This is a genomic window from Polyangium sp. 6x1 (genome assembly GCF_029946515.1).
GTDB lineage: Bacteria > Myxococcota_A > Polyangia > Polyangiales > Polyangiaceae > Polyangium.
Genome location: NZ_JARZHH010000019.1, coordinates 1 through 57,671, shown reverse-complemented (window position 1 = coordinate 57,671; position 57,671 = coordinate 1). Strand labels below are relative to the sequence as shown.

The window sequence follows — 57,671 nt, the reverse complement described above, 5'->3', positions numbered from 1 at the left end:
CGAAGGGCGCGAGCCCCGGCGAGCTCTGGGACATGCTCCATCAGGCTGCGCATCGGGACAACCGCATCGCCGAGCTCGCCGCTGCCTACGACGTCATCTGCCGCGACCGAAAGATCCGCCTGCTGCAGCCGGCCGCGCAGATCGAGCTCTTGCTCAGCGCCTCGGCGTTCCTCGTCGACTACGCCGGCGACGGCGCGACGGCGCAGCCGCACCTCGAGCGCGTCATGCAGCTCTCGCCGGGCAACGTCGACGCGTTCCAGCGCCTCGAAGCCATCCTGCGCGACCGCGAGGACTGGACGAAGCTCGCCGATCTCTACACGCAGATGGCGGCGCACCGTCCGGACAAACAAGAGCAGCTCGCGTTCCTTCGCGCCGCCGTCCAGATCCTCGCCGCGCTTCCCGGCGAGGAGGACAAGGCGTTCAAGCTGCACCAGCAGATCCTCCGGCTCGACCCGACCGACGCCGACAGCCGCAACGCGATGGCCGAGCGGTTCATCGCCGCGGGCCGCTACGCCGACGTCGCGAAGCTCTACGAGCAAGCGATCGCCGCCGACCCGCCGCCCGCCGACGAGGACCTCCTCGCGCTGCGCGAACAGGCCATCGAGCTCTACACGGTCAGCCTGCACGAGATCGAGAAGGCGCTGCCGCACGCGGAGGAGGTGCTCAAGAAGAACCCCGACAGCGAGCTCGCGTGGCGCACCTGCGAGCAGCTCCTCACGCACAAGACGCTCGCCGCGCGCGCCGCCGCCGCCATCGAGAGCGTGTTCATGTCGCGCGAGCAGTACGAGGACGCGGCGCGCATGCTGACGATCCAGATCGACAGCGTGCGCGGGCCGCGAAGGCTCGAAGCGCAGAAGCGGCTCGCGGCCCTGCAGTACCAGCACCTCGGCGATCTCGGCGCCGCGTTCTCGCTCTACGAGGGCATCCTCACGGTCGATCCCAACGACGACGAGGTGCGCGCGCGCTACCGCTCCATCGGCGCGGCGCTCGATCGTCGGCTCGACGTGACGCGCGTGCTCACGCGCGCCTCCGCCGGCGCGAAGGATCCGCTCGTGCGCGCGAAGATCGCCGCCGACCTCGGTGAGCTCTTCCTGGAGACGGGAGATCCGAAGCGTGCGCGCGCGTCGTTCCAGAGCGCCGTGGACGCGGGGCTCGCGGAGGACCCGGGCGTGCGCGCGGCGCGGGCCCTCGCGGATCTGTGCGAGCAGGCCTCCGACTGGACCGCGCTCGCCGCGGCGCTCGATCGGCTGAGCGACATCGAGCCGGAGCCCGACGCGCGCGTCGGCGCGGCCGAGCGGCTCGCGCGGCTGCGCGAGGAGACGCTCGGGGATGCGACCGGCGCGATCGCCGCGTACCGGAAGCTCATCGGCACGTCGCTGGAGAGCGACGCCCTGCCCGCGCTCGAACGCCTCTACGAGGCCGCAGGAGACGAGGTCTCGCTCGCCGATGTCCTCGAACGTCGCGCGGCCCTCGAGACCGACAGGGAAGCCGCGCGGGACCTCGCGTTCCGCGCGGCCGATCTCCGCGCCGCGCGCTCGAGCGATCTCGGCGCGGTGCTCGACGGCTGGCGAAGGTTCCTCCAGACGTACGGTCCGACGCGCGAGATTCACGCGCGCATCCTTCCGTTGCTCGAACGCGAGCAGCGCTGGGACGAGCTCGCGCAGACGCTCGACGCCGAAGCGGGCCTCGCGCCTTCGGAGGAGCGGATCGCCATCCTCGCGAAGCTCGCGCAGGTGCGGCTCGGCCGCCTCGGCGACGGCGCAGGCGCGCTCGACGCGTATCGCCAGGCGCTCGACCTCGATCGCTCCGACAAGACGTGCCGTCAGGCCGTGGAGCGCATGCTCGGTACCGGTGAGCATCGGCTCGGCGCGGCCGACGTCCTCGAACCGATCTACCGCGAGGAGGGCGCCACGCAGGGCCTGCTCAAGGTCCTCGAAGTGCGCGGGGACGTCGCGAAGGAGGCCTCCGATCGGCTCGCCGCGTTGCGCGAAGCCGCGCAGATCGCGGAGGGGGAGCTCGGGGACGTGAAGCGCGCGTTGCAGTTCGCTGGCCTCGGTCTGCGCATCGCGACGAACGACATGGCCGACGACGTGCCGGAGTGGCTGTCGACCGTGGAGCGTCTCGCGGGGGACGACGCCGCACGCCGTGCCGGCATCCTGATCCAGGCCCTCGGCAACCGGAACGTCGATCACCCGGCGATCGCGGAGCTCGCGAAGGCCACGGGCGAAGCGCTCGCGATCTACGGTGACTTCGTCGGCGCGCTGTCCGTGCTCCGGAACGCGCTCGCGTTCGAGCCTTCGTCGCCCGACCTCATCGCGCGCATCGACGGCCTGCTGGAGAAGTACGGCTCGCCGCAGGAGCGGCTCGCGCTCTACAAGGGCGCGCTCGCCACGACGACGGATCCGGATCGGCGTCGCCAGATCTTCCACTCCATCGGCACGATCGAGCGGCGCGGCTTGCGGGACCTCGCGGCCGCCGCGGCCACGTACCGTCGCGCGCTGGAGGAGGATGCGGGGGATCGGGGCGCGTACGAAGCGCTGCTCGACGTGCTCGAGGAGGGCTCGGATGCAGAGGGCCTCTACGCGGCCCTGATCGGCGGCGTGGAGCGCGCGGCCGACGCGGAGGAGCGCGCGGGGATCACGCTGCGCATGGCGAACCTGTCCGCCTCGCGCGGGTGGATCGATCGCGCGCGGCAGCACTACCGGAGCCTGCTCGACGAGGGCACCACGCTCTCGGACGAGACGCTCGATCGGATCGCGGACCTCGCGCGGAAGGCAGGCGACAACGATCTCTATCGTGTGCTGCTCGAGCGGCGCATCTCGACGGCGGACGGCCCGCTCTCCGAGGCGCGGTGGCTCGATCACCTCGCCGCGCTGAAGGCCGAGGCGTTCGGGGATACGGCGGCCGCGATCGAGGACTACCGGCGCGCCGGCGACCTCGCCGACGGCGGCGGAGACAACCCGCTCGCCGAGCGCCTCTTCGAACGCGTGCTCGCGCTCTCGGCCGACGATCGCGAGGCCGCCGAGCGGCTCGTCGATCTCTACCGTCGCTCCGAGGCGTGGGAGAAGCTGCCCGCGGTCTACGAGGTCCTCTTCCGCACCGCGGCGGATGCCGCGGAGCGCGCGGACAAACTGCTCGCGTTCGAGGACGCGGCCATCCACGCGAAGGCGACCACGCGCTTCGTGGGCGCGGCGGACGCGCTCCTCGCGGACGAGGGCGCGCTCGATGTCGGCCCGCGCGAGGCGCTCCAGGCGGCGCGCGCGCGTGTGCTCGGGGCCGATCCCGATCGCCAGGAGGACGCCGCGGTCGCGTACCGGAGCATGATCCAGGGCGCTTCGGATCCCTGGACCGCGGTCGAGGCGTTCGAAGCGTTCCTCGATCGGAGCCCGCCTTCGCAGGCGCGGCTCGACGATCGCCGCTGGGTGCTCGGCTTCCGCCTGCAGCGCGCGGAGGGGGATCGTCGCATCGAGGCCCTGCTCGCGTGGGCTTCGGCCGAGGAGAACGTCTTCAAGGATCCGCGCGCGGCCGCGGACCTCTACGCCCGCGTGCTGGAGCAGGATCCGCAGAACGACGCTGCGCTCGCGGCGCGGAGCCGGCTCCTGCTCGACCTCGGCGACGTCGAGGGCGCAGCGGCGATCATGGCCGCGCGCCGCGATCTGCGCGAGGGCGCGGAGCGGACGGCGCTCGAGCTCGAGCTCGCGACGCTCCTGCTCGATCGGCTCGGCCGCGTCGACGAGGCGCTCGCCGCGGTGGAGCCGGTGCTCGAAGCCGATCCGGGCAACGAGGGCGCGCTCGTGCTCCTCGAGCGAGCGCTCGCGCGGCCCGAGTCCCGCCGGCGCGCGGCCGAGATGCTGGAGCGCGCTTGCGACACGACGGAAGACGAGTCGATCGCCGCGCGGATCCTCAAGCTGCTCATCGCGACGCCCGCGGACGCGACCGACCTCGTGGATCTCCGCGCTGGCTGGTTCACGCGGCTGCTCGACAGGCCCGGCGCCGCGCCGGAGATCGCGCTCGACCTCGCCGTGCGCGCGGTCGAGGAGCTGCCCTACGACGCCGCGCTCTGGGACCGCGCCGAGCAGCTCGGGCGCGATGCCGACAGGCCCGATCTCGTCGCGGAGGCCTACCGCAAGAAGCTCGACTCCGACACGGTGCGCGAGCTCGATCCCGACACGCTCGACGACCTCGGGCGGCGCTCGGTCGACTACCACGAGGAGTTCTTCTTCGACGATCAGGACGCCGTCATGAAGCTCCTGCGTCGGGTCGTCGACGTCGCCCCCGACGCGCTCTGGGCGTTCGAGCGCTTGAAGCTCGCCTACAACCAGAACGAGCGCTGGTCCGACCTCTTCTCGCTCTACGATCAGGCCATCGAGCGCACCGACGACAAGTTCGCGCGGGTCGAGCTCCTGGAGGACGCGGCCGAGTCAGCGAAGGACCTCGCAGGCGATCCGGATCGCGCCGTGCAGTACCTGGAGCAGCTTCTGCCGCTCAAGCCGCGCGACAAGAAGATCCGCACCTCGCTCGAGCGGCTCTACGAGCGCCTCGGGCGCCATCGCCCGCTCATCGATCTGCTCTCGCACGAGCTCGCCTCGCTCGACGTCGAGGCGGCGCAGAAGCTCCGCGCGCGGATCGCCACGCTCTGGCTGGAAGGCGTCGTCGAGCCCGACGCAGCCTTCCGCGTCGTCGAGGAGATGCTCTCCGTCGAGCCTTCGCGCGCCGAGGCGCTCGACCTGCTGGAGCGCGTGCTTGCCGCCACGGGCTCGGACGAGCCGCTCTCCATCCGCCCGAGCGCGGAGGCCGAGACCACGGCCCGCCAGCGCGCCGCCGTCGTCCTCGAACGACGCTACCGCAGCGAGGAGCGCCACGAGGACCTCGCGCGCGTGCTCGCCGTCCGCCTCGAAGCCGCGATCGATCCGGCCGCGCGCGGCGCGCTCCTGCGCGAGATCGTCTCGCTGCGCGCCGACGTCCTCGACGACCCGGCGAGCGCGCTGGAGAGCCTCGCCGCGCTCGTCGCGCTGGAGCCCGCCGAGCCGGCCCACCGCGCCGAGCTCGAGCGCCTCGCCGCGCGGGTCGATCGTTTCGATCGGCTCGCGGAGGTCCTCGTCGGGGTCTCCGAGGGCGCCGCCGGCGCGCTCAAGATCGAGCTCCTCTCCCGCGCGTCGGCGATCTACGTCGAGAAGCTCGGCGACCGTGGTCGCGCGATCGATCTCGGCCGGACGATCCTCTCACTCGAACCCGAGCACCCCGAGCTCGTCGTCGGCCCCGCGCGTGATCTCGAGCGCCTCCTCGCGGAGGAGGGTCGCTCGGCGGAGCGCTGCGAGGTCCTCGAACGGCTCGCGCGCCTCGAGAAGGATCCCGACGCCCGGCGCGCCACGCTGCTCGAGGTCGCGCGCATCGCGTCGAGCGAGCTCGGCGACAAACCGCGCGCCATCGCGGCGTATCGCGCCCGCCTCGCCGACGAGCCGCGCGACCTCGACGCGCTCGGGGGCCTCGCCCTCGATCTCGAAGCCGAGAGCCGCTTCGGCGAGCTCGCGGAGGTCCTCGAGCGCCGCGCCGAGCTCACGGAAGGCGACGCCGCGCGGCAGGATCTCGTGCGCGTCGCGGCGATCTGCGACCAGGAGCTGCGCGACGTCGCCCGCGCGATCACCGTGTGGGAAGGCGTGCGCGCCCGCTTTGGCGCCGACGACGAGAGCTGCGACGCGCTCGCCCGGCTCCTCGAAAAGGCGGCGCGCTGGCCCGATCTCGTGGAGCTACTCCGCACGAGCGCGGCCCAGGCCGACGAGGCCGGGACGAACGCCGCCCGCGCGGCGGAGCTCTACCGCCGCCTCGGCGACGTGCAGCGTGATCGCACCTCGCAGTGGGCCGAGGCCGTCGCGAGCTACGAGGCCGCGATCCGCTGCGCCGATCCGGGGGGCGTCGCGCTCTCCGGCCTCGAGTCGTTGCTCTCGCTCATCGACCTCGACGACGAGGCGCGCAGGCCCATCCTCGCCGCTGCCGTCCGTGTCCTCACGGCGGCCTATGCGGCCTCGGGCGACTGGCAACGCACCATCGACCTGCTCGAGCCGCGCCTCGCCGCCGCGACGTCCGCCGCCGAGCGTACGGCGATCCTCGCGGAGACCGCGTCGCTGCACGAGCACCGTCGCAACGACCCGGCTGCGGCGTTCGACGCCGTCTGGCGCGCGTTCGCCGCGGTGAAGACGCCCGAGCTCTCGGCCGAGGTCCTGCGCCTCGCCGCGATCGCGGATCGCTGGGCCGACATCGCCGAGGCGTTCCCGGCGATCGAGGCGCAGGGCGACGTCCCGCCCGACGTCGCGCGTGCCCTCTGGTGGAGCGTCGCGCTCTGGCACCGCGATCGTCGCGGGGACGAGCGCGCGGCCGAGATCGCCATCGAGCGCGCGCTCACGTACGACCCGACGAACGCCGAGATGCTCGCGGCGCTCGTCGAGCTGCGCCGCCACGCGCCCGGCAAGCCGCTCGTCGACGCGCTGCTGCGCCTCAGCGAGGTCTCCGCGGACGCGCTCCCGCTGCACCGCGAGGCGGTCACCGTCGCCAGCGACCACGTGGGCGATCCGAGCCTCGCGAAGAGCATCGCCGAGGCCATGCTCCAGAAGGCCGAGGCGCGCTGGGTCGGCGAGGGCTCGGATCCGCTCAGCGAGGCCGCGAGCTTCGCCGCGTGGGCGCTCGACGTCCTCGTGCGCATCTGCCGCGACGAGGGGGACCTCGTGCGTGTCGTCGCGCTCTGCCTCGACGGCGCGAAGCTGCCCTTCGAGCCCTCGCGCCGCCGCGCGTTGCGCCTCGCTGCCGCCGAGATCTCCGACGCGCAGCCGGCGATCGTGATCTACGAGGAGCTCTTCGGCGAGGATCCGACCGACGAGCTCGTCGGCTCGCGCCTCGAAGAACTCTATCGCAAGGAGGGGCGCCGCGCCGAGCTCCTCACCCTGCGCGAGCGCCAGATCTCCGTGGCCGACGAGGTCCTCTCGCGCGTCGACCTGCGCCTCGATCTCGCGTTCCTGCTCGTCGAGTCGGGCGACGCGGATCGCGCGATCGGGTCCTTGCGCAAGAACCTCGAAGAGAGCCCCTCGCACGCGCCCTCCGTCGACAAACTCGCCGAGCTCTTCGGCGAGCGCGGCGACCACGGCGCGCTCGCTGCGCTCTGGGAGGATCAGGCGACGCGACGCGAGGCCGATCGCGACACCACGACGGCCGCCGAGCTCTGGCGGAGGGCCGCGATCATCGCCGAGACGCGCGTCGGGGATCTCCCGCGCGCCATCAGCGATTACCGCCGCGCCGCGCGCTACCGCGACATGGCATCGCTCGACGCGCTCGCGCGCCTCTTCACGGCGCGCGGCGATCACGCGGCCGCCGCGGAGGTCCTCGAGACCATCTGCACGGACGCGCCGGCCGACGCCTCGCCGCACCCCGTCCTGCGCCTCGCCGAGGCCTACATCGCCTCGGGAGAGCCCGCGCTCGCGCAGCAGCGGCTCGAGGAGGCCCAGGGCCGCGTGGCCGACCCGGCGCCGCTCCGGGCGCGCCTCTCCGTCCTCTACCGCGAGGCCGAGGCGTGGGGCCCGCTCGCCGAGCTCATCGCCATCGAGGCCGCGCACACGGAGAACGCCGCGAAGCGTACGGCGCTCCTCCGCGAGGCCGCCGACCTGCACTTCTCGAAGCGGAACAAGCCCGAGGCGGCTGTCCCGCTGCTCGAGCAGGCGTCGCAGCTCACGCCCGACGATCGCGCGATCAAGCTCTCGCTCTGCGACGCGCTGAGCGCCGCGGGCCGCTCGGACGAGGCGTCGAACATCCTTCGCCAGATCATCGACGCGTACGGCAGCCGCCGGCCGAAGGATCGCGCGATCGTGCATTACTACCTGGCGCGGGTCTTCCTGTCGTCGGGTGATCGCAAGGCTGCGCTGGCCGAGCTCGACGTCGCGCTCAAGATCGACCCGACGCACCCGGAGATCCTGCTCGCGCTCGCGCGCCTGTCCTTCGACGAGGGCCAGTACGATCGGGCGCAGCGCACGTACCGCTCGTTGCTCATGATGGTGCGGCGCCTGCGCGACGAGCAGGGCAGCCCGGCCGTCACCCGCACCGAGGTGCTCATCGCGCTCGCCGAGATCGCCGATCGCCAGGGCGATCCCGATCGCTCGGCCGAGCACGTGGAGTCCGCCTTCGAGGCCTCGCGCGAGAGCCCCGACGAGGCCGATCGCCTCGTGCGCGCCCTCCGCGGCCGCCAGAACCACGCGCTCCTCGCGCGCGCGCTCGAGCTCCGGCTCGATGGCGCGGGCGGCGACGCGGCGGCCTCCGCGCCCGTGCTCGCCGAGCTCGCTTCGCTCTACGAGCAACACCTCGGCCGCGCCGAGGACGCGCTCTCGCTCTGGCTCCGCGCGCTCGCCGTGCGGCCGACCTCCGGGGACGCGCATCGCTCGGCGCTCGGGCTCGCTCGCCGCCTTGGCGCGGTCGAGAAGTACCTCGACGCTCTGCGTAAACTCGTCGCTGCGACGACGGTCGATCCTCCGCTCGTCGATCTCCTCCTCCACCTCGGTCGTGCGCTCTCCGGTGAAGGTGGCGACGCGGCCCAGGCGGACGAGGCGTTCCGACGCGCCGAGGCGCTCTTGCTGGAGCGGCCGGGCGATCGCCGGATCCACGAGGTCTGGCGCGCGCTCGAGGCCTCCTGCGAGCAGCGCGGGGATCGCGAGGGGCAGATCTCTCTCCTCGAGAAGCGGATCGCCGCTGCGAGCGAGAGCGCGCCGCCTGCGGAGCTCGCCGATGGTCTCTACCGCCTCGCCGAGCTCGCGCTGCGCGAGCCCGGCGGTGCGGCGCGCGGCGTGCCCGCGCTCGAGCGTGCTCTCTCGCTCGACGCGTCGCCCGATCGCGCCGAGGCCATCTTCCGCCTCGGCCTCCAGCGTGAAGAGAACGCGGCGCAGATCGCCCCGCTCTTCGAGCGCTTCGCGCGCCAGCACGATCGCTCCCGCGCGCTCGTCGACGCGCTCGTCCTGCTCGCGCCCGAGCGCGGGGCCGACCTCTACCGCGAGGCCGTCTCCGTCGCCGAGGGCCTCGGGGACACGGCGCTCGTCGAATCCGTCCTGCGGCGCGCGCTCACCCGCGAGGAGGGCGCCTCCGATACGTCGGACGACCTCTGGGCCCTCGTGGCGCTCGCCAAGGTGCGCGCCGCGGCCGAGGACTGGGCCGAGGCGCGGGCTCTCGAAGAGCGCGCGGGGCGCGTGGCTGCGCCCGGCGACGAGCGGGGCCACCTGCTCGCCGCGGCCTCGATCGCGCGCGACAAACTCAGTGATCTCGCGGGCGCGGCGCGCCTCTACGCCGAGCTCTTCGAGCGCGAGCCTGCCGATCGCGACCTCTGGGGCCCGCTCGCCGATCTCTACCGAAACCTCGGCGAGGACGAGGCCCTCGGGCGCCTCATCGAGCAGGTCGTCCCGCTGCTCGAGACGGTCGAGGACCGCTCGCGCATGCGCCTCGAGCGCGCGCGCCTCGCGCAGAAGCGTGAAGGCGGCGCCGACGAGGCGATCACGACCCTCACGGAGCTGCTCGACGACGATCCGGCGAACGCGGAGGCGGCCACGCTGCTCTCCGGCTTGCTGGAGGCCGCGGGCCGCTTCGAGGATCTCGCCTCGCTCCTCGAGCGCCGCATCGACCTCGCCAAGGACCGCGAGGACACGGCCGGCGTCGCGTCGCTCTCCATGCGACTCGGCGCGCTCCTCGAGCAGCAAGGCGAGGCCGCTCGCGCCCGCGACGCCTACCACGGCATCCTCGACTGGGACGCGACGAACCTCGACGCGCTGCGCGCCATCGTGCGCATCTGCGAGAAGGCCGAGGACGCCTCGGAGCTCGCGGACGCGCTCGAAAAGCTCCTCGGCGCCGAGAAGGGCGAGGCCGCGGAGGCGACGGCGCAGAGGCTTGCGGCGATCCGCGCCGAGCAGGGCGACGAGGACGGCGTCGATCGCGCCCTCGAAGCGGGCTACCGCGCGTTCCCGACGAGCACGGTCCTCGGCGTCAAGCTGAAGGAGCGCTTCGAGTCCCGCGAGGATTTCCGCAAGATCGCGGACGTCTATCAGATCGAGGCGGAGGGCCGGACCGGCAAGGAAGAGCGCGTCGGTTGCCTCCGCAAGGCCGCCGCGATCCTCCGCGACAAGGAGCAGGATCTCCCGGGCGCCATCGAGATCCTGAAGCGCGCGCTCGACATCGACCCGCTCGATCGCGCCCTCGTCGCCGAGCTCGTTGGGGCTCAAAGCGAGATGGGGGATCACCAGCTCGCGGCGGCCTCGATCGCCTCTGCGGCGGCGAACGTCGAAGGTGCGGCCGCGGTCGAGCTCTTGCTCCACGCCGCGCGCCTGCTCCTCGCGACGCCCGAGGGCGCGGGCGCCGCGATCGAGCTCGTCGAGGACGCGCGCCGGCGGCAGCCGGACGCGTGGGAGCCCGTCATCGTGCTCGCCGAGGCGTATGTCGGGGCGGGTCGCGTCGACGAGGCGCGCCCGCTCGCCACGAACGCCGTCGCCGCGTACGAGGGACGTCGCTCGAGGACGCTCGCGGCTGCGCACCGCGCGCTCGCGCACGTCGAGCGCGCGTCGGGCAATGACGACGTCGCGTTCGAGCAGCTTTCCAAGGCGTTCGATAGCGATCCGGGCAGCGCCGACATCGCGCTCGAGCTCGGTGAGATCGCGGTCGATCGTGGCGAGCACGACGTCGCTTCGCGCGCGCTTCGGGCCGTCACGATGATGAAGATCACGGCGCCTGGCTCGGTCGAGGGCACGACGTCGCGGGGCCGCGCGCTCGCGTATTTGCACCTCGGCAAGCTCGCGGTCGCGCAAGGCGATCGCGGCAAAGCGCGCCTCCTCGTCGAGAAGGCGCTCGCCGAGGACGCGAACCTCGACGCCGCGCGCGACCTCGCCGACGAGCTCGCGAGCGACTGATCCAGCTCATTTTCCGCCCTTCTGAAACCATGCGCCGCGGGCATCCGCGGCGCGCGCCCTCCTCCTCCTTCATCCCCGCCGCCGCGCCGAACCCTCGCCGAGGCCTGTTTTCAGGCTGTTTTGGCGCTGTTTTGTGGTCCTTCTCCTCGGCGACTCACCCCTCTTTCAGCCCGTTCACCGCCTGGTAGAGCGACTCTCCGCGCCGAAATCGCTATTTCCCCCGAAGATTTCGCTTTTTTCGCGACGCACGCCGTGTATGGTTCACCCGAGCCGAGCGCGCGGCGAGGGGTCGCGCGCGACGCGGAGCTCGGAGGAATTTGCAATGGCGACCAAGAAGAGTGCTGGGGGCGGGGCGAAGAAGTCGTTGAGCAAGAGCGCTCTGATCCAGGCGATCACGGAAGCTGCTGGGGACGAGATCTCCCGCAAGCAGGTCAAGAGTGTGCTCGAGTCTCTGGTCACGGTCGGGCACCGTGAGCTGAAGAAGTCGGGCGTCTTCACGCTGCCGGGCTTCGCGAAGTTCCGGGTGGTGAAGCGGCCGGCGACGAAGGCCCGCCAGGGGATCAACCCCTTCACCAAGCAGCCGATGACCTTCCCGGCGAAGCCCGCCAGCAAGTCGGTGCGTGCGCGCCCGATCAAGGCGATCAAGGACGCTCTCGCCTGAGAAACCGCTGCTCCCGTCGCGGCAGCAGCGCGCGACGAACGGCCCTCGCGATGCGCGTGGGCCGTTCGTTTTTTGTGGTCCTGAGCGGAGAGACGAGGAGCTTTGAGCTCCAACGGTCTGCCGCGCTGCGGCGCAGCCCTCCCTATGCGGAGAGCCGCGCCGCCCGGCGATGCGTCACTTCTTCTTCTTGTAGATCTGGATGGCCACCGGGCCCGAGCCCGTCTTGGCCGTCGCGTTGACCTTCACCATCGCCGGCACCGGCCACGGCCACGCGTAGCAGCTCGTCTTCTGGCCGATCGACGCCGACGAACCCGTCTCCTGATCCACCGCGAGCGTCGGGTTCGCCGCGAGCGCGCCGAGCTGCGGCGGCAGCGCCGCCGCCATGTCGAGCGTGAGCGCCAGGTTGAGCTCCGTCACCCCGCCTGCGCCCTGGCCGATCACCGTGTAGCAGAAGCCCGGCTCCAGCATGATCGTCGGCGTCGACGCCGTCTGCCCCTCGGGCACCACCATGCAGAGCTGCCCGCCCTCGGCCTTCATGTTCGGCGCTTCCACCTTCTCGCGCCCCTGCACCATCGTCGTCAGCGCCAGCGACTGCACCGAGTCACATGCCGCCACGGTCGGCGGGGGCGGGGGCGGGGGCGGGGGCGGCGGGGGCGGAGGCGGCACAAAGCCGGCGTCCGGCCCCGGCTGCGGCGGCGTCTCGGGCTCGCTGCCGCAGCCCGCGGACATCACCATCACCATCATCGACACGGCCGCCGCAGCGGCCCCCATGCACACCATCGAACGCGTCATCGGACCCTCCTCGAGGCTCGAGGGGCGCAGAGATACGCCGCGCGAGACAGAGTCGGGCTCATACACCCGACGGCTACGCGGGGCCACATACCGATGAGACCGTTCGAGGCGCGACGATGGCCGCCATCGCCGTCATCGTACGGGCGCGCCGAGCTCCTCCATCTCTCGCTGGATGCATATCCGGGCCACGATGAGCGCCCGGGCCCGGAGCGACTCGTCGAGGTGCGCGGCCGTGTTCGCGTCGTCGAGCGCCTCGCGCAGCATGCCGCGTTCGAGGTTCGCGATGGCCCGGCACAGGTGGTACTCCGCGCGCTCTGCCGCGATCCCCATCCCCGCGCCTGGCTTCAGCTCTTCGTCCAGGAACCAGCGCGCGAACGTCCCGGGCGGAATGTCCGCCCCCTTCGGCCCCCCGCTCCTCTGATCCATGAAGTAGTTTACCTCACCAACGTGGGGCGTGCAGGGCGCGGCGCGCCGCGCGTGCGCGAGCGTGGGGACGAAAAACGGCTCTGTCCGATTCGGTGTTCCTTGACGCCCGTCCAAACCGTCAGGAAGGCAGACGTAAGTTTCACGGGTTCCCCGCGTTGATTGATAGGGTAGGACCCAGATTCGCCCGACTCTTGAGGAGGTCGCCTTGATTCGAACCAACGTCATCTCGTCCGCGCTGCTCGTCGCGCTCGCGCTTGCGACCGGCTGCGAGAAGTCCGACGACTCTCAGCCGGCCCAGACGGCCGCCAACCAGCAGCAAAACCCCTACCAGCAGCAGCAATATCCGCAGGGTCAGTACCCGCAGGGCCAGTACCCGCAGGGGCAGTACCCGCAAGGGCAGTACCCGCAGGGGCAGTACCCGCAGGGGCAGTACCCGCAGGGGCAGTACCCGCAGGGGCAGTACCCGCAGCAACAGCCGTACCCGCAGCAGCAGCAGCCGGCCCCGCAGCAGCCGGCCCCGCAGGGCACCACGACGGCGCCGGGCGGCTTCCAGTTCCCCTCGATCCCCGGCTTCCCCGCCCCGGGCGGCACGACGACGACGGGCGGCGGCACGACCCAGACGAGCACCGGGGCGCAGGCGCAGCGCATCGACCCGAACCTCGCCGGCGCGGCCACGCTGCCGCTCACGGCGTTCGCCCAGCAGTCGGCCCCGGGCATGCAGCGCGACGGCAACGTCGCCGCGGGCAACTTCTCCGAGGGCAGCATCCTCGAGGAGCCGGTCAACCTCCAGCCGGGCAAGTGCTACACGGTGCTCGCCGTCGGCGCGGGGCCGAGCGAGGTCGACATCCAGCTCGTCGCCACGACGCCCGTCCCCGGCATGAACCCCGTCCTCGCGCAGGACAGCGGCAGCGGCCAGCAGGCCTCGCTCGGCGGCGGCGGCAATTGCTACAAGTGGCCGTGGCCGATGGCGGGACAGGCCAAGTACGTCATCAAGGCGACGCGTGGAGCCGGCGTCATCGCGGCGCAGCTCTACTCGAAGTGAGATGACGCGCGCCTCGCTCGAGGCGTGAGCCAAAGACGACGGGGGCGCGGCTCGACGAAACGAGCGGCGCCCCCGCGGTGTTTTGTGCGGCTCTACGTCAGGAGGCGATGCCGGGCGCGGGGAAGCTCTTGCAGAGCTCCTTCACCTCGCCGGCGATCCGCGCGATGCGCGCGTCGTCCTGCGGATGGTCGGCGACCTCGGCCATCCACCCCGCGATGAGCTCCATCTCCTTCGGGCCCATGCCGCGCGACGAGATCGACGGCGTGCCGATGCGGAGCCCCGACGGATCCATGGGCTTGCGCGGATCGTTCGGGATCGCGTTGTAGTTGCCCACGAGCCCGGCCCGATCGAGCGCCTTCGCGTACGGCTTTCCGCCGATGTTCTTCGGCGTCATGTCGACGAGCAGGAGGTGGTTGTCCGTGCCGCCGGTGATCAGCCGGAAGCCCTTCGCCTCGAGCGCCGCGCCGAGGACGCGCGCGTTCTCCACCACGCGCGCCGCGTACTGCTTGAACGACGGCTCCATCGCCTCGCGCGCGGCGACCGCGATCGCGGCCGTCGTGTGGTTGTGCGGGCCGCCCTGAAGGCCCGGGAACACCGCGCGATCGATCGCCGCGGCGTGCTCGGATTTGCAGAGGATGGCCGCGCCGCGCGGGCCGCGGAACGTCTTGTGCGTCGTCATCGTCACGACGTCCGCGATCCCGATCGGCGACGGGTGTGCCCCGCCCGCGACGAGGCCCGCGATGTGCGCGATGTCGGCCGCGAGGATCGCGCCCACCTCGTCCGCGATGGCGCGGAACGCGGGGAAGTCGAGCGTGCGCGGGTAGGCCGTCGTGCCGCACCAGATGAGCTTGGGCCGGTGCGTCCGGGCGAGTTCGCGCACCTGGTCCATGTCGATGCGGTGATCGTCCGCGCGCACGCCGTAGGGCACGCTCGTGAAGAACTTGCCGGTGATGCTGACGTTCCAGCCGTGCGTCAGGTGCCCGCCCGCGGGCAAACCGAGGCCCATGATCGTCTCGCCGGGCTTCACGAACGCGAGGTAGACGGCGAGGTTCGCAGGGCTGCCCGAGTAGGGCTGCACGTTGACGTGATCGGCCCCGAAGACCTGCTTCATGCGGCTGCGGGCCAGCTCTTCGACCTGATCGATCTGCTGCTGGCCCTCGTAGTACCGCTTCTGCGGGTAGCCCTCCGAGTACTTGTTCGTCAGGACCGACCCCGTCGCTTCGAGGACCGCGCGCGAGACGTAGTTCTCGCTCGCGATGAGCCGGATCGTGTCGGCCTCCGCGCGCTCTTCGCGGCGGATGAGCTCGGCGATCTCCGGATCGACCTCGGAAAGCGGGCGGTGGCCCTCGGGTTTGCTCGTGACAGTCATCCGACTTCGAACTCCCCGCGGCTCAGAAGATCTGCGACGCGCCAGAGGAACGAGTTCGCCAGCACGCCGTCGACGATCCGGTGATCGTACGAGAGCGCCATGTACATGACCGGATGGATGGCGATCACGTCCTCGCCGTCGCGCGTCACCACGACGGGCCGCTTCTTGATCTCGCCCATGCGCAAGATGCCCACGTTCGGCTGCGAGATGATCGCGCCGCCGAAGAGGTTGCCCTTGAGGCCGGGGTTACTCACGGTGAACGTCGTGCCGGCGAGGTCGTCGGCCGTGATCTTGTTGGCGCGGGCGCGCGTGGCGAGATCGTCGATCTGCGCCGCGACGCCGCGCAGCGAGAGCTGATCGGCGTGCTTGATGCTCGGCACGATGAGCCCGCCGGGCGTGTCGACGGCGACGCCGAGGTTGATCTCCTTGAGCACGGCGAAGGAGTTGTCGAGCACGCGCGCGTTGAGGTGCGGGTGCTCGCGCAGCGCGCGGACCGTCGCGGCGCAGATGAAGGCGAGGAACGTGAGCGGCACGCCCTCCTTCTTGAAGCGATCCTTGTGCTGCTCGCGCAGCTTCGTGGTCGCCTGCAGATCGACCTCGGCCACCGTGACCACGTGCGGCGACGTGATCTTCGAGTACGCCATGTGGTCGGCCGTGATGCGGCGGCGGCGCGAGAACGGGATCACCTCGTCGCCCGGGCGCGGCGTGTAGGGCGGGACCCGGTACGCGCCGTACCCGACGCCCGGGATCGGCGGGACGAACCCGCCGCCCGCCTGCACGAGCTGCGCGAGCTCCGGAGCGGCCGTGATCGGCCGGGCCGGCACGGGCGCGGGGGCCGGCGGAGGGATGGCAGGCGCAGCCGGCGCGGGCGCGGGGGCCTGGGCCACGCGGCGCACGTCGTCGTGCGTGATGCGCCCGTGCTCGCCCGTGCCTTGCACCTGGCTCAGGTCGACGCCTTCTTCCCGCGCGAGCTTGCGCGTCGAAGGCGAACCGAGCGGCTGGGCCGCGGCCTCGGCCTTCGTCTCTTTCGGCGCCTGCGGCTCGGCCGGCGCGGGGACGACGGCGCGCGTTGCGGCTGCGCCTACGCCGGCCGTCGCCGTCTCGTCGAGCCGGCAGAGCAGCCCGCCCTTCGCGATCACCGCCCCTACGGCCGCATCAATCTCGGTGATTTGCCCCGCAGCAGGCGCGGGGATCTCGGTGTCGGCCTTGTCCGTCGCGACCTCCAGGAGCGGCTGCTCCCGCGCCACGAAGTCGCCTACACGCACGAGCCACTTGGTCACCGTCCCCTCGGCCACGCTCTCACCGAGCTGGGGCATGACTACGTCGATCATGGAGTTCGCTCCTGGAAATCCCCGCGCTTTCGGGTCGGGCTTGCGGGGGGGCCGCTCGTATACGCCCGGCGCCTGGCGAGGGCAACGTGGGCGCACGCGCAGCGCGACGATCTTGGGCTTCCGCCGCTGTCAGAGCGCCGTGCCCGAGGACGCCTTCGCGAGCGCGCGGTCGACGGCGCGGGTGCTGAAGCCCACGAGGATCTGCCCGCGGATGTCGATGACGGGGATGCTGCCGCCGCGCTGGCCCGACTTGTCGAGCTTGTCGCGCATCTCCAGCGCGGCCTCGGGGCTCGCCTCCACGTCCTTCTTCACGACGCGCACTCCTTTGGAGCGCAAATAATCTTCCGCCTGGTGACAGGGTTTGCACCAGTCGGCGCCGTAGACGATCACCGTCAGATCCGAGGCCACGACGGGCGGCTCGGGCGTCTGCTTCGGCCCTTGCGCCGCGCTCGGCGCGTCGGTCGGCGCGGGCGGGGGAGGGGCGATCTTCGCGAGGTACGCGCTGCGCCGCTTTTCCACCTCGGACTCCCACGCGCGCCGCGTCATCGTCCGCGCCGCGTACGTCCCGTCGTCGCGCTTCTTCGTCAAATCGACGACGTAAAACAGGCCCTTCGTCCCGTCCTCGCGATCACTCACGACGACACGCACGAGCGATCGGCCCTCCGCCGGCACGTCCGCGGGCTTGAGCTCGACGTGCATGTCGCCCTTCTCGTCGATCCACGTGAGCAGGAGGTTCGGCGTGTCCTCGCCGATCGCGAGCGCCGGCAGCTCCTCCTTCGTCGCGAGCGGCGTCGTGCCGTCGTCTTCCTTCTTGCTCGAACACGCGGCCGCGCTTTGCAGCGTGGCGAGCGCGATCATCGCGACGATCGCCGCGCGCCTCACGCCGTCCTCCCCACGTCTTCGACCGCGAGCTCCTCGCCGAGCGTCATCCACTCCGTCATCGCCGTGTCCACGCGCCGCGCGAGCGCTTGCTCCTCGGACACCATCTTCGCGAGTTTTTCCCAGTCCCCGCCCGGGTCCTGCTTCAGGACGTCGCGCATGCGCCCGAGCTCGGCCTCGCCCTTCGCGATCTCCTCTTCGAGCTCCTTCACGCGCTTGCGCTTGCGTTCGAGCGCGCGCGACGCGGCCTTCTCCGCCTCGAACGCGCGCTTCTTGTCGAGCGGCGACTCCGGCCCCTTCGCCGGCGGCACGACCGTCGACGCGCTCCGCTTCACCGCGCGCTTCGCTCGCCCGTCGTCCAGCGCGCGCTCGTCCTCGCTCGCGCCGTCCTCCTCCTCGGCCGGGGCGGCCGGCCGGGACAAACTCGCCTGGAAGTCGCGGTATCCGCCGGGGAAAAGCTCGATCTTGCCGCCGCCGAACGCGCAGATCCGCGTGGTCACCGCGTCGAGGAAGCGGCGATCGTGCGACACGAGCACGACCGATCCCTCGAAGCTCGCGAGCGCCTCCTCCAGGATCTCCGCCGCCGGGATGTCGAGGTGGTTCGTCGGCTCATCGAGGAAGAGCAGGTTGCGCGGCTCGAGCAGGAGCTTTGCCAAGGCGAGACGGCTCCGCTCGCCCCCGGAAAAACCTTCCACCTTGCGCAGCGTGTCGTCGCCGTAGAAGCGGAACCGCGCGAGGTATTGCCGCGCCGCGTCCACGTTCATGTCGCCGCGCACGCTGCGGATCTCCTCGACCGCCGTCTTGTTCGGATCGAGCGAGCCGAGGTGCTGATCGAAGTACCCCTCGCAGAGGTTCGTCCCGCGCTTGACCTCGCCCTGATCCTCCTCGGCGCCGCGCGCCGCGAGGATCTTCAAGAGCGTCGATTTGCCACACCCGTTCGGCCCGAGGATCCCGATCCGCTCGCCGCGACGCACGAGCAAATCGAAGCCCGAAAAGAGCTGCCGCCCGCCTCGCTCCGCCGAAAGCCCCCGCGCGTCGAGCACGATGTCCCCGCTCCGCGGCGCCTGCACGAAGCGGAAGGCCACCTTCTCCGCCTTCGCCCACACGTCCTCCGGCCGCTCGATCGTCTCCAGCTTCTCGAGCATCTTACGCCGGCCCTGCGCCATCTTCGTCTTCTGGCCCGCGATGTTCCGCCGGATGAAATCTTCGGTCTTCGCGACGAAGGCCTCTTGCCGCTCCGCGAGCTCGCGCTCGCGCTCGAGGTCCACCTCTCGCGCCTCCGCGTACCGCGAATACGAGAGCGGATAGACCCGGAAGCTCCGCCGTCCGAGCTCCATCGTGATCGGGCAAAGCGCGTCGAGGAACGCGCGATCGTGCGAGACCACGAGCATCGCGCTCGAGAGCCCCGCGAGGTGCCGCTCCAGCCACGAGATCGTCTCGATGTCGAGGTGGTTCGTCGGCTCGTCGAGCAAGATCAGGTCCGGCGTGTTCGCGAGCGCCACGCCGAGGTGCAGCCGCCCGCGCTCCCCGCCCGACAGGCTCCCGAGCGCGCGGCCCATGTCCTCGTGCGAGAAGCCGAGGTGCGCCGCGAGCATCTCCACCCGCCGCTCCAGCGCGTCCCCGCCCGCCAGGTGGTACTTGTCCGTCGCGTTCGCCAGCCGATCGAGCGCTTGTTTCGTCCCGCTCGCGGCCGCGTGCGACGCCTCGTCGAGCTCCTTCCGCAGTGAAAGCAGCTCGTCGAACCCCGACAGGAACGCTTCGAGCACCGTGCCGACCTTCGGTAGCTCGTGGGATTGCCGCACGTACGCGACCCGCGTCCCCCGCCTGATCACGACCGACCCGGCGTCCGGGGTCAGCTCCCGCGCGATCAGCCGCATGAGCGTGGACTTTCCCGCGCCGTTCGGCGCGACGAGCGCGGCCCGCTCACCCGCGGCGAGCGAGAACGTCACCCCTTGAAAGAGCTGATTTGCGCCGTACCCGAAGCCGAGGCCGGAGACCTGAAGGACGGTCATGGCCGGCAGTCTTAGCATGTAAGACAGGAGTCACCGCCATCCGGCCCGGGGGGACGCCGGAACCTCGCGCCATCCGTCCCGAACCTGGATAGGATGTGCCCTGATGACGAACGCCACGGACCTCGAACCCACCGCCCTCGCCTGGACCGAGGAGCTCGCGCGCGCGCTTCAAACGCGTACCGCGTGGAGCCAGCTCGGCACGGTGGAGATCGTCGAGCACTCGGGCGCCGCCACGCTGGGGGGCGTGATCGATCGTCGCCTCATCCGCCTCGAGCCCGGCAAGCCCGTCGTCGAGTTGCTGGAGAAATGGCGCGGCTCGGCCGACGGTCGCATCGTCGACAGGCTCGTCGTCCAGGCGAACACGATGCTCCTCCGGCGCTTGCCGCCGGCGCGCGGGGTCGAGCCCTTCGGACCCGAGTGGCTCTCCGAGTTCGAGCCGAAGGGGCCGATCGTGGTCCTTGGCACGGCCGCCGATCTCGTCCACGTCGTACGCACCTTCCGCGACACGCCGCTCGGCAGCCGCATCCGCCCCTCGGCCGCGGATTGCAGGCCCGGGTCGCTCGTGGCCGTCGCCGGCGAGGGGCTCACGGCCACGATGGTCTGCATGGTGTCCTTATCGATGACGCCGCAAGGCATTCACGTCGTCAGCGTCGTCGACAACAAATCGCGAACGAACGCGAAGCTCTCCCGCGCCGACGCCACGCTCGTCGCTCCCCGCCCTGTCTGAACGCCCAAATCGTGCTTTGCACCCGCGTTTCCTGAACGCTCAAATCGTGCTTTGAGCGGCACGGGCACGATTCTCACGTTTTACGCACTGTATCCGTTTTACCAGCCTGGTCGCTGGTGAATGCGCGCATTTGTGCATCGCCAGTGGAATGGTTGGGATCCCATGAATTGATTGAATGGGACCCCAAGCATTAATGGCTGGGATCCCAAGTATAATGGCTGGGATCCCATGAATTTATCGTAGTCATTTGAACCGAACCGCCTCATTTCTCGGGCGAAAGGTCGTGAAACGGCTCGCTCGACGTCCGGAAACGGTATACATTCGATCTTATCCATTCGTCCCTGCTCATAATGCGGCGGGACGGATCGACTGACGCATCGCAGCGCGCAAGATATCGACGCTGCACGCCAAACCACCCTGGCCGATCGAGGTGAAGTGTATGTCCGGAGAGGCGAAGCATGAAAGCAATAATGTGGGCTGGGATGCCATGCCGCCCTCGTCGCGCGCGCCCGCCTTCGTGACCACGCAGGAAGGGGTGAACAACCCCGATCGGAAAGGCGCCGAGGCGGCGCTGCACAACCTCAAGCAGGCGCAGGCCGAGCACCCGTTCTGGCGGAACCGCTTCTTCAAGGCCTGCACCGCCGGCCACCTGACGAAGGCCGATTTCCAGTTCTTTTTCGGTCAGTACTACCTCTACAACCGGAACTTCACGCGATACCTCGCCGCGTTGATGGCGAACTCGGACAACGATTACCACCGCGCGCGGCTGTCCGAGAACCTGTGGGAGGAGGGCGGCGGTCAGGAGACGGACAAACGCCACGCCGAGATCTTCCGCAAGTTCCTGCGCGAGGCGCTCGAAATCGACATCGACAACACCGATTATCTCGATGCCACGCGCTTCTTCGTGCGCGAATTCCTCGATTTTTGCCTCCGCTCCCACCCCGCCGCGGGCTCGTCGTTCCTGTCGCTCGGCACCGAGGGCATCGTCTCGCGGATGTATACGATCATGGTCGAGGGCATGCTCAAGGCCGGGATCCCCGACGAGTTCCTGACCTTCTTCCGCATTCACATCGGATGCGACGACGAGCACGCGGAGACGCTGGAGGACATGATGCTGTCCTACATGCACACGCCCGACTGGTACAACACGTGCCTGTCGTCGATGAATTACGCGCTGAGCCTGCGCCACCGCTTCTTCGAGAGCCTCTACGACGCCATCCAGGGGCGCAAGCTCCAGGGCGTGATGAGCCGCATCCAGGCGCGCCGCTCCCTCGCCCCCCAGTTCCCCGATCCCAGCCAGATCCGCTTCGTCTCGGGCCAGCGCGGCGCCCCGCTCCTCGAAGCCGAGGCGGAGCGGCCGAACGTCAAGTCCACCGTCGAGCGAATCCCCTTCAAGGCGGAGATCATCGACACGCGCGTCGTCCGCATCCCGCCCGGCAAGCTGAACGAGCGGCACAAGCACGCCCACGAGATGATCCTCCACGTCACGGAGGGCACGGGCCGCGTCCAGGTGAACGAGTCGACCGTCGAGGTGAAGGCCGGGGACACGGTCTTCGTGCCCCGCTGGTCGCTCCACCAGACGCAGAACACGGGCGACGGCGACCTCGTGATGCTGGCCTTCACGGACTACGGCCTCACGCGCCGCGCCTACCAGAACAACGAGTCCCCGCCGGCCCGCCCCGCCCTGCGGAAGGAAGAGGGCGTGCTCGCGCAGGCCGTCGCCGACGCCGAGGAGTAAACCGAAGAGGAGCGCCCCGGGACCCCTCCCCGGGGCGCACAAAACGAGAATGGCCCGGCCGAAGCAGCCGGGCCATTCTTCATTTGAGGCCCCACGGTCGGGGCCCGAACGGATCGTTCAGAATCGCTTCGAGGGATCCTGGTCGAGCTTCTTCAGGTTGAGCTCGATGCGGCGGTTGCCCGGGTCGAGCTCCAGCGCCTGCTGCCAGAACCTGCGCGCGTCCTCGCGCTGGCCGTTGCGCAGCGCCGTGAAGCCCTGATCCATGAGCGTCGCGACCTCGCGCTCCTTGAGGCGCGCCGCGATCTCCTCGGGCGTCTCCTCGGGCGGAGGCGGGGGAGGCGGAGGCGGCGGCGGCGGCGGCGGCGGAGGCGGGAACGCCTGCGACGAGAGCTCCTTCGGCACCGGCGGCGCGCTGAGCGCGTCGAGGCGCATGCGCGCGTTCGTCGGGATCTGCGCCTTCTGCTGGAAGCCGGGGTCCGGCCCGAAGTCCCAGTCGTCCTTGCTGCCCTGCTGCTGCGTGATGCGGCCAGGCCGCACCGAGGGCCGCGGCGCCTCGTCGTCGGCCGGGCCGAAGCGCGCCTTCTCGTCGAGCTTGCGCACGCCCTCCATCAGGATGTGCTGGTAGTCGCCGGTGATCGTGCGCTCGAAGTCCGGCGGGAACGGCGCCATGTTGAAGACGCCGTCCTCGACGGCGATCATCTCGTGCACCGCCTCCTCGCCGACCATGTTGTTCCAGACGGCGTGCACGATGTCGCCGTTCTGGATGAGGATGATGCCCGAGACAGGCCCGCGCGCGATGCGCAGCGCCGTCGTCTTGCGGCCGAGGCAGAGCATCTGGATGACGTCGACCGCCGAGAGCTCCGAGAGGCTGCCGAGAAGGCTGTCGTGCGTCTCCATGGCCTGCAGGAGCGCCGCGCGGAGCTCGTGCAGATCGAAGGGCTTGCGCATCAGCTTGAGGCAGCCGACGGCGTGCGCCTTGTCGCGGATCGTCGCGACGTCGAACGCGGTCATCACGATCGCTCGCGTGTCCGGCGTCTCCACGGCGGCCCAGCAGACGAGGTCCATGCCGCTCATGCCGGGCAGGTGGACGTCGGTCACCAGGACGTCGATCGGCGTCTCGCGCAGGATCTGCCGCCCGACCTCGGCGTTCTTCGCCAAGAGGACGTCGTAACGATGGTTGTCCTGGTAAAGGAACCGATGGAGGGCGAGGACGATCCCGTCCTCGTCGTCGACGATCAGCACTCTGTGGCGCCGTTGAGCCATGGCTGTTCTACCTGCCGGTCATGATGGGCAACGTGATCGTGACGCACGTTCCCGAGACGTTTCCGCTCCGTCCGCCGATCGTGATCGAGCCACCGTGGTCGGTCACGATTCGATAGCATATCGAGAGCCCGAGCCCCGTGCCCGTGGGCTTCGTCGTGAAGAACGAGTCGAAGACCTTGTCGACGATCTCCTCGGGGATCCCGCTGCCCGTGTCCTCCACGTGCAGGACCATCCGATCGTCCTCGATGCCCGCGTAGACCTTCAGCTCCCCGCCCTCCGGCATCGCGTCGGCCGCGTTGATGAAGAGGTTCAGGAGGACCTGCTGGAGCTGGTCCTGATCGATCCAGAGCGGGCGAAGCAGGCCGTAGCGCGTGCTGAAATGAATGTTGTTGAGCCGCCCCTCGGCGGCGCCGCGCGCGCGATTCACGATGGTCGGCAGCTCCGCCTTGGTGCGCCGGGGCGGCCGGTGGCGCACGAAGCCGAGGAGCTGGCCGAGCATGTTGTTCAGCCGGTCGATCTCGCGGTTGACCGCGTGCAGCGAGTCGCCGAGACCGGCCTCGGCGGCCTCGTGCTCGATCGACTGGATGGTCGCCTTGATCGCGGCGAGGGGGTTGCCGATCTCGTGCGCGACCATCGCGCACGCCTTGCCGACCTCGGAGAGCCGCTCGAGCTGCCTGCGCTCGGCCTGGAAGCGCTCGGTCTCCGTGACGTCGTGCATGGAGATGATCGTGCCGAGCCGGTTCGATCGGATGAGGCGATAGCCGACGATGGTCTTGTTGCCCGCCTCGTCGAAGGCCTCGACCGTGAGCTCTTTCGTGCGCTGCGGGCCCTCGCGGCCGAGCGCGTTCTCTACCTGATCGAAGATCTTGTTGATGAGCGGGGCGCCGCCCGCGCGTCGCACGATCAGTTCGTCGGCGACGCGGTTCGTCACGACGACCTCGCCCCCGTCGTCCACGATCACGACACCCACCCCGATCTCGTCGAGCAGGGTGGTTCCCGATGAAAACGGCACGTTGGGACGGTTTTTCCTCATGGTTCGGAAGGGGGCGGCGCAGCGTAGGCGCAGCGATCGTCCATTCTACGCCGCTCGCGCCACCCCCGCGGCCTCAACGTCAGCCGTAGCCAAACAGCTTGGTGACCGTCTTCACGACCCTCTCCTCGGCCGGATCGGGCGTCTCGTCGCGGAAGCCGAGCACGCTGAGAGCCAGCGTCTCGTCCGACCACCGCAGCCATCGCGTCCGCATGACCACGTTGTTCACGTCGAGGATGTGGATCACGTGAGGCTCGGCGATCGGCAGGAGGTTCCTCACCTTGTCGCTCACCTCGGACACGACCGAAGCCGCGGCCGCGAGCTCGTTCTGGTACCGCACCTCGCCTGCCGCCGCGATCACGAGACCACGCGTATCCGCCAGCACGACCGCGCGGCCGCCCGTCTCCTCGCGGAGCAGCGAGCTCATGCCCTCTTCGAGCAACGTCTCCAGGCGCTTGTCCGTGTTGCGGAAGCTGATCGGAGCCGTGCTGATCGGAGCCACGCTCGGCGGAGCCTTCTCCATCGAGCGCGCCGCCGTCATGGCGAAGGCCTGCGCCTCGAGGTCGATGATGCGCCGCCGCATGTTCTTCGCTTCGATGGCGATCGCCTCGAGCTCCTCGACACGCCGACGCAGATCGCTGTTCTCGTTCGAGTAGTAGTCGAGCTCGGCGGACTTCTGCTCCAGCGTGCGGACGCGGAGCGAGAGCTCGTTGTTCTTCTTGTTGAGGCCCTCGGCTTCCTTGCGGAGCTTGTCGGCCTCGGCCGCGCTCGCGCCGCCGCTCGCCGCCGCAGCGGGCGCGCTTGCGGAGGCAGCCTTGAGCTTGCCTTCGAGGTCCTGCACCTTCGCGCGCGCGGTGCCGAGCTCCATGCCGAGCTTCGCCGCCTCGTTCGCGGCTTGCTGCAGCGTGGCGATCTGCGCCTGGAGCTGCTGCACCTTGGTCTTCTCGGCCGCGAGCTCCTGACCGACCTTGCCCGCGTCGCCCGTGGACTTCTGCGCCGCCGCGAGCTTCTGCTCGAGGTCGCGCACCTTGGCCTTCTCGGCCTGGATGTCCTGCGCGAGCTTGCTCGTGCCTTCGGCCGTCTTCTGCAGCGCCGCGACCTGCGTCTGGAGCTGCTGCACCTTGGCCTTCTCGGTCGCGAGCTCCGCGGAGAGCTTGTCCGATCCGCCTTGACGCGTCTTCAACTGCGCGTTCTCCGCCGCGAGCTGCTCGGCTCGCTGCGCCGACGCGCGGAGCTGATCCGCCTGCGTCCGCGCTTCACGGAGCTGCGCCTGCGCGGCCTGCACCTGCGCGTTCGACTCGGCGAGACGGCGCTCGAGATCCTGCCGCGCGCCGTCGTCCCCGCGACCCGCTTGCGCCTGGGCCATCGCGGCTTGCAGGCGTTGCTCGAGGTCGTGGGCGCGGGCGCGCTCGGCTTGCAAGGCCTGAGCGGCTTGATCGGCCGCGGCCACGCGTTGCCGGAGCTCGGCGTTCTCCTGCCGGAGCTGGGCCTCCGCGGGTGACGGACCGCTCGCTGCGGCCCGCGCGCGGTTGACCTCGCCCTGGAGCTGGTTCACCTGCTCGCGGAGCTTCTGCGCTTCACCCTGCGCCTTCTGCGATGCCTCGGCGCGCGCGCGCTCCGCGGAGTCGGCGGCCGAGCGCGAGAGCTCGGCGTTCTGCTGCTGCAGGGTCGCGAGCTGGGCCTCGGCTTGCTGGCGTGCCTCTTTTTCGGCCTGGACGAGGCTCGTATCCGCGGCGGCGCCGTTCTTCGAAGGGAACGCCCTGCTGACGAGCAGACCGGCCCCGAAAAACAGCCCGGCTCCAGCCGCGGAAGAAAGCCATATCGATTGGATCAGGTCCATTCCTTCCTCAAGTCCTCGGCTACCGCCACTCGATCTCGACGCGCCGGTTTAGGCTCCAGGCCGTCGGGGTGTTGGTGGGATCCGCGGGCTTCATGCCGCCCACGGCCTCGGTCGTGATCCTGGAGTGCGGAATGCCGTTCGCATGGAAGAAATTCTCCACCGCCGCGGCGCGCTTGCGGCTGAGCTCCAGGTTGTGCTCGCGCGATCCGAGTTGATCCGAATGCCCCCGGAGATGGATGCGCAGGCTCGGGTTCGCCTTCAGCTGCTTGAGGACCTCGTCGAGCGTGCTCTTGGCCGACAGCGTCAAGAGATTCGAATCGATCTCGAAGAGGATGTCGGAGACCGCCGCGGGTTTGTTGCCGGAAGCCACCGCCGGGGGCGTGTTCTTGACCGGCGGGGGTTCGGGCTCGGGCTCCGCCGTGGGGGCCGGCGGAGTCGCCGCGGCCACCGAGACCACCGGCAGCGCGGAGGTCGTCGCCGTGGGTTCGGGAGCCGTGTTCGGCGGCTCGGGCGTGGGGGTCGGTTGGGGAGGCGGCGCGACGGCGACGCTCGGGCCAGGGCTTACCGGAGGCCTTTGCGCCGAGGCCTGCGCCGAGGTGGTCGACCCCGGCCGAGCCCCGGTCAATTGGGCCTGCTTCGCTTGCTCCTCGGCGTACTCGGGCGCGAGCTTGACGTTGATCAGCCCGAGGTCCGCGAGACCGAGGAGCAACAGCCCACCAAAGGCCAGCCGAGCGTTTCCAGTCGAGTTAGCCATAACGACTCAGACCGCCGTCATACGATCTTGGAAAGCTCGGTCACGCGCCGGCGAATATCGAGGAACACGAGGCCGAGCTTCGCGTCCGGCGTCGTGAGCACGATGAGCAGCGATTCCGCGCCGACCGCGTTCAGGATGACGTAGCCCTGACGGCCACGCACGTACGTCTGCTCCATGGCGCCACCCATGAGCTCGTGGGCGATACGCTCACCGACACCGAGGAGCGCGGCGGCCATACCGGACACCAACTCTTCGTCGATCTCGTTCGGGAGCAGCGAGGCGATGATGAAGCCGTCGGTGCTCACCATGGCCGACCCGATGATGTCGGGCGATACCGAACGAAGATTGCGAAGAATTTCCTGGATTTTTTCGACTCGACTTCCAGCTGCCACGTCTCCTCCTGTGCGGGCAAGCCGAGCCCGAGTTCGTGCTCGAGCTCATCAATCAACCCGGGCGCCGCGTCCGGGACATGTTCTGCCCTCTCGCACTGCTCTCCGGCATCCCTCCGGTCACCGTCGACGCCGACGGACCTTCGGAAAACCGGCGCGTGGGCGAGGCCGCCACCACCACGTGGCGGCGTCGTCTAGCCCAATTCGACCGTCACCTGGCACGTACCTTCGCCGTTGGCGCCGCACTTCGTCTCGTACGCCTTCGGCTTCTTCTTGATGAGGATCTCGGTGATCCCCGCGACGAAACCAACCTCGAAGTGGCAAATGCGCTTCGAGATGCTCGCCATGCCCGCGCACGTGATGCACTCGTCCAAGTCCACCACGAGAAGCTTGTCGTCGAGCTGGCGGGGGATGAGAATGCCGATACGCGAATCGCGCACGAACTGGACGACCTCCTTGAGGTAATCGTCCGTGTTCGGCTTGTACAGCATCTGGCCGGCTTCTTTGCCGAGCTCCCTACCACCGTTCTGGAAAACGACCGCCGCCCCGCGCCCCAGCACCTCCTCGACGTACCCTGCCGAGAAGTGACGGAACACGCGAAAGACCAACAGCGGAATGTCGTTTCCCAGAATCGGCCTGTGGGTCTGAGCGACTTCTTGGATGAGACCCATTAGAGCACCTCATTGTCCTTGGATTGACTTGGACTCACACCAACCTCCCTGTGATGCGGACCGAGCCATGCGCGGCCGGTGCGGGGACTCCCGTCACCCACCGCCTGCACACGCCCTCGCGCAAGCAGGACGGCGGGAGGGCCCACGTGCCGGCTCGGCGGGGTAGAGGCAGAGTGTACGTCGGTTCGACCATCGCGTGAAAAATCGGCGGGAAGTCCAAGCGTTGACGTTGCACCCCGGGGGCGTGTGCCTACGAGGTCGCGGAGGCCGGGGGCGGTCCATGGACCCGCCCCGGGTTCCGCAGAAACCTTGAACCAAGGCAGGATAGACTGAAACGGACCCCGATGCTAGCCAAGAAATCCCCGCCAAGGGGCTCCGGGCACCGCGAGGATACGCGGCATCGCACGCGATCACAAGAAAGCATCAGCGCCCCGATCACGTCCGACAGACCCGTGCGGAAAACCGGACGAACCGTGCGTTAGATCGCTTTGGATGGGCGTTGCGCCCTGATTGTGTGAATTGGAATGCGGATTTGTCGCACAGGCACATGCGCATCCATGTGCCGGAATGTGTGACGATGGGCCTTCTAGACGCGAGGCCCGGGCGGGCGGACAGGAAAAACCGTCAGGCCGCGACCGAAGGTACGGACTGGAACGTGGCGGCCAGGACGTCCGGCGCAGGGAGGCCGATCGACGCGAGCCCCCGCCGCGCCGCCGGTAGCCAGGACGCCGGATCCCCCACGATCCCCCGCGCCATCGACTCGAGGAGGCGTCGCCGCAGGAGATCCTTGCGCCGGTAGAAGCTCGCACCGTGCTCGGCGTTCGCGTGCGGGACGTAGCTCGCCAAGGAGACGTGCGTCTTCTCGTGCAGCATCAGATCCACGAGCGCCCCGAACGCCGCCGGATCGTCCTGCTGCAGCACGGACATGAGCAGCGCGCGCACCCGCGCCGACGCGAGGTTCACGCTGATGCCGCTGCCATCCGTGTGCGCCATCTCGTCCGGGCCGTAGAGGTCCTGGTGCACCGAGATCGGTGAGGGCGTGAGCTCCGCCGCGATCGAGATCGCCGCGTCGATCCCCTCGAGCACCGTCATCGCCGCCGCGAGCGCGTCGACGCCCGGGACCGCCTTCGCCGTCGCGAGCAACGTCTCCCGATCGATGCGCTGCATCGCGAGCGCGCCGATGCGCCGGCCTCGCCGGTCCTGCGAGCTCGCCGCCGCCGCCGCCGCCGAGGTCGCGACGAGCCGCCGCCAGAGCGCGTCCGCGAGCGGATCGTCGAGCGAGACGTACGTGCGGCCCGCGAGCAGCGGCTCGCCCATCGGTCGCAGCGTGCCCGCGCGGTAAGCGCCAAGCAGATGGCGCAAGGTCACGATGCGCGGGTGCTGCTCGTGCTCGTCGTCGATCGTGATCACGCGGATGGCCGGCGTGTCGAGCAGCGCGTCCGCGAACCGCACGACCTCCTCGGGCGCAGCCACCGTGGGGCGCTTCTGCGGCCTTCGCTCGGACTCCGGCGGCGCGGAGCTCGACGGCGGGATGAGCGACCAGGGCTTCGACGATCGGGTCGCCTCCGTGAGCTCCTCGGGCGCGCTCGCGGTCGCAGGCTGCGTGGGCTGGCCCGCGAGCGCGGCGCAGAGCAGCCGATCGAGGACCGACGAGAGCCGGTGATCCACCGCGCGGAGCAGCTCCCGATCGTAGAGCGCGTCGTGCAAGACGAAGCGCTCGAACGCCGCGATGAGCGCCGACTCGACGGCCGCGGACGCGTGCGCGGCCACCGCCGAGCGGCCCTTGTTGAGCGGAACCTCGGGCGGCAGCTCGACGACGATGCCGAAGCCCGCCGACACGATCGCCCGCGCGAGGTCGCGGTGGAGCGAGAGCTCGGGCGCGGTGAAGAGATCCTGACGGACCGCGACGAGCAAGCCGCGCTGCGTGATCGTGACGTGCGGCAAGGCGCCGTCGCCGCGGCCGACCCAGATCGTGAGCTCGCCGAGCGGGCCGGTGAGCGGGCCCCCGACGTGCGCGCGCGAGACGCGGCGCATGCGCGTGCGGGCGATGTTGATGAGCACTCCGTCGACGTAGATCCGGGCGACGGAAGGATCGACGAACGACGCGGCCGCGGCGACCTCCGAGGCGAGGACCGAGCGGCTGATCGGCTCGTCGAGCAGGAGCCGCACCGACGTGCCGGTCCAGCCCTCGACGTGCGGGAGCGGCCGCAGAGACCAGGCGAAATCGGCGTAGGGCGGGCCCTTGCCGAGCGGCTCGACGCGCAGGAGGTGGCCCTCGGTGCGCGTGCGTGTCTTCACCTCGAGCCGCGGCGCGATCTCGAGCGCGCTGAAGAAGCCGATGCCGTGCTCGCCGATCGCGAGCTCCTCGCCCTCCTTGCCGCTGCGGAACGGGACGAGCAGATCGCCGAGGACCTCGTCGGCCGTCATGCCGCGGCCTCGATCGGTCACGATGATCTCGGTGCCGCCGAGGCCCGACTGCACGTCGATCGCAGCGCCGCGCGGCGAGGCGTCGAGCGCGTTCTGGACGAGCTCGCGCAAGGGCGCGATGCGCGACGCGCTCTGCGCGTAGATCGTGCGAGAGAGGATCCGCTCGGCGAGATCGGGGACCGTCGCCTCTCTGCGGCAAGCCTCCACGATGCCCGGGCGGGCCGCGCGGCTCGCCGCGAGGTAGGCCGAAGAGCGGCCATGCACGCGCACGAGCAAGAGGTCCGAGAGACGGCCAGCGTAGACTTCGGTCATCGGTTCCCCCCTTGATTCCCCGAGGCGCGCTCGGTTACGCCGCTCCCGTGACCCCGATCGGCTCGCTGACGATGAGCTCGCGTTCGAGATCCGGTTCACGCATGCCCGTCGCGCGATCGAACGCGACGCGCAGCGCGTACTGCTCCGCCCAGCCCACGCGCCGCGCGACCGCGGGCGCGTCCTCGCGCACGAGCAGCGCGTGACGCGTCCCGAGGCAAGGCAGCGGCCCCGGCGCGCTCTTGCGGCCGCGGGCGAGTGCCACGGGCACGGCCTCGGGGCGCTCGGATCGACGCGCGAGCTCCACGATCCCCGGCAGATCCGGGCGGCGCCGCGCGAGGCTCGACAGGCTCTCGGCGTGATCGATCTCGAGCTCGCGCGCGAGCAGCTCTCGCTCGCCGGGGATGAACCCTTGCCACTCGCGCTCGGCCCAGAAGCTCTCGGGGACGAAGAGCCGGGCCTCCACGTTGCTGCCGAGGAAGCCGATCAAAGGCTCGCGCCGCTCCGGGCCGACGAGGTACCGATCGGGGCCGAGCAAGGCGCGCGCGAGCTCGGGCGCGACCTCGTTCCACGCCGCGGATTGCAGCATGAGCGCGCTGATCTGCGCGGCGACCTCCGCCAGGCGATCGGCCGACTTGCGGCTCGTCCCCGGCGCGCGCGCGAGGTCCGTGAGCCTGCGGTAGAACGCCGCCGCGGTCGCGCGGAAGTTGCGGCACGGCTTGAGCGCGTCGCGCCCCTCGGTGAGCTCCACCGCGGAGGGGAAGTCGATCAGCGCGAGCTCCGGGATCGCCAGGCAGCCCTCGACCTTCACGCCGGCGTGGTACGTCGCTGCGCTGATCCCGGTCACGAGCGCGCGGCCGCCCACGTAGAAGCGCGCGACGCGACTCGGATCTTCGGGCGAGAGCGCGTCCGAGAAGTGCGCGCCTCCCGAGAGGTAACGGCCGTCGTTCAGCGGCGCGCCGTCGAGGTTCACGACCGCGCGCTCCTTCGGGAAGAAGTGCAGCGCGTCGCGCAGGTAGGCGCGCAGCGCCTCGGCCTCGACGAGCGACGAGCGCACCTGCACGCGCGTCCCGGCGCGTGGCGTGAGCTTGCGGATCGCGCAGACGAGCGACGACGGCTCCGGCCCATCGGCGAGCACCGAGAGCGACCAGCCCGAGGTCCCGTCGCCCGTCTCCACCTCGATCGACAGGCTCGACGGATCGGGCAGCCCGAGGCCGATGACCGAGAAGAAGCCCACGCCGAAGCGCCCGAGGTCCACGCCGGGCCGTTTGTCGGTGGCGAACGGCACGAGCAGCCGTGACAGGATCGTCCGCAGATCCATGCCGATCCCGTCGTCGGTCACGGTCACCACGCCTTCGCGCACGCGTACGTCCACGACCGCCGGGTGCTCGGGCGTCGCGTCGATCGCGTTCAGCACGAGCTCGACCACGGGCCGGAGCGGGTGGCCGAACTGCCGGCCCACCTCCTCATCGAGGATCTTGAGCAGGTAGGCCCGATCCATCGGCGGCCGGGCCGGCGCTCCGGTCCCCGAGACGAGCGCCGAGAGCGCGGGCCGATAGAGCCCGATGGCCACGAGCTCGTGCAGGGAGCCGAGGAAACTGAGCTCGCCCTCCCGCACCCCCCCGCGTGCGATTCCGCCGGCGCGGGCCGCGGCGAGGTCGATGTGCGTCCTCGTGAACGGCCCTGCGTGCGCCGATTGCTCGGCCGGAGGCGTCCCGAGGGGCGAAGAGTCCGGAGCGCTGCGTGCCGTCGCCATCGAGCAAGCAATGGTGGGCCAAGTTACCTCTCGCGCAAGGGGGGGTTCCGCTGTCGAGCGTTCTCCTTGGCTTGTGTTCTGGGCGTGGAGACGCGATCCGCCCATTTCGTTCGTGGGCCGCTCGTCGTGGTCGATTTCGAGGTCTGGCTTCTGATACGCTCTGGTCGTTTTCCTTACGACTGAGGAGGAAACGATGGCGCGCTTTCTGCGGTGGCTCGGTGTGAGCCTGGGGCTTGGCATTTCGATGGGAATCGGGCTCGGGGGAGGCTGCGCGGCGGGCGGCAGTGGCCGTTCGGGCAGCGGAGGGGAGGGCGGCGAGGGCGGCGAGGGCAATGGCGGACCCGTCGGGCCCGGGGGCGGTGGCGTGGGTGGGTTCGGCGGAGGCGTGGGCGGCGGGGGCCCGGCTTGCGCGAAGTTCACGGCCGAGGCCCAGCAGGCGCCTTCGGCCATGCTCACCGTCCTCGACGCGAGCGCCAGCATGAACAAATCGTCCAAGTGGGGGACGGCGCAGCTCGCGATCAAATCCGCAATCGACAAGGACGTCTTCGACACGATGTCTCTCGGGCTCACGGTCTTCCCGGCGAGCCTGACGGATCCGCCGGTGTGCTTGTGCCAGGGGCTCGATTACGAGCTGTGCAAGCAAATCATCGGCGGCGTCTCGTGCGGCTTTTCGTTCCTGCCGCAGGTCCCGATGGCGCCGGCGGGCAAGGACAAGACGAACGCGCCGATGGGCGTACGCCGTCAAATGTATGACTGGCTCGCCAGCCACTCGCCCCTCAGCAACAGCGACGACGGCTCCCCCATCTACGATGCTCTCACGGCGGGATATGCGTCGCTCAAGGCCGAAAACATCGAGCGCCGCATGCTCGTGCTCATCACGGACGGCGGTTTCTCGTGCACGTCCGTCGCGAGCCCCGCGAGGCCCGGCTATCAGGACCTCAATGGCTGTCCGGACTGGGAAATGCCGAAGAGCGTGAACGATCTCATCACGGCCGCGCGCACCGACGCGAGCAAGCCCATTTTCACGTTCGTCGTGGGCGTCCCCGGGTCGAACAGCACGGGCGCGAAGGTCGACGGATTCGATACCCCGCCCTACAACATGCTCCTCGCGCTCTCGACGTACGCGGTGAGCGGATCGCCGGACACCGTGGATCCGAGCTGCGACAAGGACGCCGCCTTCACGGAGGCCGGGGCCGCCCCCGCCAAACCTTGCCATATCGATCTCTCGAACGGCGCGCAGTTCAACGCCGACGCGCTGGCCAAGGCGATCGCCGACGTCCGCGGCAAGGCGCTCGGCTGCGTCTACGACCTGCCGCCCCCGCCGCCCGGCGAGCAGATCGACACGGCCCAGGTCAACGTGAACATCACGCTCGACGGCATGCTGCAAAACCTGAAAAAGCGCTCGGATCCGCTGGATTTCTGCCCGCAGGACGGCTGCTGGGACTACACGCAGGACGGCAAGGTCCAGCTCCTGGGCAAGGCCTGCGAGGCCCTCGGCGCGGCCACCGACGTGAAGGTCGACATCCAGGTCGGCTGCGAGACCATCCTCAAATAGAAAGCGGTTTTCAGGCCAAACGTTTTTTGCCTCCGCCCCTCCTCGTGCGCCCGGCCGCCGGGCTCGCCTGGCCCCGGGCCTCGCGCGGCGTGTCCCGTGCTACGTCACGGGCATGAAGCTCCGATCCCTGCTCTATCCCGATTCGAATCGCACGGGCTCGCTGGGCCTCTTGCTGGTCCGGCTCGCGACGGGCGCGCTGCTCGCCGCGCACGGGTTCTCGAAGCTCGTGGACGGCCCCGCCGGGCTCGCCGGCGGCCTCGCGATGAAGGGGTTTCCCGCGCCGACGCTGCTCGCCTGGTGCTCGACCCTCGCCGAATTCCTCGGCGGGATCTGTCTCCTGCTCGGCCTGCTCACGCGCCCCGCGGCCGCGGTCGTCGCCTTCAACATGGTCGTCGCCTGGGCCTCCATGCATCTGCCCGACGCCGCGCACGTCGGCTCCGTGAAGGGCGTGCCGTTCGAGTATCCGTTCCTGCTCTCGATCGTCGGCCTCGGGCTCGCTTTCACCGGCGGCGGCCGTTACTCGCTCGACGCGGTCCTCTTCGGCCGCAAGCCCGACGCGGGCGGCGGAGGCGGCTGAATCGAGCGCGGCCCCTCGGCCTTCGGGGCGAGCCACCGCTCCGGCGCGTCGTCGTGCGGATCGCGCACGCCCTCGAGCTGCGCGTTCACCTCACCGCCCACGAGCAGCGAGATCGACAAGAGCCACAGCCAGAACAGGAGCACCGCGACGTTCGCGAGCGCGCCGTAGAGCGTCGCGTACCGCGCCAAACTCGCCACGTAGACCGAGAACAACGTCGAGACGATCGCCCAGAGCGACACGGTCACGAGCGCGCCCGGCCAGACGCGCCTCCGCACCGACGGCGGCCGCGTGATCGTGAGGCGGAAGAACGCCGCGATCAGCCCGGTCAGGATCAACGCAGGTCCGGCTGCCGCCACGATCGTCGCGCCGAGCGAGCCGGTCACGTGCGTGAACACGATGCCCATGAACGTGGCGAGCCCGACCGCCGGGATCGCGCCGAGCACGAGCCCGAGGCCCACGAGGCGCCGCTTCCACCAGGGACGGGGCGTGCAGACGAACATCGTCTCGAACACGCCGATCGCCGTCGCCGCGCCGGCCGACGAGACCCACAAAAACGCGAGGAGGCCGAGCGGCGCGAGCACGAGGGCCTTCGCGTCGGAGATGCGGAAGAAGTCCTCGCCGAGCGCGGCCGAGACGGACGGAGGCGCCGCGCTGAGCAGCGATCCGAGCAGCTCCGCCGCCGCGTCGCGCAGCCGATGCAGCGCCCAGCCGGCCACGGCGAGCAGCGGGATGATGCTGAGGAACGCGTCGAACGCCATGGCGCTCGCCGCCCGCGGCGCCTCGTGCAGGTCGAGGTAGTGGACCAGCCGGCCAAGCGCCCGGAAGGCGGAGCTCGCCAACCCGGAGAGGTGCCGCCGATCCCACATGCCTCTACTGTAGCAAGGCTCCGGCCTCGATGGCGCGCTGCATCGTCGGGTTCGTGCGCCATGGAAAGCAAAAGGCCGACCCCTCATGGAGCCGGCCTTCGCTGTTCTTTCACGATTGCGTCGTGGGTGTCACGACGCGCGTGGGATCAGAAGTCGTGGCTGTGGCCCGCGTGCGCGCCACCTGCCGCCGCCTTCTCCTCCTTCGGACGCTCCGCGATGAGCGCCTCGGTGGTGAGCATGAGGCTCGCCACGCTCGCGGCGTTCTGGAGCGCCGAGCGCACGACCTTCACCGGGTCGATGACGCCCATCGCGAGGAGATCGCCGTACTCGCCGGTCGCGGCGTTGTAGCCGAACGAGCCCTGACCGTCGCGGACCTTCTGGACCACGATCGAGCCCTCTTCGCCGGCGTTCGCCGAGATCTGGCGGAGCGGCTCCTCGATCGAGCGGCGGATGATGTTCACGCCGAACCGCTGCTCGTCGTTCACCTCGAGCGAGCCGAGCGAGGCCTGCGCGCGGATGAGCGCGACGCCGCCGCCGGGGACGATGCCCTCTTCCACGGCCGCGCGGGTCGCGTGAAGCGCGTCCTCGACGCGGGCCTTCTTCTCCTTCATCTCGGTCTCGGTCGCGGCGCCGACCTTGATGACGGCCACGCCGCCGACGAGCTTCGCGAGGCGCTCCTGGAGCTTCTCGCGATCGTAGTCGCTCGTCGTGTGCTCGATCTGGGCGCGGATCTCCTGCTGGCGCGCCTTGATCTTGTCCTTCTTGCCCTGGCCGCCGACGAGCGTCGCGTTGTCCTTGTCGATGATCACGGTCTTGGCGCGGCCGAGATCCGAGATCGTGACGTTCTCGAGCTTGAGGCCGAGCTCCTCCGCGATCACCTGGCCGTCCGTGAGGACCGCGATGTCCTTCAGCATCTCCTTGCGGCGATCACCGAAGCCGGGCGCCTTCACGGCCGCGCAGTGCAGCGTGCCGCGGAGCTTGTTCACGACGAGCGTCGCGAGCGCCTCGCCCTCGACGTCCTCGGCGATGATGAGCAGGTTCTTCTGCTGCTTCGCGATCGCCTCGAGGACCGGGAGGAGGTCCTTCATGTTGGAGATCTTCTTCTCCGAGATGAGGATGTAGGCGTCCTCCATGACGCACTTCATCGCCTCGGCGTCCGTCACGAAGTACGGGCTGAGGTAGCCGCGGTCGAACTGCATGCCCTCGACCACGTCGAGCGTCGTGTCGGCGCTCTTCGCCTCCTCGACCGTGATGACGCCTTCCTTGCCGACCTTCTCCATCGCGTCCGCGAGGAGCTTGCCGATCGTCTGGTCGCCGTTCGCGCTGATCGTGCCGACCTGCGCGATCTCCTTCGCGTCCTGCGTGAGCTTCGCCGAGCCCTTGAGGTTCGCGACGATGGACTCGACGGCCTTGTCGATGCCGCGCTTGATCTCCATCGGGTTGTGGCCCGCCGCGACGAGCTTGGAGCCCTCGCGGTAGATCGCCTGGGCGAGCACCGTCGCCGTCGTGGTGCCGTCGCCGGCGATGTCGCTCGTCTTCGAGGCCACCTCGCGCACCATCTGCGCGCCCATGTTCTCGAAGCGGTTCTCGAGCTCGATCTCCTTCGCGACCGTCACGCCGTCCTTGGTGACCGTCGGCGAGCCGAAGCTCTTCTCGATCACGACGTTGCGACCCTTCGGGCCGAGCGTGACCTTCACCGCGTCCGCGAGGGCGTTGACGCCCGCGAGGATCATGCTGCGAGCCGACTCGTTGTAGATGATCTCTTTGGCTGCCATCTCGATATCTCCAGAATTCAGGGGGCCGCGGCCCGCGTCACGCCTCGATCACGCCCAGGATGTCGTCCTCGCGCAGGATGAGGTGCTCTTCCCCGTCGAGCTTCACCTCGGTCCCCGAGTACTTCCCGAAAAGGACGCGATCGCCTTCCTTCACGTCGAGGCGGCGCACGGTGCCGTCCTCGAGGACCTTGCCGTTGCCCACGGCGAGGACGGTGCCCTCCACGGGCTTCTCCTTGGCGGAGTCCGGGATGTAGAGCCCGCCCTTGGTCCTCTCCTCTTCCTTGAGTCGCTTGACGATCACGCGGTCCTGCAGCGGCCTGATCTTCGTCGCCATCGTGAAACCCTCCGGGGGTGGCCGAGAGCCACCAAATCCCATTCGCAATGGGCAGGCGCGAGCGCGCGCATTCATGCTTGGGGCGCCCCCGCCACATGCCCGATGAGCTTGCGGTTTTTCGATTGTTAGCACTCACGGGGGGTGAGTGCTAACGAACGGCGCGGAAGATAGTCATGGTCGTTCGGCTGTCAAGCGGCGGAAAATCGCGGCCCTCGCGATCGCTGGCAGCCGCCCCCGGGGGTGGCCACAAATCCTCGGAATCCCACGTAAAACCGTCTGCCGTCTGCTGGGCGTCGAGCGCCCGCTGCGGTAGATTCCGTTCATGAGGCCCGTGTCCGGCCCCGAGCCGTCCGCGAGCCTCTGTCGCCGGTCTTTCGAGGACGAGCTGTTCAACCGGGCGCGAGGCGCCTGCTGGATCCCGGTCCCAAGGCGCCCCGTCCAGGACGAGGTGCCCCGTGAGCCGTACTACCAGTATCGCGATCTCTCCTAGTATCTCCGACTACTTCATGAGCGCCGTGGGCGATGCGCTGCGCTTGCGGAAGATCGAGGCCTCCGCGGCGGCGTCGCACTACCTCGTGGGCATTCTCTGCGACTATGCCCACCCCAGCGAGGAAAACGAGTCGGCGTTTTCCCGACCCCTCGCCTTCCAGCTCCACGACGCGCTCGAGGCCTCGGGGACCACGCGCTTCCGCCGCCTGCGCGCGCTCGGGGACGGCGTGCTCTACGGGGTCGGCTTCTTCGGCGGCCATGTCGATCTCCGCGGGATCGACCGCGGCTACGTGATCCGCGTCGGCGCGACGGCGTACGACAACGCCTCGGCCATGCTGCGCGCGCCGGGCCAGCGCGCGACGCACGACGTCCTGTCGGAGCTCGCCGATCGATTCGAGCAATTCGTGGAGGTCCTGAACGAGGTCGCCGACGGCGCGATCGCGCAGGGCGCTCAGGGCCAGCGCGGGCTGCTCAAGCTCTACGAGCGCTGGCTGCGCACGGGTTCGTCGCGCATCGCGGAGGAGCTCGGCGCGCGCGGGCTCGTTCCGACGCGGGGAAAGGAGGGCGTCCACTGATGGCGCCCTCGCTGCCCGCGCGCATCCAGGCAGCGCTCGAAGGCACGTACGGCATCCCGGAGGCGCCCTCGGTGGAGGACTTCATCCAGCCGATCGACGCATCCGAGGAAGAAGGCCGCGAGGTCCTCTTCGTGCGCGAGGACGACGACGGCGTCTCCGTGGTGCTGCATTTGCCGCGCGCGGCGCTCGAAGCGACGAACCCGCCGTTCGATCTGCTCTGTCAGGTCGTGGAGGGCGTGAGCCATTTCCTCTGCCTGGCCGAGCGCGCGCGGCGCGAGCTGCCGGTCACGCAGCTCGAGCTGGAGCTCCAGGCCGAGGTCGACAAGTACGTGCTCCTCGTGCACGGCCCGCTCGCCGCGCGGCGCTTCGATCCCGACCGCGCGGCCCGCATCCGCGCGCGCCTCTTCGAGGCCGTGGCGTACCTGCACCCGCCGGGCACCGAGCGCGGCGATCGCTACCGCCTCGCGAACGATCTCGCCGCCCGCTTCGCTGGCCGACTCGAAGAGAGCTTCGCGCGGCGCGGCCACTTCGATCGGATGCGCCGCGCGCTCCGCTCTTTCTACGCGGCCGGACAATCCGACAAGATCTCGCTCGCCCGAGCTGCTTAGACCATCCCGTTCGTCCGGAAGTACTCGATCGCGCGTTCGACCGAGGTCCGGAGCGGCGTGCAAGGCATGCCGAGCTCGCGCCGGGCCTTTGCGCCGTCGAAGTAGGCGTGGTGCTGCATGTAGCGGACGCTCTTGTACGTCGCGAGTGGCGGCGCGTGGCTCACGTGGTTGGACCAGGATTCGAGGCCGAAGGCCATGGCCCGCGCGAGGCCGGAGGGGATCGGCAGCCGCGGCGGCGTCTTCCCCGCGACCTCGGCGACGAGCTCGAGGAACGCGCGGAACGTGATGTTGTGGTTTCCCAGGATGTACCGCTCGCCGAAGCGCCCGCGGGTCTCGGCTGCGACGTGCGCCTCCGCGACGTCGTCCACGTCGACCGCGCAGAACCCGCCTTCGCCCACGCCGGGCATCTTCCCGTGGAGGAACGAGAGGATGATCGCGCCGGTCGGCGTGGGCCCGATGTCGCGCGGGCCAAACGGGAACGCGGGGTTCACGATCACCACGGGAAAACCTGCCTCGGCGAGGCGCGTGACGACCCGCTCGGCGTGGTACTTCGAGGCGATGTAGTCGTTCGCGATGTCCCAGAGGTTCCACGGCGTCGACTCGTCGGCGGGGCTCGCGTCGTCCTTCAAGCCGACGGCCGCGATCGAGGACGTGTAGATCACGCGGCGCACGCCGACGTCGCGAGCTGCGAGCATCGAGGTCAACGTGCCCTCGATGTTGACGCGGTGGATCGGCGTGGGATCGGGCATCCACACCTTGTAGATCGCCGCGAGGTGGTAAAACGCGCCCGCGCCTTCGAGCGCCTTGCGCATCCCCTTCGCGTCGCAGACGTCGACCTCGATGCGCTCGACGCGATCCGCGGGCAAACCTTCGAGGTTTTTCGGATTGGCCCCGGGCTCGACGAGCGCGCGCACCTTGCGGCCTCCTTCGAGCAACTTGCGCACGACAGCCGAGCCGATGAATCCCGTGGCGCCGCTCACGGCGGCGAGGTCCTGCGTGGTCATGGTGCGGCTCCATGCTCGCCCGAGCCGAGCGCCTTGGGAACGAGGTACGTCACGGCGATGTTCGTCCGGCGCTCCCCGATGCGTGTCCGCGTGTAGGGGCAGCGCTTTACGACGACATCGGGAATGTCCAGGCGTCTTCGTTGCTTGGGGGCCGGAACGCCTGCGCCGAGGCTCCGAGACGCTGTGGTGAAACTGCCCGGCGCATGTAGGCCTTGACCTTCCACCCTTCGGCGTACTCTCATCCCGAAACGATGTCGTCCGCCAGCACCAGCACGAAGCCTCTCACCGTCGTCGTCGCCGAGGACGAGCCCGCCATGCTGAGCCTGGTGGCTCGCCATTTGAGGACCCTCGGCTTCCAGGTCCACGATGCCGCCGACGGCGAGACCGCCTGGCGCCTGACGCAGCAGCATCATCCCGATCTCGTCATGCTCGACGTGATGATGCCGCAGATGAGCGGCTGGGAAGTCGCGAAGCTCGTCAAGGCCCCGGGCGCCGCAGGCGGAACACTCGCGAACACGCCCGTCCTGATGCTCACGGGCATCGGCGAGAGCATGAACGCGATGACCTCGCCGCTCTTCGCCGACGGCTGGCTCGACAAGCCGTTCGAGTTCGCGAAGCTCGACGAGAAGATCCGCGAGCTGCTCGCGAAGTACGGCAAGGACATGCCGTCGCGAAGGGCGCTCGACGACGCCGACCTCGACGAGGAGCCGGTCGCAGAAGCCGCGCCCGCGCCCACGCCGAAGCCCGCGCGTGCCGCGAAGAAGGCCGCGAAGAAGCCGGCGAAGAAGGCCGCCGCGAAGAAGGTCGGTAAGGCCTCGGCGAAGGCCACGAAGGCCACGAAGAAGGCGCCCGCGAAGGCCGCAGCGCCGGCGAAGAAGGCGCCCGCGAAGGCCGCGGCGCCGGCGAAGAAGGCTGCCGCGAAGAAGGCCACGAAGAAGGCTTCGGGCGGCAGCGCGGCCAAGGCGCCTGCCGCGAAGAAGGCGACGAAGGCGAAGGCGACCGCGGGGCGGAGGTCGACGGCGAAGAAGCCGCGGGCCGCGGCGCGTCGATCGAGCTGACGACGCGCGAGCCCTGTACGACAAGGGCGCGACGGACGGCGTATCGTCCGAAGCGCCCTTCGTCGTTTGTGCCTGTCCTCGGCCGTGAGGTTCCTGGAGGCGGGTAGGGGGGCGCCCCGAACGCGCTCGCTCCTCGGGGGAATCCTCCCGGCGCGTGACGCGTAAGATCGCGATGCGCGGCCCGTTCTCAGGGTAGGAACTTACGGGCGCCCGAAACGTCAACAGCTACAATGACGCCCCTCACCTCCCGGCGATCGGTCCTCCCGGGGCGATCGGAGCGACTTCTACCGTGAGCGATCACCGTATCCAAGGGCTCTCTCGCATCCGCCGCGCCGCCGCGATCGTCTCGCTCCGGCTGCGCATCGCGCGGGCCGTACGTTACCTGCCGAACGCGCTCACGCTGGCGTTCGCCGTCGTCGCCGGCACCCTCGCGTGTCGCAAGTTGTTCCCCGACCACCTCTCCGAGCAGCGCGCGCGCCACATCTTGATCGGCGCCGCTGCGGCCGTCGTCGCCGTCGCGCTCGTGGGGCTCCTCCGCAAGCTCGCGCCGCGGGCCGGGACGATCGCGCTCGATCGTCATCACAAACTCCACGACAGGCTCACGAACGCGCTCGCCTTCGACGCCTTGAAGGCCTCCGAGCGCACGCCGCTCATGGAGGTGGCCATCGACGACGCGTGCGAGAACGCGCGTGATCTCAAGCCCAGCAAGGCCGCGCCGATTCGTTTGCCCTCGGACTATTTCGCGGCGCTGCTCGTCGGCATCGGCGCCGTCGCGCTCGCGCTCGTCGAGATCCGCACGTCCATCAAGGAGGCGCCGCCGCAGCTGCGCACGATCGACGCGGTCGCGCTCTCGGACGACGATCTGGAGCTCTTCCGCGAGGCCGCGAAGGAGCTCGCGAAGAAGGATCAAACGCCCGAAGTGCAGGCCGCGATCGAGCGGTTCAACCAGCTCGTCGAGGACATCGCGAACAAGCGGCTCGATCGCACGGAGGCCTTCCGCAAGATGGAGGCCATCGAGCGTGACCTCTTGAAGGGCGCCGAGGCCGATCGGAAGGCGCTCGAAGAGGCGCTCGAGCAGATGGGCAAGGACCTCGAGTCGAGCGAGCTCTCGAAGCCCGTCGGCGAGTCGCTGAAGAAGAAGGACCTCGAGAAGGCGAAGAAGGACCTGAAGGAGCTCGCCGAGCGGCTGCGCGACGGGAAGAAGAAGCCCGACAAGGCCTCGCTCGAGCGGCTCAAGGACGCGCTGAAGAAGGCCTCCGATCGGCAGAAGGATGCGCTCGCTGCGATCAACGAGAAGCGCGCCGAGGCCCGCGAGGAGCTGCTCAAGAAGAAGCAGAAGAAGAACGAGCAGGACGGCGGCCCGCAAGACGAGCAAGAGGAGCGCCTGCTCAAGAAGAAGGAGCGCGAGCTCGAGCGGCTCGATCGCGAGGCGGAGAAGCAGGAGCGCCTCGGGCGGCAGCTCGACAAACTCGATCGCGCGCTCGCGAAGGCGGCCGAGGATCTGATGCGCGAGCTCGGCGCGTCCGCCGAGGATCTCGAACAAGCGGCCGAGGACATCAACCGCATGCAGCAGGAGGAGATGTCCGAGAAGGAGAAGGAAGAGCTCCGGCAGCGGCTCGAAGAACTGCGCGAGATGCTCCGGCAGCAGGGGCAATCGGGCAAGCAGCGCATGGCCCGCATGCTCCGCTTCGGCAAACGCGCGCGCGGCGGGCAGGGGCAAGGTCAGCCGCAGCAGGGCCAGGGCCAGGACGGTCAGGGCCAAGAGGGGCAAGACGGCCAAGACGGCCAGGATGGCGAGGGCCAGGACGGCCAGAACGGCCAGAACGGCGGCGGCCAGCAGGGCGGTGGTCAGGGCAAACAGTGGGTGATCGGCCCGGGCGGCAAGAAGATGCTGGTCCTCTCGCAAGGCGGCGGCCAGGGGCAGGGACAAGGCCAGGGCGAAGGCCAGGGGCAAGGTCAGGGCGACGGCCAGGGGCAGGGCGGTCAGGGCACGGAGCCGGGCGGCAAGGGCGTCGGCTCGGGGCACGACGGCGACCTCGCCGGCAAGCGCACCGATCCCAAGATGGGCACGCAGGACGTGCAGGCCCAGGGCCTCGACAGCGGCGGCGGCCCCTCGAACAGCGAGGTGATCCTCGCGGCGGCCGAGAAGGGCTTCAAGGGCGGCGGCTACAAGAAGGTCTTCACGCAGTACAGGACCGTCGCCGAGGAGCAAATCAACAAAGAAAAGGTGCCCGACGGGTACCGATTCTACGTGCAACGCTATTTCCAGCTCATTCGACCCAGGGAGTGAGCGGCGCGCGCGGGCACGATTGGTTTTTCCAAGTAGAACGATAGGGGAAGAGATGGCCGAGAAGAACAAGGACCTCGCGCGCGCCGAGGTCGCCGATTTTCAGAAGAGCATCGGCGGGCTGCGTGAGGAGGTGGGGAAGGTCATCGTCGGCAACCGCGAGGTCGTCGACGGCGTGCTCACGTGCATGCTGGCCGGCTCCCACGCGCTGCTCGAAGGCGTGCCGGGCCTCGGCAAGACGATGCTCGTCCGGACGATGGCGCAGGCGCTGGAGCTGCAGTTCTCGCGCATCCAGTTCACGCCCGACATGATGCCGGCCGACATCCTCGGCACGACGATGATCGACGAAGGCGCGGGCGGGCAGCGCTCGCTCTCGTTCCGCAAGGGCCCGATCTTCGCGAACATCGTGCTCGCCGACGAGATCAACCGCGCCACGCCGAAGACGCAGAGCGCGCTGCTCGAGGCGATGCAGGAGCATCGCGTCACGGTCTCGAAGACGAGCTACACGCTCGAAGAGCCGTTCTTCGTCCTCGCCACGCAAAACCCGCTGGAGAGCGAGGGCACGTATCCGCTCCCCGAGGCGCAGCTCGACCGGTTCTTCTTCAAGCTCCACGTGCCGTTCCCGGGCCGCGAGGAGCTGCACGGGATCCTCGATCGCACGACGGGCATGGACGCGCCCGAGGCGAAGCCGGTGGTCGACAAGAAGCGGCTGCTCGCGATGCAGAAGCTCGTGCGCGAGGTGCCGGTGGCGCGGCACGTCCAGGACTACGCGGTTCGTCTGCTCCAGGCGACGCACCCGGAGGGCAGGTCGCTCGACCTCGTGAAGCGCTTCGTCAAGTTCGGCTCGTCACCGCGCGGGGCGCAGGCGCTCCTGCTCGCGGCGAAGATCCGCGCGCTCTTCGAGGGGCGGTTCGCGGCGTCGGTCGACGACGTGAAGGCCGTGTGTTTGCCGGCGCTCCGGCACCGCGTGCTGCTCAACTTCGAGGGCGAGGCCGAAGGCGTGAAGACCGACGACGTTCTCCTCGCGATCATGAAGCAGCTGCCCGACACCGCCGAGTAGGGAGCTTCCTCGCCATGGGTGTGCTCGAGTTCCTGGGGCTTCGGCCCGACAAGCCGTCCTTGCGCCGCGGCGGCGCGGGCGGCGACGACGACCTCTTCGACGACGAGTTCCAGCGCAAGCTCGAGTACCTCGCGATGGTGAGCCGTCGCGTCTTCTCGGGCGCGATGCGCGCCGAGCGACGGACGAAGAAGACGGGCTCGGGCATCGAGTTCGCCGATCACCGCGACTACGCGCCCGGCGACGACATTCGCTACCTCGACTGGAACGCGTACCAGAAGTTCGATCGGCTCCTGATCCGGCTCTACGAGGAGGAAGAGGATCTCGCGATCTACTTCATCCTCGACACGTCCTCGTCGATGGGCTTCGGCGAGGGCGAGAAGCTCCGGCAGGCGAAGCGGCTCTGCGCGGCGCTCGCGTACGTCGGGCTCGCGAACCTCGATCGGATCGCGATCGTCGCGGCCACCGACGAGATCAGCGGGCGGATGCCGACGACGCGCGGCAAGGCGCGCATCTTCCGCATCTTCCGCTTCCTCTCCGGCGTGAAGGCCGAGGGCCCGACGGATCTCGGCGCGGCGATGAAGACGTTCGTCGCGCAGCACAAGCGCCGCGGGCTCGCCGTGTTGCTCACCGACCTCTACGATCCGGAGGGCTTCGAGCGCGGGATCAACGTGCTGCGCTTCCATCGATTCGAGCCCTACGTGATCCACCTCGTCGATCGGCACGACGCGCGGCCCGACATCAAGGGCGACGTGCGCGTCTACGACTGCGAGACGGGCACGGAGCGCGAGGTCACGGTCACGGCCAAGGTGCTCGAAAAATACCAGCAGGCGTACGAAGGGTACCTCGACGAGGTGCAGCGGTTCTGCACGTCGCGGCAGGTGAGTTATTTCCGCGCCGACGCCGACGTGTCCTTCGACGAGCTCATCCTCCGCGTCTTCCGCCGCGGCGGCTTCCTCCGGTAAGCCATGCATTTCGTCGGCGTCCCGCTCGCGACCTTGCTTCAGATCGGCGCCCTCGCCGGCAGCGTGGTCGTCGTCTTCTACATCCTGAAGCTGCGTCGGCGCCCCGTCGCCGTTCCCTTCGAGAAGCTCTGGGAGCGCATCCTGCGCGACAAGGAGGCGACGAGCCTCTTCTCGCAGTTGAAGCGCTTCCTTTCGCTCCTCCTGCAGCTCGCGCTCCTCGCGCTGCTCCTGCTCGCGCTCGGCGATCCGCGGCCCGCGGCGAACATCCTCGAAGGCCGCAACATCATCGTGCTCGTCGACGCGAGCGCGAGCATGAAGGCCACGGACGCCGCGCCTTCGCGCATCGACGCCGCGAAGGAAGAGGTCAAGCGCATGGTCCGCGGCCTCTCGGGCAGCGATCGCATGCTCGTCGCGCAGATGGATGCGGCCGTGACGCCGCTCTCCACGATGACGAGCGAGATCCCCGACCTCGAAGCGGCTGTCGCGTCGATCAAGGCCACGGATGCGAGCGCCGACTTCGCGCGCGGATTGCGTTTCGGAGTCGACACGCTGCGCGGCCTCTCCTCGCCGGAGATCATCGTCGTCTCCGACGGCGCGCTCGGCCCCGCCGCCGACGCGGCCGGGCCCGTGGAGCTCGGCGACGTGCGGCTCTCGTTCCTGCCCATCGGATCCCGGGCGACGAACGTGGCGATCACGGGTTTTTCCGTGCGGCGTTATCCGCTCGACAAGAGCCGCTACGAGGTGATGCTCGAGGTCACGAACACGAACGAAGAGCCGGTCGACGTCGAGCTCTCGCTCTTCGGCGACGGGCAGCTCACGGACCTCTCGCAGATCCGGCTCGGGCCGAAGGAGCGGCTGCCGCGCTTCTATCCGAACCTCTCGGGCGCGTCGAAGACGCTCGAAGCGAAGATCGCCTACGCGAACGGCAGCCGCGACGATCTGCCCGCCGACGATCACGCCTTCGCGCTCCTGCCCGAGCGCAGGCGGGCCCGCGTGCAGGTCGTGAGCTCCGGCAACATGTTCCTCGAAGCCGCGCTCCTGCTCGACGAGTACCTCGAGGTCACGACGATCGATCCGTCGCGGTACCCGGCGAAGGGCAACTTCGACGTGACCATCTTCGACGGCGTGACGCCGAACGTGGCGACGGGCAGCGGCAGCCTGCTCTACCTGAACCCCTCGGGCGAGAACGTGCCGTTCGAGGTGGGCAAGCCCGTCGAAGATACGGATCCGAACTATCGGCTCGGCTTCGACGAGCTCGACGAGAAGCACCCGATCCTCCGCTACACGGTCCTCTCGGACGTCAACATCGGGCGCGCGCGTCCGCTGAAGGGCGAGAAGGAGGACAAGGTGATCGGCAAGAGCTACAAGGGGCCGATCCTGATCGCCGGCAGCCGCGCGGGGGTGAAGTTCGTCGCGCTCGGCTTCGACATCCGCGAGAGCGATTTTCCGCTCCGGATCTCCTGGCCGCTCTTCCTGCTCAACACGATCAACGAGTTCGTCGAGGAGGACGTCCAGTACATCTCCTCGTTCCGCACGGGCACGGTCTGGCAGATCCCGGCCTCGTCCGCGGCGGCGACGGCGACGCTCGAATTGCCCGATGGAACGAAGCGCGACGTGCCCGTGAAGGACGGCCGCGCGGTCTTCCTCGGCCAGCAAGCGGGCTTCTACAAGCTGTCCACGAGCCCCGACGAGATCACGACGTTCGCGGCGAACCTCGTCGATCCGGCCGAGAGCGTGATCAAACCCGCGACCGAGCTCGTCGTCGGCGGGCGCGCGGCAGGCCCCGTCGGTGAGTTCAAGGTCGGCGTGCGGCGCGAGATCTGGATCTACTTGCTCGCCGCGGTGCTCCTCGTCACCGCGATCGAGTGGCTCACGTACCATCGGAGGGTGACGGTTTGAACAAGCGCCTCCGGGTCATCGCTTGGGTCTCGACCTGCCTCGCGCTCGCAGGGCTCCTCTTCTGGGCCTACCGGCGCTTCGTCCTCCTGCACCCCGATCCCACGCTGACGTGGGTGCGCGGCGGGATCACCTACGAGCTGCTCAACCCGAAGATGCTCGGCGCGATCTTGGTCGCGCCGTGGTTCGTCGGCGTCCTCTCGCAGTCGCTCGCGGATCTGCCGTGGCCGCAGCGCGTGCTCTCGGTGCTCCTGCGCATCTCGTTCGTCGTGCTGCTCGCGCTCGGCCTCTCGCGCCTCGCGCGCACGGCCACGACCGAGAAGGTGTGCACGGTCTACCTCGTCGACGTCTCGGACTCCGTCACGGACGAGGCGCTCGACGACGCGCGCGCGGCCGTGCAGCGGGCCTGGGCCGAGAAGCCGAAGGACGGGATCGTCAAGCTCGTCACGTTCGCGAAGCGGCCACGTGTCGTGGAGGCGCCCGATGCCGAGGGCGAGAACGCAAAGCCTCCGCTGATCACGCGGCACCTGGGGTTTGGGGCGAAGGGCGCCGAAGGCGATCCGAAGCCCCAAGCGTCGACCGACACGGACAAATCGCAGGCGGAGTCGCTCGGCGCAGGCTCGAACTTGCAGGCGGCCCTCCAGCTCGCGTACGGCCTCTATCCGCAGGGCTACCTGAAGCGCGCCGTGCTCCTCACGGACGGCGTGCAGACCGAGGGCGACCTGCTCGCCGAGTCGAACCGCGCCAAGGAGTTCGGGATCAAGCTCTTCACGATCCCGTATCGCCGGCCCGCGCCGCCCGAGGTGGCCGTGCGCGAGCTCAAGATGCCGGAGCGCGTGAAGGTCGGCGAGACGTTCGCGATCCACGCCGACATCTACGCGACGCGGGCGACGAAGGCGCGTGCGCGGCTCTACCAGGGCGAGGCGCTGAACGGGCTCGAAGGCGTCAAGGAGCTCGATCTCAAGGCCGGCCCGAACGACGTCATCTTCAAGAGCGTCGTGCGCTTGCCGGGCCAGGTGACGTACGCGTTCGAGGTCGACGAGATCCCGGCCGACAAGTTCAAGGAGAACAACAAGTACGCGACGACGATCGACGTCCCCGGGCGCCCGGCGGTGCTCTACATCGAGGGCACGCCGCAGCACGCGGGGCCGCTCTCGAGCGCGCTCACGGCGCAGCAGCTCGACGTCGACGTGCGCCCGCCCGCGGGCTTCCCGGCATCGGTGAAGGAGATCGAGCGCTTCGACTTCGTGATCCTGAGCGATACGCCGAAGGACGCCGTATCGCTTCAAGCGCAGGAGCTCATCGAGACGTACGTCCGTGATCTCGGCGGCGGTTTCCTCTTCGCTGGCGGCGACGCGGGCTACGGGCTCGGCGGCTGGTACCACTCGACGATCGAGCGGATCTTGCCGGTCCGCATGGACAACGAGCGCAAGAAGGAGATGCCGAGCGTCGCGATGGTCCTCGTCATCGACCGCTCGGGCTCGATGACCGGCCTGCCGCTCGAGATGGCGAAGGCCGCGGCGAAGGCCACGTCGGGCGTGCTCTCGTCCGATGATCTGATCGAGGTGATCGCCTTCGATTCGGCGCCGACGCGGTACGTGAAGATGCAGCCGGCGCGCAACCGCTCGCGCATCGCGGGCGACATCGCGCGCATCCAGCCAGGCGGAGGCACGGAGATCTTCCCGGCGCTCGACGCGGCCTACCAGGACCTCACGGTCACGCAGGCCCGCAAGAAGCACGTCGTGCTGCTCACGGACGGCAAGGCGTCGAGCTCGGGCATTCGTGATCTCGTCTCGGCCATGATCGCCGAGTCGATCACGGTGACGACGGTCGGCCTCGGCGGGGACGTGGACGAGCAGCTCCTCAAGATGATCGCCGACGTCGGCGGCGGCCGGTATCACGCCGTCGGCGACGCGAACAACCTGCCGCGCATCTTCACGAAAGAGACGGAGATGATCGCGCGCGCCGCCGCGGTCGAGGAGTGGTTCCCCGTCACGCAGGTCGGCGACGCGGCCTTCCTGCGCGGCGTCGACGTGCGCACCGCGCCGAACCTGCACGGCTACGTCTCGACGAAGATGAAGCCGCCGCCCGCGGTGGAGCTGCTCCAGAGCGACACGCAGGAGCCCATCCTCGCGCGCTGGCGCGTGGGCCTCGGATGGACGCTCGCGTGGACGAGCGACGTGAAATCGCGCTGGGCGGTCGAGTGGCTGAGGTGGCCGGGCTTCGAGCGCTTCTGGGGCCAGCTCGTGCACGAGCACATGCGGCAGAAGCATCGGCGCGAGCTCGACATGAAGGCCGACGTCGTGGGCGGCAGGCTTCGCGCCTCCGTCGACGCCTTCGGGGCCGACGAGCGCTTCGAGAACAATTTGACCTCGAAGCTCTCGATCATCGTGCCGGGCGGCGAGACGAAGGTCGTCGACTTCCGGCAGACCGCGCCCGGTCGCTACGAGGTCGACGAGCCGCTCGACAAGTACGGATCGTTCCTGCTCCGGGCCGAGCACATGCGCGAGGCCGAGGGCGGCGCGATGAAGCAGATCGCCGTGAGCTTCGGCCACGTGTCGAACCCGTACCCGAAGGAGTACGCGAGCTTCGAGGCTGATCTCCCGACGCTCGAGAAGGCGGCCCTCGCCACGGGCGCGGCCGTCGATCCGGCTTCCGTGCAGGCGATCTTCGACCCTGCCGGGGAGAAGGTGACGTACCACGAGGAGCTCTGGACGCGCTTCGTGTATGCGGCGATCGTGGTCTTCCTCCTCGACCTCTTCGTCCGTCGCGTCCGCCTGTTCGATCGGAAGTTCCTTCCGAAGCGAGGGGCGCGCGGGACCGGGCAAGCGGCCTCTGCGCGGGGGGCGTGATGCGCGATGGAATGGGCCGCGTGACGAGCACATGAAGGCTTGCTCGCCGACCCGGACGGGAAATGCACGTGGCAGCCGCGTCTCGGGTTCCGTGTTTTCAGGTGAAGTGGTAGAAGGGGACGAAGGTTCGTCCTTGTGTCGACGGCCTTCGGCCGATCCTGGACATTCCCAGCTCGGCCCTCGAACCCCTGCGTGATGACGTGAGCTCTCTCGATGCCCTCCTGACCCGCCTCGAAGCGGGGCGCCCGCTCGTCCTGGGTGGCGATCCGGTCTCGTCCTTCGCGGCGAGGGGCGTGGAGACCTCCGGCGCGGCGCCCCTCGGGCGCGCCGTGCGCGAGAACCCCGGCGCCGTCTCCGAGCACTACCGGCAGGAGATCACCGCGGGATCGGACGTGATCGTGGCCGTCACGGACGAGACGATGCCGCGAGCGCTCGCGCAGATCGGCATGGCGTTCCGCTCGGCCGCGCTCACGGGCACGGCGGTCGATCTCGCGATCGAGGCGGTCGGCACCGCGCATCGGCCGGTCGTGGTGGCGGGCCTCCTCGGCGCGCGCTGGATCGCGCCGGCGCTGCCGGAGCGGATCACCGAAGAGTACGCGATGCACGCGACGCGCCTGTCGACGTCGGGTTGCGAGCTCATCATCGCGCGAGGCTTCTCGCCGGAGGCGTTCCGCCACGGCACGCAGCTCGCGCGTATGGCGCGGCTCTCGGCCATCGTGAGCGCGTGCGCGACGCAGCTACCGACATGGGCGCTGCTCGAAACGTCGGACGGCGAGCGTATCGTCGACGGTGACTCGCTCGACGAGGGGACACGCGCCTCGGTCGACGCGGGCGTGCATGCCGTGATCGTCGACGTGCCGAGCGAGAGCGCGGCCAAGGCTGCGCTGGAAATCGTGACGCGGGCGGGAGCTCCGCGCGTCGGGGTTCTGCTCGCGGCGAGCCCCGAGTGCCAACATGGCGTACCAGACACCACGTCATCGGTGGATGCGTGGGCCGCGGCGTGCAAACGTCTGGTGGACGCAGGGGCGAGGTTCGTCGGCGGTGGTGCTGGGACCACGGCAAAACACGTCGCTGTCCTCGCGCGTGTGCTTGGTCCGAAGGGATCCGGCTCGGAACGCTCCCCGATGTGGCCGCAGGCCGTCTAGGCCTGTCCCGCGCCCCAACTCCCCGAACAGCTTGAGAACCACGAACGATGGCCGAAGCGAGCCTTTCGAATCAGGCGGAGATCATCCGCGGCATCGATGACCTCCTGATCCCCTTCCACGCGGCGATGAAGCCGCGCGATCGTTACCGCATCGGTGCGGAAGCCGAGAAGTTCGGCGTCGACACGACGACCGGAGCGCCCCTCCCTTACGAGGGCCCGCGCAGCGTCCTCACGGTGCTCGAGGCGCTCGTCGAGCGTCACGGCTGGAAGATCGATCGCGAGTCGCCCACGGGCCCGATCATCGCGCTCGAACGCGCGGGCGCCTCCGTGACCCTGGAGCCGGGCGGCCAGCTCGAGCTCTCCGGCGCCGCCTTCGACAACGTCCACCAGATCTGCCTCGAGATGAGCGGTCATCTCGCGGAGCTGCGCGACATCTCGGGCGAGCTCAACCTGAGCTGGCTCGGCGTCGGGTTTCATCCGCTCGCGCGGCAGGACGAGCTGCCGTGGGTGCCGAAGTCTCGGTACGGCATCATGCGCCGTTACCTGCCGACGCGTGGCACGGGCGGCCTCGACATGATGCGCCGCACGGCCACGGTGCAGGCGAACTTCGACTACTCCAGCGAGGAGGGCGCCATGCGCGCGCTCCGTGTCTCGCTCCGCCTCTCGCCCGTCACCACGGCGATGTTCGCGAACTCCCCGTTCGTCGAGAGCGGTCTCTGGGGCGGCAAGAGCCGGCGCGCGCTCACGTGGCTCAGCGTCGATCCCGCGCGGCAGGGGCTGCTCGAGAACGTGCTCGAGCGCGGCAAGCGCTTCGTCGACTACGTCGAGTGGGCGCTCGACGCGCCGATGTTCCTCATCAAGCGCGGCGACACCGTCCTCGAGAACACGGGCCAGTCCTTCCGCAGCTTCTTGAAGCACGGCTTCCGCGATCACCGTGCGACCTCGACCGACTGGCAGACGCACCTGAACACGCTCTTCCCCGAGGTGCGTCTCAAGCGCACGATCGAGGTCCGCGGGGCGGACTCGCAGTCGGCCGCGCTCACGTGCGCGCTGCCGGCGCTCTGGACGGGCATCCTCTACGACGATCGCGCCCTCGACGAAGCCGAGGCGCTCACCGAGAGTTTCACCTATGCCGAGCTCGAAGCGCTCCGCCCGGAGATCGCCCAGAAGGGGCTCGGGGCGACGTTCCGCGGCGAGAAGCTCGCGGCGCTCGCGGAGCGCGTGCTCGTGATCGCCGAGGGTGGGCTCGCGCGGCGGGCTCGCATGCGCAATGGCAAGGACGAGCGCGTGCACCTCACGCGCCTCGGCAGCCTCGTCGAGAAGGGCCAGTGTCCCGCCGACGCGCTCGTCGAGGGGCTGACGAGCGACTCGGATTTGCGCCGCGAGATCCTCGTGCGGGCTCGCATCTAGGGCCGCCTTCGCAGGGAGAACGAGCCATCGCTCGGCGCGCTCTCCTGCTCCTTGGGGGACCGGGTTCGGACGATGACGACGATTCTCTATCTGCTCGCGACGGCGCTTCTCATCCTGCTGAACGCGTTCTTCGTCGCGTCCGAGTTCGCCATCGTCAAGATGCGCCCCTCGCGGCTGGAGCAGCTCGTGCGCAGCGGCGACGCGCGGGCCAAGCGGGCGCTGACGATGTCGCAGCGCCTCGACGCGTACCTCTCGGCCAACCAGCTCGGCATCACGCTCGCGAGCCTCGGCCTCGGCTGGATCGGCGAGCCTGCGGTCGCGCACCTCCTCGAACCTTGGCTCATCAAGTTCGGCGTCGGCCCCGAGGCCACGCGCGCGATCGCGCTCGGCGTCGCGTTCACCTTGATCATGTCGCTCCACACGATCATCGGTGAGCTCGCGCCGAAGACGCTCGCCATCCAGCGCACCGAGAAGGTCACGCTCTTCGCCGCGCAGCCGCTCCACGTCTTCTTCGTGTTGATGTGGCCCATCATCTGGGTCTTGAACTCCGCGGCGAACGGCTTCGTGCGGCTCTTCGGCCTCCAGCCCGCGCACGAGGAGGAGATCGCGCACACCTCCGAAGAGCTCCGCATCCTCCTCACGCGGAGCCCTGCAGGCCTCGATCCTGCGCTGCGCAGCATGCTCGTGCGCATCTTCGATCTGCGTCGGCGCACCGCGCGCCACGTCATGTCGCTGCGCAGCGAGGCCGCGACGCTCCGGGCCGCGATGAGCATCGACGAGGCCGTGAAGATCGTCGCGGAGGCCGGCTACTCGCGGTATCCCGTCCTCGACGCGCAGGGCCACACCGTGCTCGGGTACCTGCACCTGCGCGACCTCTTCGACGTCCTCTCGGGCCGCCGCAAGGCCGCGCGCGTCGCCGAGCTCCTCCGCAAGCCGATCTTCGCCCGCGAGACCACCTCCGTCGAGCGCCTCCGCCTGGAGATGCAGGCCAAGCAGATCCCCGTGGCGATCGTCACGAGCCCGACCGGCGAGTTCGTCGGACTCGTCACGATCGAGGACGTGCTCGAAGAGATCGTCGGCGAGATCCGCGACGAGAACGACGAGGAGGTCCCGCCGATCCATCGCCGTGGTCCGGGCATCGTCGAGGTCGACGGCCGCGTCCTGCTCGCGGACCTCGAGCGCGACGCGGGGATCGTCCTCTTGCCCGAGGCGAAGACCGTCGAGACCGTGGGCGGTTACATCCTCGAACGTCTCGAACACCCGGCCGAGCCTGGAGATCGTGTCGAGTGCGAGGGCTACACGCTCGTCGTGACGGACGTCGTTGGCCGGCGCGTGCGTCGCGTCCGCATCGTCACGACGGACAAGTCGGTGCCGCCGCCGCCGCCGCCTTTGGACGAGGCGGAGGGCGGCGGGTTGCCCGAGTGATGGGCGGGGTGGACTCGGGCTCGCTCTCGGTCTAACCGGGGGAGCATGCACAAGGCACAGGGTCTGGCGGGCGTGCTCGCGCTCGCGGGGGTGCTCTCCGGTTGCGGCGGGGCCGGCGAGCCGTGGCCGAAGCGGCCGCTCTTGAACGAGATGACGAAGGACCGCGCTGCGGAGGGCGCGCCGAAGGCGGCGGCGCCGGCGGCCGACGCGACGCGCGGCACGATCCTCGGGCCGGAGAAGAGCGCCATCTCGTTCGAGCAGATGGTGAAGATGCCGGAGCCGGGGTGGAACATCCCGCGTCAGGTCAAGGCTTCGCCCGACGGCAAGCTCGTCACGTACCTCGCGAGCGAGTCGGGGGACATGACGATGTCGCTCTTTGCGTTCGACCTTCCATCGCGCACGTCGAAGGTGATCCTGCGCGCCTCGGATCTCCCGGGCAGCTCGAAGCCGCTCTCGCGCGAGGAGGAGCTCCGGCGCGAGCGCCAGCGGCAGAAGACGATGGGGATCGTCGCGTACCAGTGGGCCGAGAAGGCGCCCGTGATGCTCGTGCCTTCGTCGGGGGACGTCTTCGTGCGGTCGGCGGCCGGCGCGATCACGCGCCTCACGGAGACCAAGGAGCCCGAGCTCGACCCGCAGATCTGCGCCACGGGCGAGCGCGTCGCGTTCGTCCGGTCGGACGATCTGTGGGTCGTGGACGTCGCGACGCGCAAGGAGACGCGGCTCACGACGGGCGGACCTCCGGGCACGACGCGTGGGCAGAGTGATTTCCTCGGACAGGAGGAGCTCGACGAGCCGCACGGGTTTTTCTGGTCCCCGGGCTGCGACAAGATTGCGTATCTCGAGGTCGACGAGCGCGAGGTCCCCGAGCATCCGGTGCTCGGGTATCGCGGCGACAAGCCGGACCTCATGATGCAGAAGTACCCGGCGCCCGGCGACAAGAACCCCAAGGTTCGCGCGGGCATCGTCGACCTCAAGACGAAGAAGACGACCTGGTTGAAATGGCCCGCCGAGGCCGAGCGCTACATGGTCCGCTTCCACTGGGCGCCCGACGGCAATGCCTTGTACTTGCAGACGCTCGATCGGCTCCAGAAGCGCCTCGCGCTCGTGCGCGTGGACGCGAAGAGCGGCGAGACGAAGGAGCTCTTCGCGGAGACCTCGCCCACGTGGATCGAGCCGGCCACGTTCGAGCCGCTTGAAAAGTCCCCGCGGTTCGTGTGGACGCGCGACATCGGGGGGCATACCCACCTCGAGCTCCGGGACGTCGCCACGGGCGCGCCGATCAAGCAGCTCACCTCGGGGGAATGGGACGTGCAGCTCGTGAGCCGCGTCGACGAGGAGGGCGGGCGCGTCTTTTTCATCGCCGACGACAAGGATGCTCCGCTCGACCGCCAGCTCTATTCGGTGAACCTCGACGGCGGCGAGAAGAAGCGCTGGACCGAGGAGCCCGGCGTGCATTATGCGGGCGTCGATCGGGGCGCGAAGACCGTCACGGACATTCATTCGGCGAAGGATCGGCCGCCGAAGGTCGTCATTCGCGAGCTCGGCGGCGCCGTGATCGGGGATCTCACGCTCCCGATGGATCCCGTGTTCGCGTCCCTCCACGTGCGCACGCCCGAGATCCTGACGGTGGACGGCCCCGGCGGCGTGAAGCTTTATGGCACGCTCCTCCCGCCGCGCGTGATCGAGCCCGGGAAGAAGTATCCCGTCATCGTGATGGTGTACGGCGGCCCCGGCGTGCAGACGGTGCTCAACATGTGGTCGCCGTACCTCCAGTGGCAGCACCTCGCGGATCGCGGATTCGTCGTCTACCAGCTCGACAACCGCGGCACCGCGGGGCGAGGCCAGGCCTTCGCGGCGCCTCTTTACAAGAATGCCGGCAACGTCGAGCTCGAGGACCAGATCGCCGGCCTCGACGCCGTCGCCAAGCGCCCGTACGTCGACGCGAGCCGCGTCGGGATCATCGGCCACAGCTATGGCGGGTACATGGCGGCGCTCGCGCTGCTCAAGGCGCCCGATCGGTTCCACGTGGGCGTCGCCGGTTCGCTCGTGACGGATTGGCGCCTCTACGACAGCGCATACTCCGAGCGCTACCTCGGCAGCCCCACGGCGGACGCGAAGGCCTACGAGGCGGCGGACCTGACGAAGCTCGCCGGAAACCTCCGCGGCAAGCTCTTCCTCCTGCACGCGCTCATGGATGAAAACGTGCATTTCCAGAACACCGCGGAGCTCATCGACGCGCTCGTCGCGGCGAACAAGCGCTTCGATCTCCTGGTGTTCCCCGGGGAGCGCCACGGCTACCGGGCGCCGGCCGCGAAGCTCTACGCGACGCAGCGGTCGATCGAATATCTGGTGGACAACCTTCGCTAGAACATCGCGTGGCGGGGGGGCTCCGCTCGGCCGAGCCGGGCTGAGCCCTTCGAGCCTCTTGCTCTGGGCCCGGACGTCGTCTAGAGTGCGCGCCGCGCGGTGCCCGACAGCGGGCGGCGCCGCCGGGGAGTCGCACAGTCCGGTAGTGCACGAGCTTTGGGTGCTCGTTGTCGTGGGTTCAAATCCCACCTCCCCGACCAGCTTCGCTCAATACGACTGCATCTTGTCGCAATAAAGGTTCGGGCCCGGGTCCACGCCGAGCATCTGCGTGTATCGCTGGTAAAACCCGACGCGGTCTTCCACCTTGGCGTTCGTCGGCTGGTTGCACTCGAGCCCGCCGTTGATGACGTTGATCGTCATCCCGAACCCGGGCACCCGGCCGAGCGTTTGATCCTGCGCTGACGGCGTCCACTTCCCCGTCATCACGTCGTGACAGGACGGCTTGGGCGATTGCGGCGTCATCCAGAACCAGCCGCCCGTCCGGAAGGCCACCGTGCCATTCGACGTCACCTGATCCGGATCGGTCAGGAGCGGCAGCCCGAGCGCGTCGCCCGCCTGCCCGTAGTTGTAGTTCCACGAGAGCTGGATGGGCCCGCGCCCGTGATACGTCTTCCCCGGCGCGCAAGGCCATTGCTGGTTCGTCGAGTCGCAATAGCCCGTGCAGCCCCCGTTCTCGCAGCCGACCTCCTGCGTGAAATAGAGCCCCCACGCATGGGGGCCGTCCGGGGCCGCGGGCCAGCCGCCCGTGGTCTCGTGCGAGATGTTCGCGAGGAACGCGGCCGCCTCGCGCTTTCGATCGTCGAGGCTGCCCTCGTTGCAGAAGGCCGGGAACGTCTCCGCCGCGGCGACGAGCGATTCATACGCGTACAGCGCGTTCCGGTGCAGGAACATCGCGTCGTAGACCTCTTTCGAGACGATCGCCGCGAATCCATTGCCACCGCCGCCGCCGCTGCCGCCCATTCCTCCGGCGCCGCCCATTCCGCCGGTGCCGCCCATTCCCCCGGCGCCGCCGCTGCCGCCCGCGCCGCCCATTCCTCCGGCGCCGCCGCTGCCGCCCGCGCCGCCGGGCCCGCCGCCACTGCCGCCGCTGCC

The 57,671-nt window shown here is 69.6% G+C and carries 38 protein-coding genes and 1 tRNA gene (1 of these 39 running past the window's edge); 20 read left to right on the top strand and 19 right to left on the bottom strand.

The features are described from left to right. On the top strand, positions 1–10,919 hold the 3' portion of the coding sequence (locus QHF85_RS19490; protein ID WP_281328732.1) for a tetratricopeptide repeat protein. It extends 115 nt beyond the left edge of the window; 10,919 of the gene's 11,034 nt are visible here — the last part of the coding sequence; its start codon lies beyond the left edge, outside the window; it ends in the stop codon at positions 10,917–10,919. 322 nt (positions 10,920–11,241) lie between these two features. Then, positions 11,242–11,580, top strand: a complete 339-nt coding sequence (locus tag QHF85_RS19485) for an HU family DNA-binding protein (RefSeq protein WP_153818780.1) — start codon at positions 11,242–11,244, stop codon at positions 11,578–11,580. 174 nt (positions 11,581–11,754) lie between these two features. Here QHF85_RS19485 and QHF85_RS19480 read toward each other — a convergent pair whose 3' ends face one another. After that, on the bottom strand, positions 11,755–12,372 hold the full coding sequence (locus tag QHF85_RS19480) for a hypothetical protein (RefSeq protein ID WP_281328731.1): 618 nt from the start codon (positions 12,370–12,372) through the stop codon (positions 11,755–11,757). A gap of 132 nt (positions 12,373–12,504) precedes the next feature. Further along, positions 12,505–12,798, bottom strand: coding sequence for a hypothetical protein (locus tag QHF85_RS19475; RefSeq protein WP_281328730.1), 294 nt, complete (start codon positions 12,796–12,798; stop codon positions 12,505–12,507). A gap of 205 nt (positions 12,799–13,003) precedes the next feature. On the opposite strand from QHF85_RS19475, the gene QHF85_RS19470 reads away from it, so the two are divergent. Next, entirely contained in the window at positions 13,004–13,840 is an 837-nt protein-coding gene (locus tag QHF85_RS19470) for a hypothetical protein (protein ID WP_281328729.1), read from the top strand. Positions 13,841–13,937: 97 nt separating this feature from the next. On the opposite strand, the gene glyA is transcribed toward QHF85_RS19470, so the two are convergent. The 4 genes from glyA to QHF85_RS19450 all read right to left on the bottom strand — a co-directional run bounded on the left by glyA (position 13,938) and on the right by QHF85_RS19450 (position 19,431). Next, positions 13,938–15,209, bottom strand: coding sequence for a serine hydroxymethyltransferase (gene glyA, locus QHF85_RS19465; RefSeq protein WP_281328728.1), 1,272 nt, complete (start codon positions 15,207–15,209; stop codon positions 13,938–13,940). Beyond that, positions 15,206–16,540, bottom strand: a complete 1,335-nt coding sequence (locus QHF85_RS19460; RefSeq protein ID WP_281328727.1) for a dihydrolipoamide acetyltransferase family protein — start codon at positions 16,538–16,540, stop codon at positions 15,206–15,208. Before QHF85_RS19460 ends, glyA begins: the two co-directional genes overlap by 4 nt. Before the next feature lie 129 nt (positions 16,541–16,669). Further along, positions 16,670–17,422, bottom strand: coding sequence for a glutaredoxin domain-containing protein (locus QHF85_RS19455; RefSeq protein ID WP_281328726.1), 753 nt, complete (start codon positions 17,420–17,422; stop codon positions 16,670–16,672). Further along, on the bottom strand, positions 17,419–19,431 hold the full coding sequence (locus tag QHF85_RS19450; RefSeq protein ID WP_281328725.1) for an ABC-F family ATP-binding cassette domain-containing protein: 2,013 nt from the start codon (positions 19,429–19,431) through the stop codon (positions 17,419–17,421). Before QHF85_RS19450 ends, QHF85_RS19455 begins: the two co-directional genes overlap by 4 nt. A gap of 103 nt (positions 19,432–19,534) precedes the next feature. Between QHF85_RS19450 and QHF85_RS19445 the strand changes: the two genes are divergently transcribed. Both QHF85_RS19445 and QHF85_RS19440 read left to right on the top strand, forming a co-directional pair. After that, positions 19,535–20,158, top strand: a complete 624-nt coding sequence (locus tag QHF85_RS19445; protein WP_281328724.1) for a hypothetical protein — start codon at positions 19,535–19,537, stop codon at positions 20,156–20,158. 487 nt (positions 20,159–20,645) lie between these two features. After that, positions 20,646–21,896, top strand: a complete 1,251-nt coding sequence (locus QHF85_RS19440; RefSeq protein WP_281328723.1) for an iron-containing redox enzyme family protein — start codon at positions 20,646–20,648, stop codon at positions 21,894–21,896. Between the two features lie 117 nt (positions 21,897–22,013). Here QHF85_RS19440 and QHF85_RS19435 read toward each other — a convergent pair whose 3' ends face one another. From QHF85_RS19435 to QHF85_RS19400, 8 genes are all read right to left on the bottom strand, one after another. Next, entirely contained in the window at positions 22,014–23,159 is a 1,146-nt protein-coding gene (locus QHF85_RS19435) for a DUF4388 domain-containing protein (RefSeq protein WP_281328722.1), read from the bottom strand. Between the two features lie 7 nt (positions 23,160–23,166). Then, on the bottom strand, positions 23,167–24,171 hold the full coding sequence (locus QHF85_RS19430) for an ATP-binding protein (RefSeq protein WP_281328721.1): 1,005 nt from the start codon (positions 24,169–24,171) through the stop codon (positions 23,167–23,169). A gap of 100 nt (positions 24,172–24,271) precedes the next feature. Next, positions 24,272–26,029, bottom strand: coding sequence for a hypothetical protein (locus tag QHF85_RS19425; RefSeq protein ID WP_281328720.1), 1,758 nt, complete (start codon positions 26,027–26,029; stop codon positions 24,272–24,274). Positions 26,030–26,048: 19 nt separating this feature from the next. After that, a complete protein-coding gene (locus QHF85_RS19420; protein WP_281328719.1) occupies positions 26,049–26,738 on the bottom strand; it encodes an OmpA family protein in 690 nt (229 codons plus the stop codon). 62 nt (positions 26,739–26,800) lie between these two features. Then, complete coding sequence (locus QHF85_RS19415) at positions 26,801–27,175, bottom strand: roadblock/LC7 domain-containing protein (RefSeq protein ID WP_272419090.1); 375 nt, start codon at positions 27,173–27,175, stop codon at positions 26,801–26,803. A 191-nt stretch (positions 27,176–27,366) separates the two neighbouring features. Further along, positions 27,367–27,768 (bottom strand): V4R domain-containing protein, encoded by a 402-nt coding sequence (locus QHF85_RS19410; RefSeq protein WP_281328718.1) that lies wholly within the window; start codon positions 27,766–27,768, stop codon positions 27,367–27,369. A 699-nt stretch (positions 27,769–28,467) separates the two neighbouring features. Further along, positions 28,468–30,582 (bottom strand): ATP-binding protein, encoded by a 2,115-nt coding sequence (locus QHF85_RS19405; RefSeq protein ID WP_281328717.1) that lies wholly within the window; start codon positions 30,580–30,582, stop codon positions 28,468–28,470. A gap of 34 nt (positions 30,583–30,616) precedes the next feature. Further along, on the bottom strand, positions 30,617–32,335 hold the full coding sequence (locus tag QHF85_RS19400) for an ATP-binding protein (protein WP_281328716.1): 1,719 nt from the start codon (positions 32,333–32,335) through the stop codon (positions 30,617–30,619). Between the two features lie 193 nt (positions 32,336–32,528). Between QHF85_RS19400 and QHF85_RS19395 the strand changes: the two genes are divergently transcribed. Continuing rightward, positions 32,529–33,890, top strand: a complete 1,362-nt coding sequence (locus QHF85_RS19395; RefSeq protein ID WP_281328715.1) for a hypothetical protein — start codon at positions 32,529–32,531, stop codon at positions 33,888–33,890. A gap of 112 nt (positions 33,891–34,002) precedes the next feature. Continuing rightward, positions 34,003–34,467 (top strand): DoxX family protein, encoded by a 465-nt coding sequence (locus QHF85_RS19390; protein WP_281328714.1) that lies wholly within the window; start codon positions 34,003–34,005, stop codon positions 34,465–34,467. Here the strand turns inward: QHF85_RS19390 and QHF85_RS19385 are convergent. The 3 genes from QHF85_RS19385 to groES form a co-directional block, all read right to left on the bottom strand. Further along, complete coding sequence (locus tag QHF85_RS19385; protein WP_281328713.1) at positions 34,407–35,333, bottom strand: YihY/virulence factor BrkB family protein; 927 nt, start codon at positions 35,331–35,333, stop codon at positions 34,407–34,409. The two genes, QHF85_RS19390 and QHF85_RS19385, sit on opposite strands and share 61 nt — an antisense overlap. A gap of 146 nt (positions 35,334–35,479) precedes the next feature. Next, a complete protein-coding gene (groL, locus tag QHF85_RS19380) occupies positions 35,480–37,108 on the bottom strand; it encodes a chaperonin GroEL (protein ID WP_281328712.1) in 1,629 nt (542 codons plus the stop codon). Between the two features lie 37 nt (positions 37,109–37,145). After that, a complete protein-coding gene (groES, locus tag QHF85_RS19375) occupies positions 37,146–37,442 on the bottom strand; it encodes a co-chaperone GroES (RefSeq protein WP_136929875.1) in 297 nt (98 codons plus the stop codon). 455 nt (positions 37,443–37,897) lie between these two features. Between groES and QHF85_RS19370 the strand changes: the two genes are divergently transcribed. Together QHF85_RS19370 and QHF85_RS19365 are read left to right on the top strand one after the other, a co-directional pair. Further along, on the top strand, positions 37,898–38,506 hold the full coding sequence (locus QHF85_RS19370; RefSeq protein ID WP_281328711.1) for a hypothetical protein: 609 nt from the start codon (positions 37,898–37,900) through the stop codon (positions 38,504–38,506). Further along, positions 38,506–39,114, top strand: a complete 609-nt coding sequence (locus tag QHF85_RS19365) for a hypothetical protein (protein ID WP_281328710.1) — start codon at positions 38,506–38,508, stop codon at positions 39,112–39,114. The genes QHF85_RS19370 and QHF85_RS19365 overlap by 1 nt, the downstream gene beginning before the upstream one ends. Here the strand turns inward: QHF85_RS19365 and QHF85_RS19360 are convergent. Then, complete coding sequence (locus tag QHF85_RS19360) at positions 39,111–40,118, bottom strand: NAD-dependent epimerase/dehydratase family protein (RefSeq protein ID WP_281328709.1); 1,008 nt, start codon at positions 40,116–40,118, stop codon at positions 39,111–39,113. The two genes, QHF85_RS19365 and QHF85_RS19360, sit on opposite strands and share 4 nt — an antisense overlap. Positions 40,119–40,369: 251 nt before the next feature. Between QHF85_RS19360 and QHF85_RS19355 the strand changes: the two genes are divergently transcribed. The 11 genes from QHF85_RS19355 to QHF85_RS19305 all read left to right on the top strand — a co-directional run bounded on the left by QHF85_RS19355 (position 40,370) and on the right by QHF85_RS19305 (position 56,779). Continuing rightward, positions 40,370–41,176 (top strand): response regulator, encoded by an 807-nt coding sequence (locus QHF85_RS19355; RefSeq protein ID WP_281328708.1) that lies wholly within the window; start codon positions 40,370–40,372, stop codon positions 41,174–41,176. A 289-nt stretch (positions 41,177–41,465) separates the two neighbouring features. Continuing rightward, entirely contained in the window at positions 41,466–43,466 is a 2,001-nt protein-coding gene (locus tag QHF85_RS19350) for a hypothetical protein (protein ID WP_281328707.1), read from the top strand. A 52-nt stretch (positions 43,467–43,518) separates the two neighbouring features. Then, complete coding sequence (locus tag QHF85_RS19345; protein ID WP_281328706.1) at positions 43,519–44,523, top strand: MoxR family ATPase; 1,005 nt, start codon at positions 43,519–43,521, stop codon at positions 44,521–44,523. Positions 44,524–44,537: 14 nt separating this feature from the next. Further along, positions 44,538–45,485: a DUF58 domain-containing protein gene (locus tag QHF85_RS19340; RefSeq protein WP_281328705.1), complete on the top strand. Its 948-nt coding sequence runs from the start codon at positions 44,538–44,540 to the stop codon at positions 45,483–45,485. Positions 45,486–45,488: 3 nt separating this feature from the next. Continuing rightward, positions 45,489–47,384, top strand: coding sequence for a VWA domain-containing protein (locus QHF85_RS19335; RefSeq protein WP_281328704.1), 1,896 nt, complete (start codon positions 45,489–45,491; stop codon positions 47,382–47,384). Further along, the gene (locus QHF85_RS19330; RefSeq protein WP_281328703.1) at positions 47,381–50,233 is read left to right on the top strand and encodes a VWA domain-containing protein; all 2,853 of its coding nucleotides are present in this window, start codon (positions 47,381–47,383) and stop codon (positions 50,231–50,233) included. Before QHF85_RS19335 ends, QHF85_RS19330 begins: the two co-directional genes overlap by 4 nt. 200 nt (positions 50,234–50,433) lie before the next feature. Next, positions 50,434–51,378: a homocysteine S-methyltransferase family protein gene (locus QHF85_RS19325; protein WP_281328702.1), complete on the top strand. Its 945-nt coding sequence runs from the start codon at positions 50,434–50,436 to the stop codon at positions 51,376–51,378. A gap of 47 nt (positions 51,379–51,425) precedes the next feature. Continuing rightward, entirely contained in the window at positions 51,426–52,787 is a 1,362-nt protein-coding gene (locus QHF85_RS19320) for a glutamate-cysteine ligase family protein (RefSeq protein WP_281328701.1), read from the top strand. 72 nt (positions 52,788–52,859) lie between these two features. Next, a complete protein-coding gene (locus QHF85_RS19315; RefSeq protein WP_281328700.1) occupies positions 52,860–54,212 on the top strand; it encodes a hemolysin family protein in 1,353 nt (450 codons plus the stop codon). 45 nt (positions 54,213–54,257) lie between these two features. Beyond that, a complete protein-coding gene (locus QHF85_RS19310) occupies positions 54,258–56,579 on the top strand; it encodes a S9 family peptidase (protein WP_281328699.1) in 2,322 nt (773 codons plus the stop codon). A 123-nt stretch (positions 56,580–56,702) separates the two neighbouring features. Further along, positions 56,703–56,779: transfer RNA gene (locus QHF85_RS19305), tRNA-Pro, on the top strand. Positions 56,780–56,786: 7 nt separating this feature from the next. On the opposite strand, the gene QHF85_RS19300 is transcribed toward QHF85_RS19305, so the two are convergent. Beyond that, a partial coding sequence (locus QHF85_RS19300) for a glycoside hydrolase family 19 protein (RefSeq protein WP_281328698.1) occupies positions 56,787–57,671 on the bottom strand: 885 nt, incomplete at its 5' end.

Excerpts from the sequence above, each read along its gene's own strand:
- QHF85_RS19485 (WP_153818780.1), top strand. The coding sequence starts at position 11,242 with ATGGCGACCAAGAAGAGTGCTGGGGGCGGGGCGAAGAAGTCGTTGAGC.
- QHF85_RS19480 (WP_281328731.1), bottom strand. The coding sequence starts at position 12,372 with ATGACGCGTTCGATGGTGTGCATGGGGGCCGCTGCGGCGGCCGTGTCG.
- QHF85_RS19475 (WP_281328730.1), bottom strand. The coding sequence starts at position 12,798 with ATGGATCAGAGGAGCGGGGGGCCGAAGGGGGCGGACATTCCGCCCGGG.
- glyA (WP_281328728.1), bottom strand. The coding sequence starts at position 15,209 with ATGACTGTCACGAGCAAACCCGAGGGCCACCGCCCGCTTTCCGAGGTC.
- QHF85_RS19460 (WP_281328727.1), bottom strand. The coding sequence starts at position 16,540 with ATGATCGACGTAGTCATGCCCCAGCTCGGTGAGAGCGTGGCCGAGGGG.
- QHF85_RS19450 (WP_281328725.1), bottom strand. The coding sequence starts at position 19,431 with ATGACCGTCCTTCAGGTCTCCGGCCTCGGCTTCGGGTACGGCGCAAAT.
- QHF85_RS19445 (WP_281328724.1), top strand. The coding sequence starts at position 19,535 with ATGACGAACGCCACGGACCTCGAACCCACCGCCCTCGCCTGGACCGAG.
- QHF85_RS19440 (WP_281328723.1), top strand. The coding sequence starts at position 20,646 with ATGCCGCCCTCGTCGCGCGCGCCCGCCTTCGTGACCACGCAGGAAGGG.
- QHF85_RS19435 (WP_281328722.1), bottom strand. The coding sequence starts at position 23,159 with ATGGCTCAACGGCGCCACAGAGTGCTGATCGTCGACGACGAGGACGGG.
- QHF85_RS19425 (WP_281328720.1), bottom strand. The coding sequence starts at position 26,029 with ATGGACCTGATCCAATCGATATGGCTTTCTTCCGCGGCTGGAGCCGGG.
- QHF85_RS19405 (WP_281328717.1), bottom strand. The coding sequence starts at position 30,582 with ATGACCGAAGTCTACGCTGGCCGTCTCTCGGACCTCTTGCTCGTGCGC.
- QHF85_RS19400 (WP_281328716.1), bottom strand. The coding sequence starts at position 32,335 with ATGGCGACGGCACGCAGCGCTCCGGACTCTTCGCCCCTCGGGACGCCT.
- QHF85_RS19395 (WP_281328715.1), top strand. The coding sequence starts at position 32,529 with ATGGCGCGCTTTCTGCGGTGGCTCGGTGTGAGCCTGGGGCTTGGCATT.
- QHF85_RS19390 (WP_281328714.1), top strand. The coding sequence starts at position 34,003 with ATGAAGCTCCGATCCCTGCTCTATCCCGATTCGAATCGCACGGGCTCG.
- QHF85_RS19385 (WP_281328713.1), bottom strand. The coding sequence starts at position 35,333 with ATGTGGGATCGGCGGCACCTCTCCGGGTTGGCGAGCTCCGCCTTCCGG.
- groL (WP_281328712.1), bottom strand. The coding sequence starts at position 37,108 with ATGGCAGCCAAAGAGATCATCTACAACGAGTCGGCTCGCAGCATGATC.
- groES (WP_136929875.1), bottom strand. The coding sequence starts at position 37,442 with ATGGCGACGAAGATCAGGCCGCTGCAGGACCGCGTGATCGTCAAGCGA.
- QHF85_RS19365 (WP_281328710.1), top strand. The coding sequence starts at position 38,506 with ATGGCGCCCTCGCTGCCCGCGCGCATCCAGGCAGCGCTCGAAGGCACG.
- QHF85_RS19360 (WP_281328709.1), bottom strand. The coding sequence starts at position 40,118 with ATGACCACGCAGGACCTCGCCGCCGTGAGCGGCGCCACGGGATTCATC.
- QHF85_RS19355 (WP_281328708.1), top strand. The coding sequence starts at position 40,370 with ATGTCGTCCGCCAGCACCAGCACGAAGCCTCTCACCGTCGTCGTCGCC.
- QHF85_RS19345 (WP_281328706.1), top strand. The coding sequence starts at position 43,519 with ATGGCCGAGAAGAACAAGGACCTCGCGCGCGCCGAGGTCGCCGATTTT.
- QHF85_RS19340 (WP_281328705.1), top strand. The coding sequence starts at position 44,538 with ATGGGTGTGCTCGAGTTCCTGGGGCTTCGGCCCGACAAGCCGTCCTTG.
- QHF85_RS19335 (WP_281328704.1), top strand. The coding sequence starts at position 45,489 with ATGCATTTCGTCGGCGTCCCGCTCGCGACCTTGCTTCAGATCGGCGCC.
- QHF85_RS19320 (WP_281328701.1), top strand. The coding sequence starts at position 51,426 with ATGGCCGAAGCGAGCCTTTCGAATCAGGCGGAGATCATCCGCGGCATC.
- QHF85_RS19315 (WP_281328700.1), top strand. The coding sequence starts at position 52,860 with ATGACGACGATTCTCTATCTGCTCGCGACGGCGCTTCTCATCCTGCTG.
- QHF85_RS19310 (WP_281328699.1), top strand. The coding sequence starts at position 54,258 with ATGCACAAGGCACAGGGTCTGGCGGGCGTGCTCGCGCTCGCGGGGGTG.